The organism is Streptomyces sp. NPDC031049 (genome assembly GCF_055571015.1).
Genome location: NZ_JBVIGC010000020.1, coordinates 1 through 57,671, shown reverse-complemented (window position 1 = coordinate 57,671; position 57,671 = coordinate 1). Strand labels below are relative to the sequence as shown.

The following is a 57,671-nucleotide window of genomic DNA, read 5'->3' as shown; positions in this document are numbered from 1 at the left end:
CCGAAGATGGTCGCACGACACGGGGCGTCTCGTCACCGCCTTATTCACCTGCCGGTTCTCCGTCATCCGGCGGTCGGCCCGGCCGTCGCGGGGGCGGCGGGCTCCGGCTTCCAGTCGGGGTGGCCGGGCATCGGCGGGGTCTTCTCCCCGTACAGCCAGCCCTGGAAGAAGCCGTCCAGGTCCCGGCCGGCGGTCCGGGAGGCGAGGGCGACGAAGTCGGCGGTCGTGGCCGTGCCGTCCCGGTGCTGGGTCACCCAGGCGCGTTCGAGGCGGTCGAACGCGGGGGCGCCGATCTCCTGGCGCAGCGCGTAGAGCACCAGGGCGGCGCCGTCGTAGACGTTGGAGCGGAAGATGCCGGTCTTGCTGCCGGAGGTGGGCGGCTTGGGAGCGGCCGGTGGCCCGCCCGCCGCGCGCCAGCGGTCGGATGCGCCGTAGGCGGCCTTCATCCGCGCGGTGAGCGGTTTGCCGGCCTTCTCCTCGGCGTACAGCGCCTCGTACCAGGTGGCGTGGCCCTCGTTGAGCCACAGGTCGGACCAGGTCCGCGGGCTGACGCTGTTGCCGAACCACTGGTGCGCCAGCTCGTGCACCATGATCGACTCCACGTACCACTGGGGGAAGGCGGGCTCGGTGAACAGTTCCCGCTCGAAGAGGGAGAGTGTCTGGGTCTCGAGCTCGAAGCCGGTGGAGGCGTCGGCCACCAGCACCCCGTAGGTCTCGAAGGGATAGGCCCCGACCTTGTTCTCCATCCAGGTGATCTGGTCCGGTGTCTTTCGCAGCCACGGCTCCAGTGCCTCCCGGTACCGCGTCGGCACGACGTCCCGCACCGGCAGTCCGTGCGGCCCGGTGCGGCGCAGGACGGTGGAACGGCCGATGGACACCTGGGCGAGTTCGGTGGCCATGGGGTGCCGGGTGCGGTACGTCCAGGTGGTCGCGCCGTCGGCGCGCTCCACTCCGGCGGGCAGGCCGTTCGCGACCGCGGTGGTGCCGTCGGGTGCGGTGACCCGGATGGTGAACAACGCCTTGTCGGACGGGTGGTCGTTGCACGGGAACACCAGGTGGGCGACGTCGGCCTGGTTGGCCATGGCGAGGCCGTCGGCGGTGCGCACCCAGCCGCCCTTGCGGTCCGGCGGGGACACCGGGTCGCTGGTGTGCCGCACGGTGATCCGCGTCCGGTCACCCTCGTCGAGCGGGTCCTCGGGCGTGATCACCAGGTCCTCGCCGGCGCCGGTGAAGGCGGCGGGCTCGCCGTCGACCTCGACGGACTCGACGTCTCCGTGGGCGAAGTCGAGGTTGATCCGGTCCAGGTCGGCCGTGGAGCGTGCGTCGATGGTGGTGACGGCCTTCAGCGGCGCGCTGTTGTCGCCTGAGTAGGTGAAGGACAGGTCGTACGCCGCCACGTCGTACCCGGGGTTGCCCAGGTGCGGGAAGAGGCGGTCGCCGACGCCGAGCGGGGCGGGCGGGGCGCTCGCGGCGACCAGGCAGACGGAGACGGCCGAGGCGAGCAGCGCGGCGGCCCGCAGCCGGCGACGGGCGCGTGCCCCGGAGCGCGGGGTGGAGGCGGGGGCGGGGACCGTCCGGGCCGTCGGGGCCGCCGGGGCTGGGGCTGGGGCTGCCGGGGCAGCAGGTGGGGTGGGGGTGGCTCCGGTGGCTTGGGGGGCCGGAAGGGTGGGGGTTGCTCCGGTGGCTCCGGTAGCTCGGGTGGCCGGAGGGGTGGCGGTCGGGGCGGGACCGAGCGGGCCGTCGGCCGCGCTGTGAGGGGAACCGTGGGGGGTGCCCTGGGGCGTGCCGTGCGAGGTGCCGTGGCGGGTGTGCAGCATGCCCCACGGCTATCAGCGCACGCGTGCGTGACGGCGGCGACGCGCGCCGGGCGCACCCGAACGGCTCCGTGCCGCTGCGCCGCGCCGGGCGGGGACGAGGGCCGGTGGGCCTGTGGGCGTGCCCGGCCGACGACTCCGGACGGAGGAGGGGTTCGTCAGCAGGCTGCCCAGCGCAGGCCGCCGGAGGCTCCGGGCCGGCAGGGCGCAGGCGCGTCCGGCGGACCCGGCCGTGCGCGGGTTCACGCCCCCGGCGCGTGTGGCTGCGGCTGCGCGCGGTTCACGTCGTACACCCCTGCCACGTTACGCATCGCGCGCATGAGGGCGGGCAGGTGGGCGGCGTCCGGGAGCTGGACGGTGTAGGTGTGGCGGACGCGCTGCCGGTCCGGCGGCTCGACGGTCGCGGAGACGATCTCGGCGCCCTCCACCGCCATGGCCTCGGTGAGGTCGGCGAGAAGGTGGGGCCGGACGAACGACTCGGCGAGCAGGGTGACCCGGCACTCCGTGGCCTCCCCCCAGCTCACGCCGACCTCTGCGCGCCCCCCGCTCTTCATCCGCGCCACCACGGCGCACTCCACGCGGTGCACGGTGACCACTCCCCCGCGCACGTCGAAGCCCGTGATCCCGTCCGGCGGGACGGGGGTGCAGCACCCGGCGAGTCGTACGGTGGCGCCGGGCCGGTCGACCCGGACGTCGGGACCGGCGGAGCGGACATCCGGCCCGGCGGAACGGGCGGCGGACCCCGCGGAGCGGGCAGCGGCGCTCTCGGGAGTGCTGTGCCCGGCCGGCGCCTCGTCGGCGGCGCGCGCGGGCGGCGCGTCCGCGCCGCGCTCCGCGGCGGCGTTCCCGGACGCCGGCCCGGACGGGTCCGTGGGCGCGCTCCCCGTCCGTCCGCCGCTCGCCGGGTGCGCGGCGAGCCAGCGCTGAATGGCGATGCGCGCGCCGGGGGTGTGCGCGTGCTCCAGCCACTCCCGGGACGGCTCGGAAGCCGGGTCCTGCCCCATGAGGAGCTGCACGGCGTCGCCGTCCCGCAGCACCGTGCTCAGCGTCGCCAGACGGCCGTTGACGCGCGCCCCGATGCAGGCGTGGGCGTCGTCGCCGTACTGCGCGTAGGCCGCGTCCACGCAGGTCGCGCCCTCGGGGAGGTTGAGCGTGCCGCCGTCGGGTCGGAAGACGGTGATCTCGCGGTCCTGGGCGAGGTCCTCGCGCAGGGTGGACCAGAAGGTGTCGGAGTCGGGTGCCGCCCGCTGCCAGTCGAGCAGGCGGGAGAGCCAGCCGGGGCGTGTGGGGTCGGCGCGCTCCCCTTCGCGCGCGGCCTGCTCCTCCGAGGGCGGCGCGTAGGGGTTGCCGAGGGCGACGACGCCGGCCTCGGCGACCTTGTGCATCTGGTGGGTGCGGATGAGGACCTCGACGACCTGGCCGTCGTCCTCGCGGGCGACGGCCGTGTGCAGCGACTGGTAGAGGTTGAACTTGGGTACGGCGATGAAGTCCTTGAACTCCGACACGACCGGCGTCATGCAGGTGTGCAGTTCGCCCAGGACGCCGTAGCAGTCGGCGTCCTCGTTGACCAGTACGAGGAGCCGGCCGAAGTCGGCGCCGCGGAGCGCCCCGCGTTTGCGGGCGACCCGGTGCACGGAGACGAAGTGGCGGGGGCGGATGAGGACGTCCGCCGGGATGCCGGCCTCCCGCAGCACCCGGCGCACCGCGTCGGCGGTCTCGGCGAGCGGGTCGGCGGGGGCGGCGGCGTTCTCGGCGATCAGCTCCCGGGTGCGCTCGTACTCCTCCGGGTGCAGCACCGCGAAGACGAGGTCCTCCAGTTCGGTCTTGAGCGCCTGGACGCCGAGCCGTTCGGCGAGCGGGATGAGCACGTCCCGGGTGACCTTGGCGATGCGCTCCTGTTTCTCCCGGCGCATGACGCCGAGGGTGCGCATGTTGTGCAGCCGGTCGGCGAGTTTGATCGACATCACCCGGACGTCGTTGCCGGTGGCGACCAGCATCTTGCGGAAGGTCTCGGGCTCGGCGGCGGCGCCGTAGTCGACCTTCTCCAGTTTGGTGACGCCGTCGACGAGGTAGCGGACCTCCTCGCCGAACTGGTCGCGGACCTGGTCCAGCGTCACTTCGGTGTCCTCGACGGTGTCGTGGAGCAGCGAGGCGGTCAAGGTCGTGGTCTCGGCGCCGAGTTCGGCGAGGATGAGGGTGACGGCGAGGGGGTGGGTGATGTACGGCTCGCCGCTCTTGCGCATCTGGCCGCGGTGCGAGGACTCGGCCAGCAGATAGGCGCGGCGCAGGGGGTCGAGGTCGGCGTCGGGGTGGTGGGCGCGGTGGGCGTCGACCACATGGCCGATGGCGTCGGGCAGTCGGTCGCGGGCGGCGGGTCCGAGGAGCGCGGCGCGGCCCAGTCGCCGCAGGTCGAGCCGGGGGCGGGCCTTTCTGCGGGCCGCGGGGGGCGCGACGGCGCCGGCGGTGGCCCCGGGGGGCACCGGGACCGGGCTCGCAGGGTTCGTCGCCTCCGCGTTCATGGGCACCTCCGGCTGCGTGGACCGGCGGACGGGGCGCCCCAGGGCGGACACGGCTCAGGGGACGGCGTCGGTCCCCCGTCCGGGCCGGTGCTTGATGCTATCGAGCCCAACACGGGCGGCTGACCGCCTCTCGCCGAGCGTGAAACGGATCACCCATTCGAGCGAAGGAACGGAGGTTTACGTTTCGGACCGATGTGTCATGGCCGCGCAGCCGGCGGGATCGCCCGGTGGCGGCGGGGCTGCTCCGTGCGTCGGCCCGTGCGGTCACGCGGGGCCCACCGCCGCCTCCAGCCACTCCGGGTCGATCTCGCCCTCGGCGACGATCACCGCGGGGCCCGTCATCTCGATCTCGCCGTCGGGCCGCTCGGTGATCACCAGTGTGCCGCCGGGTACGTCGACGGTGTACGTCACCGGGGTGCCGGTGACGGCCGGGTCGGCGCCGTCCCTGCGGGCGGCGGCGACGGCGACGGCGCACGCGCCCGTGCCGCAGGAGCGGGTCTCTCCGGAGCCGCGCTCGTGCACCCGCATCGCGACGTGCCGGGGGCCGCGGTCGGTGACGAACTCGACGTTCACCCCGTCCGGATAGGCGGCGGCCGGGCGGAACGGCGGCGGGGAGAGCAGGTCGCCCGCGTGGGTCAGGTCGGCGACGAAGGCGACCGCGTGCGGGTTGCCCATGTTCACGTTCCGCGCGGGCCAGGTGCGGTCGCCGACGCTGACCGTGACCTCGCCCTCGGGCAGGCGCGCCCGGCCCATGCCGACGGTGACGTCACCGTCCTTGGCGATGTGCACGGTCTTCACGCCCGCGCGGGTGGCGACCGCGAGATCGCCCTCGGTGACGTGGCCCGCGTGCCGGAGGTAGCGGGCGAAGACGCGTACGCCGTTGCCGCACATCTCCGCGATCGAGCCGTCGGCGTTGCGGTAGTCCATGAACCACTCCGCGTCCGCCGCCATGCCCGTGGCCTCGGGGTGCGCGGCGGACCGCACGACGTGCAGCAGCCCGTCGCCGCCGATGCCCGCGCGGCGGTCGCACAGGGCGGCGACGGCGGCCGGGGGCAGGTCGATGGCGTTGTCCGGGTCCGGGACGATCACGAAGTCGTTCTCGGTGCCGTGGCCCTTGAGGAAGGCGATCCGCGCGCGCGTGCTCATTCCTCGATCGTACGGGGTGGGTGCGACAGCCCGGTGATCGCACGAGGTGCGCGCGCCCACGGCCCGGCACCGCCGGTGCGGGCCTCAGCCCCGCAGCCGGGCCACTCGCCAGACGGCGAGGCTCACCACGGCCGCGACCATCACCACGTAGGCGACGATCACACGCCAGTCGGGGCGGCGGCCGGTGCCCCGCTGGGGCAGACCCGGCCAGGTGTAGCCCACGCGGCGAGCGGCCATCATGCCCCAGCCGGCGGCGCACGAGCAGATCAGCAGGCCCAGCATCGCGATCACGGCGCCGCTGTCGCCGAAGTCGAAGGCGAGCGGGAAGGCGAACATCAGCGAGCCGACCGCGGCCAGGCCCACGATGGGCGCGAGCTGCCACAGCCGCAGCCGGCGCTGCGGACGCAGCTCGACCTCGTCGACCTCGCCGCCGCCCGCGTACATCTCCTCCGGCCCGGGCCCGTCGGGGCCGTCCGGGCTCAGCCGGTCACCGTCCGGCTCCGGCGCACCGCGCTCGGCGGTGACGTGCTCGGTGCTCGGTGCGGTGTCGCGAGGGCCGGCCTCCATCGCCACGCGCCCTCCCAACTTGGACTCCACTTGGTCGATCGAAGCTCGATGATGGCACGGCGCCGGAGGCCGCGATGACGGCCGGAGCGTCCCGATGCCATGACGTGATCAGGCTGTAACCGGTCGTTCGACCAACGACAGAGCGCGTCCCGGAAGTTCCGTGCGATCCGCCGCGGCCCCACTCAACCAGTGCACCCGGGGATCGCGCCTGAACCACGAGTCCTGACGGCGCGCGAAGCGTTTGGTGGCACGCACGGTCGCGTCCCGCGCTTCCTCGAGCGTGCACTCGCCGGCGAGCGCCGCCAGTACCTGCTGGTACCCCAGCGCGCGCGAAGCCGTACGCCCCTCGCGCAGTCCGCGCGCCTCCAGGGCGCGCACCTCCTCCACCAGACCCGCCTCCCACATCCGGTCGACCCGGCGCGCGATGCGGTCGTCCAGCTCCGGGCGGGAGACGTCGACGCCGATCTGGACCGTGTCGTAGACGGAGTCGTGGCCGGGGAGGTTGGCGGTGAACGGCCGGCCGGTGATCTCGATCACTTCCAGGGCGCGGACGATCCGGCGGCCGTTGCTGGGCAGGATGGCCCGCGCGGCCTCGGGGTCGGCGGCGGCCAGCCGGGCGTGCAGCGCGCCGGGGCCGCGCAGCGTCAGCTCGTCCTCCAGCCGGGCGCGGACCTCCGGGTCGGTGCCGGGGAACTCCAGGTTGTCCACGGCCCCGCGGACGTAGAGGCCGGAGCCGCCCACCAGGACCGGCCAGCGCCCGGCGGCCAGCAGCGCGTCGATCCGCGCGCGGGCCAGCCGCTGGTACTCGGCGACGGAGGCCGTGACGGTCACGTCCCAGACGTCGAGCAGGTGGTGCGGTACGCCGCCGCGCTCCTCGGGCGTCAGTTTGGCGGTGCCGATGTCCATCCCGCGGTAGAGCTGCATGGAGTCGGCGTTGACGACCTCCCCGCCGAGCCGCTGGGCCAGAAACACCCCCAGATCGGACTTTCCGGCCGCGGTGGGACCGACGACGGCGATGACTCGGGGGCTGGGAGGTGCGCTGCTCACCGCCCCAGTCTCGCAAACCTCCCGGGACGCCCTCGAACGAGTTACGTGACGGTGCGGGGGCCGGGTCGTTGCCCCGTTGCGAGGTTCCCGCCCCGGCATCACGGGGGCGGCGGCCCGGGTCGCGCAAACGGACGCACCGGGCAACGCGGGATTTCGCCCGCACGAGTACCGTATGGAGTTGATATGGGCGTTTTTGCACGGCTTCTTCGGAGGTCGAAGGCCACGGAGGAGGCACCGGCCGCCGAGCAGCGGACCGGCGCACCGGCCCCCGAGTCCGCGTCGGAGGACGCCGCGGACACCGCGGGGGCACAGGGTTCGGACGGCGCCGGCGCGGCGGAGACGACGCGGCCGGCGGAGGCCGAACGGCCCGCCGAGGCGGCCGGCTCCGACGGTGTCGAGATCCCCAAGCAGCAGTCCGCCGGGGCGGCCGTCGACAACGAGGCCGGTGAGGGCGCCCGCTCCTGACCACGCGAGGGAAGGCTGAACCATGGGTCTGATGAACAACTTGAAGGCCAGGCTGGGCCCGGCGAAGGGCAAGGTCTCCGACCTCGCGAACAAGCACGGGGACAAGATCGACCGCGGCCTCGACAAGGTGGCCAGGACCGTCGACCAGCGGACCAAGGGCAAGTACAGCGACCGGATCCAGACCGGTACGGGCAAGGCCAAGGGCGCCATGGACCGCCTCGCGCACAAGGACGCCCCCTCCGGTGACAGGGGCGGCGACGGCACGCCCGGTCAGACGCCTCCGGGCAGCACGCCTCCGGCCGGCCCGCCGCCGGCCTCCTGACCGGGGGCGCCGCCGAACGCGGCGCCGCGCACGACGACAACGGTGGACGGCCGGGAGCCCATGCGCTCCACGGCGGTCCACCGTTTCACCGCCGGTGCCCCTGACCCGGCCCGGTCTCCGGGTCGCCGCCGGGCTCCCTCGGCCCGGCTTCCGGGTCCCCGCCGGGCTCCCACCGCCCGGCTTCTCGTAACAGGTGCGCGCGCCGGAGCCTCCGTGCCCCGAGGGGGCGCGCGGGTGGCAGCCGGGTGCACCGGGCGCCGGCGCTCAGGGAGCGGGGCCGGGCTCGTCCCGCACCGGCGCTACGACCAGGTGGCCACCAGATACCCCACGCCGTACGGCGCGTCCTCGTACAGCAGCGCGCCCTTGAGGTCCGTGTCCTCGGCCGCGCCCGCCAGGACCTGCCAGGGCGCCCGCCCCGACACCTTCAGCTCGCGGGCCAGTTCCTCGTCCAGCCCTCCGAGGGCCGCCGCGTCGGCCGACTCCAGCGCACGAGCGACCTCCGCGTCGAAGGGCGCCGCGCGTTCGTCGAGGTAACCGGGGGCCTTCAGCGTGCGGCACGCGCTGCCGTCGCCCAGCACCAGCAGGGCGAGCCGGTCGACGCGCGAGGCGATCTCCCGTCCGGCGGCGGCGCACCGCCCGGCCGGCAGCCGGTCCCCGACGGCGAGCCCCTCGACGGGGACCTCGGCCCAGTCGGCGCGCTCCAGCAACCAGGCGCCCACCGCGAGCCCGTACGGCAGGCTCGCCGCGCTCCCGGTGTCCCGCTCCCCGCCCAGCCGCACCTCCCGCTCCACGCCGAAGCCGTGGAACGAGCCGCGCGTGCCCTCGGGGTACGTCTCCGGTCCCGTGCCGTCCGCCGGGCCGACGACCACGAGGCGGTCGGGGCGGGCCGCGGCGAGCACGCGGAGCGCTTCCGCGCTCGCGGCACGCGCCCCGTCCAGTTCGGCTGCGGCGCCCGCGGCCACCTCGGGCACCAGAAGGGGCGGGCAGGGGCAGAGGGCTGCGGCGACAAGCATGATCGGCAGCGTAACCCGGGACCCGGCCGCCCTCCATGACAGGCGGCACTCATGGCGGGCGGCGCTCAGGGCAGCCGGCACTCACGACAGGCAGTGCTCAGGGCAGCCGGCACTCATGGCGGGCGGCGCGGCATCGCGGCACAGCGGTCGCGCCGGCCACGGTCGGGGCCGGCGCCGCGAGCCCGCCACCACCGCCGGGTGGCGGGCGGCGGGCGGCGCCTCAGTCGCAGCCGCAGCCGCTTCCGGCGGCGACCGGCAGCGGCTCCGGCGCCCCGATCTTCGGCAGACCCAGCATGACGCCGGCCGGCTTGGCCTGCTCGGCCGCGTTGCGCTTCTCCCATGCGTCGCCCGCGCGCGTGCGGCGCACGTCGAGGACGGGGCCCTCGGCGAGGAGGTGGTGCGGGGCGGCGTAGGTGACCTCCACGGTCACCACGTCGCCGGGCCGGACCTCCTGCCCGGGCTTGGTGAAGTGCACCAGACGGTTGTCGGGGGCGCGGCCGGACAGGCGGTGCGTGGTGTCGTCCTTGCGGCCCTCGCCCTCGGCGACCATCAGCTCCAGCGTGCGGCCGACCTGCTTCTTGTTCTCCTCCCAGGAGATCTCCTCCTGGAGGGCGACCAGACGCTCGTAACGCTCCTGGACGACCTTCTTGGGGATCTGGCCGTCCATCTCGGCGGCCGGCGTGCCGGGCCGCTTGGAGTACTGGAAGGTGAACGCCTGGGCGAAGCGGGCCTCGCGGACCACGTGCAGGGTCTGCTCGAAGTCCTCCTCGGTCTCGCCGGGGAAGCCGACGATGATGTCCGTGGTGATCGCGGCGTGCGGGATGGCCGCGCGGACCTTCTCGATGATTCCCAGGTAGCGCTCCTGGCGGTAGGAGCGGCGCATCGCCTTCAGGACCGTGTCCGAGCCGGACTGGAGCGGCATGTGCAGCTGCGGCATCACGTTCGGCGTCTCGGCCATGGCGGCGATGACGTCGTCCGTGAAGTCGCGCGGGTGCGGGGAGGTGAAGCGGACGCGCTCCAGACCGTCGATCTTCCCGCAGGCCCGCAGCAGCTTGCTGAACGCCTCGCGGTCGCCGATGTCGGAGCCGTAGGCGTTCACGTTCTGTCCGAGGAGGGTGATCTCGGAGACGCCCTCGGCGACCAGGGCCTCGACCTCGGCGAGGATGTCGCCGGGCCGGCGGTCCTTCTCCTTGCCGCGCAGCGCGGGGACGATGCAGAAGGTGCAGGTGTTGTTGCAGCCGACGGAGATGGAGACCCAGGCCGCGTAGGCGCTCTCGCGGCGGGTCGGCAGCGTGGACGGGAACGCCTCCAGCGACTCGGCGATCTCGACCTGCGCCTCTTCCTGGACCCGGGCGCGCTCCAGCAGCACCGGCAGCTTGCCGATGTTGTGCGTGCCGAAGACCACGTCCACCCAGGGGGCGCGCTTGACGATGGTGTCGCGGTCCTTCTGCGCCAGGCAGCCGCCGACCGCGATCTGCATGCCGGGCCGCTTCGCCTTCTTCGGGGCGAGGTGGCCCAGATTGCCGTACAGCTTGTTGTCCGCGTTCTCCCGGACGGCGCAGGTGTTGAAGACGACGACGTCCGCCTCGCCGTCGGCGCCCTCGGGGGCGCGGACGTATCCCGCGTCCTCCAGCAGACCGGCCAATCGCTCGGAGTCGTGGACGTTCATCTGGCACCCGTAGGTGCGTACCTCGTATGTGCGTGTGCCGCCCACTGACTGGCTCCGGTCGATGCTGCTCATGGCAATAAGGGTAGGCGGTCCGCGGCAGTGGCCCGGGCCCCCTGTGGACAACCCGGATCACCGCTGGTCACACGGTGCTCACCGCGGGTTCACGGCTCGATGAGTCCGGCGCGGATGGCATAGCGCGTGAGTTCCAGACGGTCCCGGACGCCGAGTTTCTGGAGCAGGTTGGCGCGGTGGCGCTCGACGGTCTTGGCGCTGATGAACAGCAGCTCGCCGATCTCCTTGGACGTGTGCCCCTCGGCGACCAGTTTGAGGATCTCCTCCTCGCGCTCGGTGATGGGCCGCTCCGGCAGGCCGCCGCCCTCGCGCAGACGGTCGAGGTAGGAGCGGACGAGGGTGCGTTCGGCGCCGGGATAGATGAACGGCTCGTCGCGTACGGCGGCCCGGCAGGCCTCGACCAGGTCGCGGTCGGCGACGGACTTCAGCACGTAGCCGCAGGCGCCCGCCTTCAGCGCCTCGAAGAAGTACTGCTCGTTGTCGTACATCGTCAGGATGAGGATGCGCAGGCCGGGCAGGCGGCGGGACAGTTCGCGCGCCGCCTGGAGACCGGTCATGCGGGGCATGGCGACGTCCAGGACGGCCAGGTCGGCCTCGGTGGCGCGGGCCGCCGCGACGGCCTCGGCGCCGTCCCCGGCCTCGGCGACGACGGTGAGGTCCGGTTCGCCGTCCAGGATGAGGCGCACTCCCCGGCGCACGAGGGTGTGGTCGTCGGCGAGCAGGACGCGGATCGGGGGTTGCGGGGGCTTCGACGACATCAGCGGCCTCCGGTCGCGGCGGGCACGCGCAGGCGTACGACGGTGCCCGGCGCGGGGCCCGACTCGCCGGGCCGGCCGGACGCGCCGAAGCCGCCGAAGTCCCCGGGCTTCCCGGTCGGCCCGGGTCTTCCCGGCTCCCGGGTGGGCGTCGCCCCCGGCTCCAGGGTGAGCGTGGCGCCGATCAGCAGGGCGCGTTCGCGCATGCCGCTGATGCCGGCGCCCTCGGCGGCGTCGCCGAGACCGGTGCCGTTGTCGCGGACGACGAGTTCGACGCTGTCGGGCAGCGTCCGCAGCCGGATGTCGGCGCGGTCGGCGGCGGCGTGCCGGGCGGTGTTGGTCAGGCTCTCCTGGGCCACGCGGTAGATCACGAGCTCCGTCTCGGGGGTCAGCGGGGGCAGCTCGCCCGGGACGTCGTGCCGGACGGTCAGGCCGGGGTGGCCGAAGTCGGCCGCGAGTGAGCGCAGGGCACTGGCCAGGCCGAGTTCCTCCAGCAGCCCGGGGCGCAGCCGGCGGGCGATGCGGCGGATCTCGTCCAGCCCCGCGCGGGTGGCCTCCTGCGCCTGGCCGACGTCGGCGCGCAGCTCCTCGGGCACGCGGTCGGCGACACGCTTGAGCTGGAGGAGGACGGCGGTGAGGGTCTGGCCGACCTCGTCGTGGAGCTCCCGGGCGATGCGGTGGCGCTCCCTTTCCTGTGCGCGCAGCGCCCGGCCGGCGCCGGCGGCCCGTTCGGAGCGCAGCCGGTCGAGCATGGTGTTGTACGTGGCGATGAGCTGGGCGGCCTCGGCCGGCCCGGCGACCGGGGTGCGGGCCCCGGGCCGCAGCAGGTCGGCGGCGGCCATGGCCCGGCCCAGCCGGTGCAGCGGAGCCAGTCCGATCCGCAGGACCACGGCGTTGGCGGCCAGCAGGGCGGCGAGCCCGCCGAGCAGGACAAGCGCTTCGTCCGGCAGTACGGGAGTGGAGACGGTGACCGGTCCCAGCAGCAGCGCGGTGGCCACGACGAGGCCCATGGCGTTGAGCGAGAAGATCCGCCAGAACAGCGACACGGTCCGCTTTCCGCTCCTCCCGGTCCGTGGGCACGACACCGTCCGGGCCAGCCTTGCCGACCGGGCCCGGCCGCGTATATCCGTCGTGACACCCATATCGACACCGTACGTGCGGGTGACAGCATGACGGGGCCGCGGGCACGTGATGCGCGGACCGCGAGCGCAGCAAGATGTGGAAGAGAACGAACGAGGGGAAGCGACGTGTCCGCTCCACGCCTGAGGGCGACGCCACTGCCGGGGATCGGGGTGCAGTACGACCTGGTGACCCGGGAACACCGCCACCTGTCAGTGGTGGCGCACCGGGACGGCGCCCGCACCGTGAACGTGTACCGGGCCGACGACCCCGACTCCTGCGCCCACTCGCTGAAGCTGACCGGCTCGGAGGCGGGCGCGCTGATCGACGCCCTGCAACCGTCCCACCACAGCGCCAACCTGCTGCACACGTCGGATCTGGGGCTGGTGGCCGAGCGGATCGAGGTGTCCGCGACCTCGCGCTGGAACGGGCGGGTGCTGGGCGAGACCCGGATGCGGACGGAGACCGGCGCCTCCGTGGTGGCGGTGCTGCGGCACGCCGAGGCGATCCCGTCGCCCGCCCCGGACTTCCGGCTGGTGGGCGGCGACACCCTGATCGTCATCGGTACCCGCGAGGGTGTGAACGCCGCCGCGACGATACTCGGGCGGGAGTGAGCCGGTGCACTCCGCGGTTCTGCTCATCGAGTTCGGGTCGATCATCCTCGGGCTCGGGCTCCTCGGCCGGTTCGCCGGCCGGTTCCGGATCTCGCCCATCCCGCTGTATCTGCTCGCCGGTCTGGCCTTCGGCGAGGGCGGACTGCTGCCGCTCGGCGCGAGCGAGGAGTTCATCGCCACCGGTGCGGAGATCGGCGTCATCCTGCTGCTGCTGATGCTCGGCCTGGAGTACACGGCGGGCGATCTGGTCACCAACCTGAAGTCGCACTACCCGGCGGGCCTGGTCGACTTCGCGCTCAACGCGGTGCCGGGCGCGGTGGCGGCGCTGCTGCTGGGCTGGGGCCCGGTGGCGGCCGTGGTGCTGGCCGGCGTCACCTGGATCTCGTCGTCCGGTGTGATCGCGAAGGTGCTCGGTGATCTCGGCCGGGTCGGCAACCGCGAGACACCGGTGATCCTCAGCGTCCTGGTCCTGGAGGACCTGGCGATGGCGGTGTACCTGCCGATCGTCACGGCGCTGGTGGCCGGGGTCGGTCTGATGACCGGGAGCATCACGCTGGCGATCGCGCTGGGCGCGGCGGGGCTGGTGCTGTTCGTCGCGGTGCGTTACGGGCGGGTCATCTCGCGGTTCGTCTCCAGCGACGACCCGGAGAAGCTGCTGCTGGTCGTGCTGGGTCTGACGATCCTGGTCGCGGGCGTGGCGCAGCAGCTCCAGGTGTCGGCCGCGGTCGGCGCGTTCCTGGTGGGCATCGCCCTGTCCGGGGAGGTCGCCGAGGGTGCGCACACACTGCTGAGCCCGCTGCGGGACTTGTTCGCCGCCGTCTTCTTCGTCTTCTTCGGTCTGCACACCGACCCGGCGAGCATCCCGCCGGTGCTGCTGCCGGCGCTGGCGCTGGCAGTGCTCACCGCGCTGACGAAGATCGCCACGGGTTACTGGGCGGCGCGCAGGGCCGGCATCTCCGTGAAGGGCCGCTGGCGGGCGGGCGGTGCGCTGGTGGCGCGCGGCGAGTTCTCCATCGTCATCGCCGGGCTCGCCGTGTCGGCAGGGATCGAGCCGTCCCTGGGCCCGCTGGCCACGGCGTACGTGCTGATCCTGGTCGTCCTCGGTCCGCTGACCGCCCGCTACACCGAATCGGTGGCCATGCGCCTGTCCCGCCGGCGCCGCGATCCCGGCCGCGGGCCGGACGCCCCCGTCGGCTCCCCGAGCACGACGGGTGCCAAGGAGCCGGTCGGCGACTGAGGCGCGCGCCGGCCGCGCACCCGGGTGTGGTCGCCGGCGGTCGGCGGGTCGTCAGCCCTGCTGCCCCGCCGGCGTCCACCCCTGCCGGCGCAGCACCGCCGCGACGTCCGGCGCCTCGTAGTGCTCCCCCTTGAGGACCTTGCCGTCGGCTCTGCGGGCGACGCTGCCGTCGGGGCCCAGCTTCGACATGTTGGCCCGGTGGATCTCGGCTATCACCGCGTCCAGGTCGATGCCGTGCACCAGGGCGGTGCCGTACGCGACGTACACCACGTCGGCCAGTTCGTGCGCGAGCCGGTCCAGGGGGCCCTCGACGGAGACCTCGGCGACCTCCGCCGCCTCCTCGGCGAGCAGTTCGCCACGGTGCGCGGCCAGCTCCGGCGGGACCTCGGTGGGCGTGCTGCGGGCGTCCAGCCCGAAGGCGAGGTGGAAGGCGCGGACCAGTTCGGCGGGCGAAGAGCTCATGCGGCCGACTCTAACGGCCGCCACTGACACTTCCCGGCGGCCGCACGGGCGGGCCGTGCCTGTGAGGCCGCCCCTGGTCAGCGGGGATGCGGGCTGGCAGGATCGCGCCCATGTCCAAGCCGTTCCCCCGCATCGGCGGGCGCCGGGCCGCACAGGCCGGGGCCGCCGCCGTCGTCGCCCTCGGGCTGCTGCTGTGGTGGCTGCTGCCCCTGGGCGAGGAGCCGCCGAGGGGGACGATCACGTTCAGCACCGGCACCCGCGCGGGGGTCTACCACAAGTACGGCGAGCTGCTGCGCGACCGGCTCGCCAGGGACCTGCCGGAGCTGGACGTACGGCTGGTGCCGAGCGCGGGCTCCCAGGAGAACGTGGAGCGGGTGGCCTCCGGGAAGGCCGACTTCACGATCGCCGCGGCCGACGCGGTGGAGACGTACAAGATCCAGGACCGCCCCGGAGCGGAGCAGCTGCGCGGGGTGGCCCGCCTCTACGACGACTACGTCCAGCTCGTCGTCCCCGTCGACTCCGACATCCGGGCCCTCGCCGACCTGAAGGGCAAGCGGGTCGCCATCGGGCTGCCCAACTCGGGCGTGCGGCTGATCGCGACCCGGCTGCTGCGGGCGGTGGGCATCGATCCGGAGCGGGACATCACGCCCCGGTCGGACGGCATCGACACCGGTCCGGCGCGGCTCGGGGAGCAGTTGGACGCCTTCTTCTGGTCCGGGGGCCTGCCGACCGACGGACTGCGGCGGATCGCGGAGACCGGCGCGTTCCGGTTCGTGCCGATCGACGAGGAGGTCGTCGCCGACCTGCACGGCCAGGGCGGCGCCACCCGCTACTACCGCGCCACCAACATCCCGGAGTCGGCCTACCCGACGGTGCAGAACGGCTCGGTGGTGCCGACGATGGCCGTGTCCAACCTGCTCATGACGCGCGACGACCTCGACCCCCGGCTCACCGAGTGGCTGACGCGGACGGTGATCGAGAGCCGGGACGGCATCGGCCGCCACGTCCACTCCGCGCAGCTGGTCGATCTGCGCACGGCGATCTACACGGACCCGCTCGGACTGCACGAGGGCGCCCGCCGCTACTACCGGTCCGTCAAGCCCTGAGCCACCGGTCACGCGCTGCCGAGGACAGGACCGTCACTCACCGCCCGAAGGGGCCGCCGCGCACGGCCCGAGGACCGTCCCTCACCGCGCGAAGGGGGCCGCGACGCACGGCCTGAGGACCGTCACTCCCTGTCCTCGAAGGGGCCGCCGCGCACCGCCCGCGGACCGGTCCCTCACTCCCCGACGGTGCCCTGCGGCAGGGACCGAGGCACGGTCACCGTCACCTTCAGTCCGCGCGGCTCGTGGTGGTCGTAGGCGATGGTGCCGCCGCTCGCGGCCAGCAGGGCCCGGCAGATGGACAGGCCGAGTCCGGAGCCCTTGACGTTCTGGTGCCGGCCGCTGCGCCAGAAGCGGTCGCCGACGCGGGCCAGCTCCTCGTCGGTCAGACCGGGGCCGTGGTCGGCGACGACGACGGTCGAGTCGGCGCCGCGCGAGCCGACCTCGACCCGCACGGTCTCGCCCTCGGGCGTGAACTTGACCGCGTTGTCGATGACGGCGTCCAGCGCGCTGGACAGCGTCACCGGGTCGGTCCACGCCGTGGTCGGCGGGCAGTCCCCCTCCAGCCGCACGCCCTTGGCCTCGGCGGTCGGCGCCCAGGCGGCGACCCGTTCGGCGGCGAGCGTGCCGATATCGGTGAGCCGCAGGTCGGGCTCGGCGTGCTCGGCGAGGGCCAGGTCGAGCAGGTCGTCCAGGACGCGGGCCAGGCGCTTGCCCTCGGCCTGGACCGAGGCGATCTCCTCGTTTCCCTCCGGCAGTTCCAGGGCGAGCAGCTCGATGCGCAGCAGCAGGGCCGAGAGCGGGTTGCGCAGCTGGTGGGAGGCGTCGGCGACGAAGGCGCGCTGCTGCTCCAGGACGTCCTCGACGTGGTCGGCCATCTCGTTGAACGACTTGGCCAGGCGGCGCAGTTCCGGCGGTCCCCCGGCCGCCGCCACCCGGGACTTCAGACGCCCGGTGGCGATGTCGTGGGTGGTGGCGTCCAGGATCCGTACGGGCCGCAGCACCCAGCCGGTCAGCCGCAGCGCGGCGCCGACGGCGAGCAGCATGGCGGCCAGTTCCCCGGCGCCGATGACGAGCCAGCCGCGCAGCGTGCGCGACCGCATGGAGTCGGTGGGCGAGTCGGTGACCACGACGGCGACGACGTCCCCGTCGCGGATGACCGGCGAGGCGACCACCAGTCGGCCCTCCTCCCAGGGCCACACCTGCTCGGGGTCGTGGCTGCGGCGGCTGAGCAGCGCCTCCTCGAAGGCGTCCCGGACATCACCCGTCTGGGGGAGGAACCAGGTCGTCGGCGCATTGGCCATCGGGATGTGATTGCGGTAGAAGACGCCCGCACGGATGTCGTAGACCTCGTAGTAGCTCGTCAGTTCGTTCTGGAGCGTCTCCAGACGCTCGCCGGGTACGGTGCGTGATCCGTACGGGCCGTCCACGACGTCGGTGACGAACTGGGCGAGCGCGGCGAAGCGTGCGGTGTCGTCGATGCGGTCGACGACGACCTTCTGCTGCTCGGCCCGGGCGACACTGACGCCGAGCGGGATGCCGAGCGCCAGCAGGACGGCCGCCATCAGGACGATGAGCAGCGGGAGCAGGCGTGTGCGCACCCGGGCCCGCTACGAGGTGGGGGCGACGAGGCGGTAGCCGACGCCGCGTACGGTCTCGATGAGCGCGGGCATGCGCAGCTTGGCGCGCAGGGAGGCGACATGCACCTCGAGGGTGCGCCCGGTCCCCTCCCAGCTGGTGCGCCAGACCTCGCTGATGATCTGCTCCCGGCGGAAGACCACGCCGGGGCGCTGGGCGAGCAGCGCGAGCAGGTCGAACTCCTTGCGGGTCAGCTGGACGGCCGTACCGTTCACGCTGACCTGGCGCGTCGGCAGTTCGATGCGGACGGGGCCGAGGCCGATCGCGGTCTCGATGCCCGAGGAGGTGTCCTCGTGGGCGGAGCGCCGGCTGACGGCGTGGATCCGGGCGAGCAGTTCCCCGGTGTCGTACGGCTTGACCACGTAGTCGTCGGCGCCGAGGTTGAGGCCGTGGATGCGGGAGCGCACGTCGGAACGGGCGGTCACCATGATCACCGGGGTGCCGGTCAGCTTGCGGATCTTGCCGCAGACCTCGTACCCGTCCTGGTCGGGCAGGCCGAGGTCGAGGAGGACGACACCGAAGCCGTCTCCGTCGGGGACCAGCGCCTGAAGGGCCTCCTCGCCGCTGCGCGCGTGGGTGACGTCGAAACCGTGGCGGGCCAGGACCGCGGACAGGGCGGCGGCGACGTGGTTGTCGTCCTCGACGAGCAGCAGCCTCATCCGGGCCCCCTTCTGTTCATCGGCCGTACGATCGGAATGTGTACAAAAGACGCGCGTACGCGCGCGTGTGCGCCGTGTGCAGTCACGCTGATGGACAGGGACGCCGTCAAGAGGGTTCCGGTTGCCGGCGCCCGAAGTTATCCGGCCGATATCTGCCCTGCTCACAAGTGCTACGACACGTGTCCGATTGCTACCGGATCGTGATGCTCAGATTCCCCTCAGATGTAATGACGCAGGTCGTGGACGGTTACTACTGTCCTCCGAAACCGAGGAGGACGGAGCCTGAGAGCGATGACCGAAGTATCGGTGGCCAAGGAAGACGTGGCCGCGACCGACGAGCTGGTCGTCCTGAAGAGCGTCAACAAGCACTTCGGCGCGTTGCACGTACTCCAGGACATCGATCTGACGATCGCCCGCGGTGAGGTCGTCGTGGTCATCGGGCCCTCCGGGTCCGGTAAGTCCACGCTCTGCCGCACCATCAACCGTCTGGAGACGATCGACTCCGGAACGATCACGATCGACGGCAAGCCGCTGCCCCAGGAGGGCAAGGAGCTGGCCCGGCTGCGCGCCGACGTCGGGATGGTCTTCCAGTCCTTCAACCTCTTCGCGCACAAGACCGTGCTCGAGAACGTGACCCTGGGCCAGATCAAGGTCCGCAAGACCGACAAGAAGAAGGCCGAGGAGAAGGCCCGGCAGCTGCTGGACCGGGTGGGGGTGACCGCCCAGGCCGACAAGTACCCCGCCCAGCTCTCCGGCGGTCAGCAGCAGCGCGTCGCCATCGCCCGGGCGCTGGCCATGGACCCGAAGGTCATGCTCTTCGACGAGCCGACGTCGGCTCTCGACCCGGAGATGATCAACGAGGTGCTGGAGGTCATGAAGCAGCTCGCCCGGGACGGCATGACCATGGTCGTGGTCACCCACGAGATGGGCTTCGCCCGGTCCGCCGCCAACCGCGTGGTCTTCATGGCGGACGGCCGGATCGTCGAGGAAGCCACGCCGGACCAGTTCTTCAGCAACCCGCGCAGCGACCGCGCCAAGGACTTCCTGTCGAAGATCCTGCACCACTGACGTCGCGGATCGCCTCCGACGGCCTGCGTCATCCCCTTGACGGTCGCCCGTTCCCCACGGGTCCGCCGTCCGATCACAGTCAAAGGATGTTCACCATGAAGCTCCGCAAGGTCACCGCCGCCTCGGCCACCGTGTTCGCCCTCGCCCTGACCGCCACCGCGTGCGGCTCCGACGACGGGGACAGCGGCTCCTCCGGCGGCGACAACAAGAAGATCACGGTCGGTATCAAGTTCGACCAGCCGGGCCTCGGCCAGAAGACCCCGCAGGGCTACGAGGGCTTCGACGTGGACGTCGCCACGTACGTCGCGAAGAAGCTCGGCTACAGCGAGGACCAGATCGAGTGGAAGGAGGCGAAGAGCGCCGACCGCGAGACCATGCTGCAGCGCGGTGACGTCGACTTCATCGCCGCTACGTACTCGATCACCCCGCAGCGCGAGGAGAAGGTCGACTTCGCCGGACCCTACCTGCTCGCCCACCAGGACGTGCTGCTGCGCGCGGACGACGACTCGATCAAGGCGCCGGAAGACCTCAACGACAAGAACCTCTGCTCGGTCACCGGCTCCACCTCGGCCCAGAACGTCAAGGAGAAGCTGGCGCCCAAGGCCAATCTCCAGGAGTACCCGACGTACTCGGCCTGTCTGACCGGCCTGCAGAACGGCGCCGTCGACGCACTGACCACCGACGACTCGATCCTCGCCGGCTATGCCGCTCAGGAGCAGTTCAAGGGCAAGTTCAAGCTCGGCGGCTTCAAGATGACCAACGAGAACTACGGCATCGGCGTCAAGAACGGCAGCGACCTCAAGGCCAAGATCAACGACGCGCTGGAGGCCATGGTCGAGGACGGCTCCTGGGAGGAGGCCGTGAAGAAGAACTTCGGCCCCGCCAACTACGCGTACGAGCCCGCGCCGAAGATCGGCGACGTCAAGAGCTGAGGCAACGCCTGACAGGATGCGCCGTCCCGGATCCGGGGCGGCGCATCGGGGCGGGCATCCCTACACGCGGAAGCGCGGGAGATCGTGTTCGACTTTCTTGCAGAGTACGACCTGCTGGGGGCCTTCTGGACGACGGTGCAGCTCGCTGTGCTCTCCGCCGTCGGCTCCCTGATCTGGGGCACCATGCTGGCCGCCATGCGCGTCGGCCCGGTGCCGCTGATGCGCGGCTTCGGGACCGCGTACGTGAACATCGTGCGGAACATCCCGCTGACCGTCATCATCCTGTTCGCGTCGATCGGCCTGAGCCAGACGCTCGGCGCCACCATGGGCGTGGCCGACTTCGAGACCAGGAACTTCCGGCTCGCCGTCCTGGGCCTGATCCTCTACACCTCGGCCTTCGTGTGCGAGGCGCTGCGTTCCGGCATCAACACGGTGCCGGTCGGCCAGGCGGAGGCGGCCCGCGCGATCGGCCTCAGCTTCAGTCAGGTCCTGCGCCTGGTCGTCCTCCCCCAGGCGTTCCGGTCCTCCGTCGGCCCGCTCGCCAACGTGCTGATCGCGCTCATCAAGAACACCACGGTGGCCGCCGCCATCGGTGTGGCGGAGGCGGCCCTGGTGATGAAGGAGATGATCGAGAACGAGGCCCAGCTGCTGTTGATCTCCGCGATCATCGCTGTCGGCTTCGTGATCCTGACGCTGCCGACCGGCCTGTTCCTCGGCTGGGTGGGCAAGAAGGTGGCGGTGAAGCGATGAGCTCCGTTCTCTACGACGCGCAGGGCCCGCGCGCCAAGCGGCGCAACGTCCTCTTCACGGTGGTCTTCTTCGTCGCCATCGCCGCCCTGCTGTGGTGGGTCATCGGCACCTTGCACGACAAGGAGCAGCTCGACTGGGCGAAGTGGCAGATGTTCTTCACCAGTGGCGAACCCTGGTCGACGTACATCTGGCCCGGTCTGCAGAACACCCTCAAGGCCGCCGGGCTCGCGGTGATCATCGCGATGCCGCTCGGCGCCGTCTTCGGCATCGCGCGGCTGTCGGACCATGCCTGGGTCCGCGTCCCGGCCGGTGTCGTCGTCGAGTTCTTCCGGGCCATCCCGGTGCTGGTGCTGATGATCTTCGGCATGGCGCTGTTCTCCCGGTACCTCCCGGTCAGTGCCGACGTCCGTCCGATGTACGCCGTGGTCACCGGCCTGGTGCTGTACAACGCCTCGGTCCTCGCGGAGATCGTCCGGGCCGGCATCCTGGCCCTGCCCAAGGGGCAGGGCGAGGCTGCCATGGCCATCGGCCTGCGCAAGGGCCAGGCCATGCGGTCGATCCTGCTGCCGCAGGCGGTCACCACGATGCTGCCCGCCATCGTCAGCCAGCTCGTGGTCATCGTGAAGGACACCGCCCTCGGCGGCGCCGTCCTGACGTTCCCGGAGCTGCTGTCCGCCGCCAACACGATGAGCGCCTACTACGGTGCCAACACCATCGCCAGCTTCACGGTCGTGGCCGTCCTCTTCATCGCGCTCAACTTCGCCCTCACCAGCTTCGCGAGCTGGCTGGAGCGCAGGCTGCGGCAGGCCAAGAAGTCGACGGGTGCGGTGCTCGCGGTGGACGACGCGGAGGCCGCGGCGACGACGACCCACGGTGGGGACGTCGACAAGACGCGCGGCTGACCCACAGTCAACTCGTACGACCATCACGAAGGCAGTGGCGTGATCGCCACTGCCTTCGTCACTTGACGCAAGCACCGGCAATGGGTTGCATACGTTCTGTGATCGTGCACCCCGCTCCAACTTCCTGTTCACCTACGTCCCCCGGGACGCGACCGCAGGCAGGGGGCGCCACGCCGTGGACCCGGTGATCGTCGTCGGAGCGGGGCCCGTCGGGCTCACGCTCGCCCTGGCGCTGGCGCGTCAGGAGGTGCCCTGCGTCGTCCTGGACGAGGGGCCGGGCAAGGACGAGCCACGCCCCGCGCGCACCGTCGTCCTTCCCGAGGACACCGTCGGCCTGCTGGAACGTCTCACCGGCACGTCCGTGACCCGGGCGGGGTTCCGTTGGGCCGGATGGCGGTCGATGCGGCGCAGGCAGGTGATGCGCGAGATCGTCTTCGACACCGAGCCCGGACCGCTGCACATCGCCCAGCACACGCTGACGGGCGCGCTGCGCGAGGCCCTCGCCCGTGAGCCGCTCGTGGAGGTCGCCGCCAACAGCCGCCTGGACACCGTCGAGCAGGAGCCCTCGGGCGTGACGGCTCACACCCGCGGCCCGGACGGCACCTGGTGGCGCGGCAGTTACCTGGTCGGCTGCGACGGCCCCCGCTCGACCGTGCGCAAGCTCCAGGACATCCGCTTCCCCGGCCGTACGGCGGTCGAGCGGCACGCCGTCGCCGCGCTGCGCACCGAACTTCCCTGGACCGACGAGGCGTTGCTGCACCGGTCGCCGCCGTGGCGGACGTCGGGCCCGTCGGCCGGCGAGATCACCGGGCGCCCGCTGCCCGACGGCGTGTGGCGCCTGGACTGGCTGCTGCCGCCCGGCAAGGACCTGGTCACGCCGGAGCTGCTGGTGACCCGGGTCCGGGAGACCCTGGCCGGCTGGTCCGGCGGGGAGGTCCCGGCGTACGAGCTGCTCGACACCGGCGTGCACACCGTCCACCACCGGCTGGCCCGCCGCTGGCGCGCGGGGCGGGTGTTCCTCGCCGGGGACGCCGCGCACCTGCTGGGCGCGCTGGGCTCGCAGGGCCTCGACGAGGGGCTGCGGGACGCCGACAACCTCGCCTGGAAGCTGGCGCTGGCCTGGCACCACGGGGCCTCCGAGGCCCTGCTCGACAGCTATCAGGCCGAGCGGCGCGCCGCGGTCGCCGGCCGGCTGCGCGCCGCCGATCAGGTACTGCCGCTGCTGCGCGGCGGCGGAGGTCTGCGCTCGTACGTGCCCGGCTCCTCCCGCGGCCACGACGCGCTCCTCACGGACGGTCACCTGGGACGCGGGGCACTGGGTGCGCCGGGGACGCACGCCGATTCACCGCTCGCGCCCGGGCACCTCGACGGGGAGGTGCCCGTCGCCACCGCACCGGGCTCCCCCGTCAGCGACGTGCGGGTCACGGCGGAGGACGGCACGTTCGTCCGGCTGCGCGACCGGCTCGGGCGCGGGGCGCTGCTGGTAGTGCTGATCGCACCGGGGACGGGCGTGTGGGAGCGCAAGCACTGGGTGAGCGCCGGGATCATGCCCCGTCTGGCGGCGGCGGTGACGGCCCTGCCGTGCCGCGCCGAACTGCTGGTCGCCGAGAGCTATCCGGGTGCGGCAGCCCACACGGTGCTGCTGGTGCGGCCCGACGGGCACCTGGTCACGGCGCTGGGCGGGGTCCGCCCGGCCGATCTGTACACGGCGGCCGAGGCGGCGCTGGGCGGGTCGCAGCAGGCGGCGGCCGAAGCCGGGGCGAAGGCGTCCGCGGGCTCTCGCTGAGCCACCGACGAGCGGGGTCACCGTCACCGTGCGGTCCGCATGGTGACGGTGAGCTGACCGGTGCGCACCCCCGTGGAGCCGTGGAGTACTCCGGAGCGGCGCGCTGGTGATCGAGCGGAACGAGCGGGAGTGGCGGCTGGACCGGCGGGGCAGCCACCGCGTCCCCGAGACCACGGGCCATGACGTGCGGGTCGTGGTGGTCTGCAACGAGGGTTACGCCTCCAGCCTGGCGGCGGAGTCCCTGCACCGGCTGGGGCTGCACCGGGCCACCGATCTGGTGGGCGGCTCCCAGGCCTGGCGGGCGGCGGAACTGCCCGTGGCGGACTGACGGCGCGACTGCCCGTGCTGCCGTGGCGGAGGAACTCCCCGTGACGGCCTGGAGCGGAACTCCCCGTGACGGCCTGGAGCGGGACTGCCCGGTGACGCCGTGACGGCAGGACCGCCCGTGCTGCCGCGGCGGCAGGACCGCCACGGGCGTGTCACGGGCCTGCGGGACAGGCCGACCCCGTCGTACCGGCCGCGGCAGGCGCGGCACGCGGCGTGCGGCGTGCGGCGTGCGGCGTGCGGCGTCAGATTCCGCCGTCGAGGTCGTCCGTGTCCTCGCCCTCCTCCTCCAGCGCCTGCCGGACCACCCGCAGGGCCATGCCCTCGGAGTAGCCCTTGCGGGCCAGCATCCCGGCGAGGCGCCGCAGGCGCTTGTCGCGGTCGAGGCCGCGGGTGGAGCGCAGCTTGCGCGCGACCAGTTCGCGCGCCGTCGCTTCCTCCTGCTCGGAGTCGAGCTGGGAGACCGCGGCGTCGATGAGTGTGGAGTCGACGCCCTTGGTCCGCAGTTCCCGGGCGAGCGCGCGCCGGGCCAGTCCGCGGCCATGGTGCCGGGACTCCACCCAGGCGTCCGCGAAAGCGCCGTCGTCGATCAGTCCGACCTCCTCGAACCGGGACAGCACCTCCTCCGCGGCGTCGTCAGGGATCTGCCGTTTGCGCAGGGCGTCGGCGAGCTGCTGCCGCGTGCGCGGGGTCCCGGTGAGCAGGCGCAGGCAGATCGCCCGTGCCTGCTCGACCGGGTCCCGCGGAGGTTCCCCCTTCTCGGCCCTCGACGAGGAAGTGGTCCCTCCGTCCTCACCGGGCGGACGGCCGCGTCCGCGCCCGCGGCGCCCGCGCGGGCCGCCGCCCGTCCCTCGGGCCCGGCTGTCGTCACGGCGTGCCCGGTCGTCGCCGTCCGCACCGGCGTCGGGCACCACATCGCCGTCCGGGCTGTGCCACAGCCCGGCGTCGCCGTCGGTGCCCGGCGCCGCGAAGTCCCCGCCGTACCCGTCGCCACCCGCCCCGGCGAGGTCCGCGTCACCCGGCCCGACCCGCTGCCGTCCGCGGACGGCGGCTTCCGGATCGGCGTACTCGGCCCAGTCGGTTCGTCGTGTCACGGATCAGCTCTTGGCTGCGGCGGCCTTGGACTTGCCGGCCTTGGCGGGCGCGGGGGCCGGCACCGTCGCGGCGTCGGGGGCGGAGACCGCGGCGTCCGCACCCGGCTCGGCGGCCGGCTCCTCGGGACGCACGCCGACGCCCAGCTTCTCCTTGATCTTCTTCTCGATCTCGTTGGCGAGGTCGGGGTTGTCCTTCAGGAAGTTGCGGGCGTTCTCCTTGCCCTGGCCGAGCTGGTCGCCCTCGTACGTGTACCAGGCACCGGCCTTGCGGACGAAGCCGTGCTCCACGCCCATGTCGATCAGGCCGCCCTCGCGGCTGATGCCCTGGCCGTAGAGGATGTCGAACTCGGCCTGCTTGAAGGGGGGCGCGACCTTGTTCTTGACGACCTTGCAGCGGGTGCGGTTGCCGACCGCCTCGGTGCCGTCCTTCAGCGTCTCGATGCGCCGGATGTCGATGCGCACGGAGGCGTAGAACTTCAGCGCGCGGCCACCGGTCGTGGTCTCGGGGGAACCGAACATCACGCCGATCTTCTCGCGGAGCTGGTTGATGAAGATCGCGGTGGTCTTGGACTGGTTGAGCGCGCTGGTGATCTTCCGCAGGGCCTGGCTCATCAGCCGGGCCTGAAGACCGACGTGGCTGTCGCCCATCTCGCCCTCGATCTCCGCGCGCGGGACGAGCGCGGCGACGGAGTCGATGACGATGAGGTCGAGGGCGCCGGAGCGGACCAGCATGTCCACGATCTCCAGGGCCTGCTCGCCGTTGTCCGGCTGGGACAGGATGAGGTTGTCGATGTCGACGCCGAGCTTCTTCGCGTACTCCGGGTCGAGGGCGTGCTCCGCGTCCACGAACGCGACCTGGCCGCCCGCCTTCTGCGCGTTCGCCACCGCGTGCAGGGTCAGGGTCGTCTTACCCGAGGACTCCGGGCCGTAGATCTCCACGACACGGCCGCGCGGGAGGCCGCCGACGCCGAGCGCCACGTCGAGGGCGGTCGACCCGGTCGAGATGACCTCGATCGGCTCCTTCGACCGGTCGCCCATGCGCATGACCGCGCCCTTGCCGAATTGCCGTTCAATCTGTGCGAGAGCGGCGTCCAGGGCCTTCTCGCGGTCGGTTCCTGCCATGGGTTCCACCCGATTTGCTTGAGTCGATCGCTTCACGTCAAAGACGCTAACGCCTGCCACTGACAATGCGCCCCGACGCGGGTCCGGCCTGTGGACAACCGGGGATCAAATCCGCCCATAACCAGTCGAATCGCCCCGTCGTGAGCCTCGCCGGAGCCTCCATAAGAATGGATGTTCGATTTTTGTGTCAAGCGCACCACGCGGCACTTCCGAGAGTACTGTCCTGCGCCGACGCAGCCGCCCTGGGCGCTGGAGAGGCCCCGCCGGACGCCGATCTTCCAGGCTTGCATTGACCCCTGCTTGACCTGGACTAACGTATGCCGCCCCGAACAAAGGAACGGAGCAGGCATGGCGTACCAGGGGTGGGGACCGCAGGGTCCGTACGGTCCGCAGGGGCCGTACGGACCCCATGGCTGGGGCGGGGGCGGCTGGCAGCCGCCGCCCAGACCGGGGGTGATACCGCTGGCGCCGCTCGGGCTCGGGTCCGTCTACGGCGGTGCCTTCTCGACGATGGGGCGGTACGCGCGGCAGTTGTTCGGGGCGATGGGCGTGGGCCTCGCCCTGCTCTTCGCCGCGACGGCCGGTGTGTTCGTGCTGGCCTACCTCAGCGTCGAGGACGACTGGCGGATACTGGTCGACGCCGACGAACCGACCTGGGACATGGCCAGGCCGATCGTGTTCTCCGTCGTGGTGGCGTACGTGGCGCTGATGCTGCTCACGCTGCTGGTGAACTCGTTCCTCTCCGCTGTCAGCCCGGTGGTCCTGGAGCACGCCGTGCTGGGCCGGCGCACCACCTTCGGTGCGGTGTGGCGCCGCGCCTGGGCCCGCACACCGTCGGTGCTCGGTGTCATGCTCCTCATGTACCTGCTGATCGCGGTCCCGATCGTCGTCTTCTCCCTGCTCTGGGTCAGCCTGATCGCCCTGCTGGTGGCGGGCGAGAGCCCACTGATGGCGCCCGGGCTCGTGTTCCTGCTCGGCCTGCTGATCCTGCCGCTGGTGGCGTGGCTGCTGGTGTCGTTCTCGTTCGGGCCCGCCGCCGCGGTCCTCGAGTCGGCCGGCCCGGTCACCGCCCTGAAGCGCTCGTTCCGGCTGGTCCGCGGTGCCTGGTGGCGCACGTTCGGCATCCTGTTGCTCACCTGGGTCATGGTGGGCGTCGGAGCGTGGGTCGTGCAGATCCCGCTGCTGTTCGCCGCGCCGCAGCCCTCGTACGACGCCTACGGCCCGTACGACGAGCCGCCCGCCGACCTCGGTGAGTTCTTCACCGAGGTGTACGGCGACGCGCTGTCCGGCCTGTGGACCTATCTGATCCTCACCGTCGTCGTCACGCTGGTGGTCCAGCTGGTCGCCACCGCCTTCACACAGCTGGTCAGCGCGCTGCTCTACATCGACCAGCGCATCCGCCGCGAAGGCCTCGGCGAGAGCCTGGCCCAGGCTGCCGGTCACCGGTAGACCGGCAACGGGGTGGGGAAGCGGACGAGCACCTCCGGGTCGGCGGCGGGCGCGGCGCCGGCCCGGACCGGGGTCAGGGGGACCCCGGCCGCCGCCCCCGCACGCGCGCGAACGACGGGCGCCGGGGTCCGCGGTCCCGGTGGCCGTGGACCCTCGGGTCGTCCGTGACGTCGTACCGTCTGACGTACGCCCCCAGGAACGCCTGGAGGGTGGCGACCGCGGGGATGGCGATGAGCGCGCCGACGGCGCCGAGGAGAGCGGTGCCCGCGACGACCGAGCCGAAGGCGACCGCGGGGTGGATGTCCACGGTCTTGGACGTCACCTTCGGCTGGAGCACGTAGTTCTCGAACTGCTGGTAGACCACCACGAAGCCCAGCACCCACAGCGCGTACCACGGGTCGACCGTGAAGGCGATGAGCATGGGCAGGGCGCCGGCCAGGTAGGTGCCGATGGTGGGGATGAACTGCGACACCAGGCCCACCCACACGGCGAGCGCCGGTGCGTAGGGCACTCCCAGGATCTCCAGCAGGACGTAGTGCGCCATGCCCGAGATCAGCGCCATGAGGCCGCGCGAGTACAGGTACCCGCCGGTCTTGTTCACGGCGATCTCCCACGCGCGCAGCACCTCGGCCTGCCGGGCGGGCGGCAGGACCGAGCAGAGCGCGCGCCGCAGCCGGGGTCCGTCCGCGGCGAAGTAGAACGAGAACAGCAGGATCGTCAGCAGCTGGAAGAGCCCGCCGAGCACCTGGGCGGACACGTCCAGCACCCCGGACGCGCTGTTCTGCACGTAGTTGCGCAGCCAGTCGGAGCGGAGCAGGCCCTCCTGGACGTCGACCCGTCTCAGCTCGGTGTGGAAGTGGGTGTTGATCCAGTTGATGACGGAGTCGAGGTACTCCGGGAAATCCTCGACCATCTTGACGATCTGGCCGGCGAGCATGGAGCCGAGCAGCGTCACGAAGCCCGCCGCGGCGGCGAGCACCGCGAGGAAGACCACCGCGGTGGCCAGCCCCCGGCGCACGCCGCGGCCCGCCATCCAGCTGACCGCCGGCTCGACGGCGAGGGCCAGGAAGAACGCGATGAGGATGTTGATCAGCAGGGCGGTGAGCTGGTGGAAGGCCCAGCTGCCCAGCTGGAACACGGCGTAGAGCGACAGGGCCAGCACCATGGCGCGCGGCAGCCAACGGGGCATGCGTCCGTCCGGCCCGGCGGCGCCCGCGGCCGGGGGCGGGGCGGGCGGCGTCGGGTCGGAGGGGGACGTCTGCGGGCCTGCCTGCCCGGTCTCCTCAGTGGGTGCCACGGATCCAGTCTCGCCCACGCCACCGACAGCCGGACGCCATCCGGCGGTCTTCGTGGCCGGTCAGCGCTTTTCCTGCGGCACGTTCATGACCGTGCAGACCACCCGCCACACGTCCTTCGCGTCCCATCCGGCGTCCAGGGCCTCGTGCACCGTGCGCCCGCCCAGCTCCGTCATCACGTGATCGCGCGCGAAGGTGTCGGCGTAGCCCGGACCGAAGTGGTCCGCCATCCGCTGCCAGAAGACCGTCAACCGCATGACACCAGTATCCCGCCCCTGAGGGTGGGCCTTGCCCGGTACCCCCTGCCGGGACCGCTTCGCGCCCTACGGTCTGACCCATGGCCGAAACCGGAGCTTCCCCCCTCCCCACGACGCACTCCCCGCTGGCCCGCGCCGAGCGGTTCCTGTGGCTCACCGCGCGCGTGCTGGAGCAGCGTCTGTTCGCCCACGACTTCCGGGACGGGAGCGCCGACGCGGTGGAGACCGCGCTGGACGCCTACCGCAACGCCGACGGCGGCTACGGTCACGCCCTCGAACCCGACCTGCGCGGCCCGGTCAGCCAGCCGCTGCACACCGCGCGCGCCCTGCGCGTCCTGGACGCGGTGGGCCGCTGCGGCGGTCAGCGCGTGGAACGCGTGTGCCGCTATCTGACGGCGGTCTCCACCGAGGACGGTGCCCTGCCGGCCATCCACCCGAGTCAGCGCGGCTACCCGGCCGCCCCCTTCGTGCCGATCGCCGACGACCCGCCCGGCGCCCTCCTGACCACCGGCCCGGTGGTCGGCCTGCTGCACCGCAACGAGGTGTGGCACGCCTGGCTGTTCCGGGCCACCGACTTCTGCTGGCGGGCGGTCGAGTCGCTGCGGACCTCCCACCCGTACGAGATCGAGGCCGCCGTCACCTTCCTCGACTCGGCCCCCGACCGCCCGCGCGCCGAGGCGGCGGCCGATCGCCTCGGCCGCCTGGTGCGCGAGCAGCGCCTGGCGGTCCTGGACCCCGACGACATCGCCGCATACCCGGTCGCACCCGGCTACGCCCCCGGCGAGCACCACTTCCCGCACGACTACGCGAGCACCCCGCGCTCCCTCGCACGCGCGTGGTTCACCGACGAGGAGATGGCACGCTCGCTGGACCACCTGGCGGCCGGGCAGCAGGAGGACGGGGGCTGGCCCGTCACCTGGCGTCACTGGGCACCGGCCCCGGTCCTCGAAGCACGCCCCATGGTGACCCTGGAAGCGCTGCGCACCCTCAGGGCGTACGGCCGTCCCCTCGGCTGACCCGCCTCATCCGCCCATGGCCCGCACACCCGCGGTCACCACGACCGCCGCGGCGACGACGAGCAGGAACGGGGCGCGCAGCACCAGCGCCACGGCCGCCGCCGCCACGCCCGCGGCCCGCGCGTCCAGCACCAGCGTCTGCCCGTCGGCGAAGGTCTGCTGGGCGGTGAGGGCGGCCAGCAGCGCCACGGGCAGCAACGCGGCGAGCCGCTTGACCAGCGGCTTCTCCAGGGCGCCCGCGGGCACCAGCAGACCCGCCAGCTTGACGGCGTAGCAGCCGGCCACGGTCACGGCGATCGCGATCCAGACGTTCACCGGGCCTCCCCACGGGACCGGCGGCCCTCGGCCCACAGCACCACCGGCGCGGCGAGCGCGGCCACCAGCACCGGCACGCCCGCCGGCAGCACGGGCAGCAGACCGAGCCCCAGCAGCACGGCGATCCCGGCGACCGCGCGTTCGACGGTGCTCTTCAGCATCGGGGCGAGCAGCGCCAGGAAGACGGCGGGCCCGGCCGCGTCCAGCCCCCAGGCGTCGGTGTCCCCGATGGCCTCCGCGCCCAGCGCGCCCAGCAGGGTCGTCAGGTTCCACAGCACGTACAAGGACAGCCCGGTGACGGCGAACCCGATCCGGGCACCGCGCCGCGTGGGCTGCGCCAGCGCCACGGCCGTCGTCTCGTCGATCACCCACTGGGCGGCGAACGGCCGCACCCCGCGCGGGAGCGCCAGCAACTGCGACAGCCGCAGCCCGTAGAAGGCGTTGCGCACACCCAGGAAGAACGCCCCCGCGGCGGCCGTGAACGGGTTCCCGCCGGCCGCCAGCGCCCCCACGAGCGCGAACTGCGAGGCCCCGGTGAACACCAGAAGGCTGAGCGCGCAGGTCTGCAGCAAGGTCAGCCCGCTGCCCGCCGACGTCACGCCGAAGGCGAACCCGGACAGCCCGACGGCGACACCGACGCCCAGTGCGTCCCGCACGACGGCGGAGTCCGGCTTCCCTCCCGCGTCTAGATCTGGAACTGCTGTCTGTTCTGCCACGGACCGGACGCTACGTCCGGCGCCCGGCGCGCGTCTTGTACGTTCTTGCGCTCCCGCTGGTAGGCCCCGGGAGGCACGCCCACGATGCGGCTGAAGTGGCGGTTCAGGTGCGGCTGGTCGGTGAAGCCCACCGCGAGGGCCGCCTCGGCCGGTGAGACCCCGGCGTCCAGCAGCCCGCGCGCCCGACGCACCCGGGCGTCGGTCAGCCACGTGTGGGGCGGCATCCCGTAGACGTCCCGGAAAGCGCGCAGCAAGGCGAACGGGCTGGTCCCGAGATCGCCGGCCAGCCGCTCCAGACTCGGCGGCTCGGCCATCCGCTCCTCCAGCACCGCACGCGCGCGTGCCGCGATCCGGGCGCCCGCCGAGCGCACCTCCCGGCGCGGCAGCGATCCCCCGTTCAACCGCAGCAACCGTGTCACGACCACTCTGAGCAGGGTGTCGGCGGCGAGCGCGTTTCCCTCGTCCGCGGCCCGCAGCACCCGGTGCACCAGCTCCACGGTGTACGGGTCGTCGAGCACCGGCCGGACGAATCCCGGCGTGCCCCGCAAGGTGGTGGTCTCCGCGGCGATGTCCGCCACGACCTCGGGCGACGGATAGACGGCCCCGTACCGCCACCCCTCCGGCACCCCCGCCCGTCCGGTGTGCGGGGTGTCCGGGTTCACCAGTGCCAGCGCCCCGGCCCCCGCGTACTGGTCCCCGTCGCCGTGGTGGAAGATCTCCACGCCGTCCGCGATGGCGGCGATGACGAAGTGCTCGTGCGTGTGCCGCACGAACGTCTTGTGTATGTACCGGGCGCGCAGCAGGTCGACGCCGGGCAGCTCGGCGTACTGCCAGTGCCGCGCCCGCTCCCCGGATCCCATGGCTCCATTGTCCGCGACCCGACCGCGGCCCGACCGCGGCCCGACCGCGGCCCGACCGGGACCGGGCCGCGACCGGCCGCGGCCGGTCGCGGCGGACGGCGCCCCCGTCCCCGTGCAGGACCGCCGATTGTCAGTGCCGGGGTGCACGATGGATCCATGGTCAGCTCCGCACACCCGGCCCTGGACGGCTTCTCCCCCGCGACCCGCGGCTGGTTCACGGGCGCCTTCTCCGCGCCCACCGCCGCCCAGGCGGGCGCGTGGCAGGCCATCGCCGAGGGCTCGGACGTCCTGGTCGTCGCCCCCACGGGCTCCGGCAAGACGCTGGCCGCCTTCCTCGCCGCCCTGGACCAGCTGACCTCGACGCCCCCGCCCGCCGACCCCAAGAAGCGCTGCCGCGTCCTATACGTCTCCCCGCTGAAGGCGCTCGCCGTGGACGTCGAGCGCAACCTCCGCAGCCCCCTGACGGGCATCCGCCAGGAATCCGTCCGCCTGGGCCTGCCCGAGCCGGAGGTCAAGGTCGGCATCCGCTCCGGCGACACCCCGGCCGCCGAGCGCCGCGCGCTGTCCACCCGCCCCCCGGACATCCTGATCACGACCCCGGAGTCCCTGTTCCTGATGCTGACGTCGGCCACGCGGGACGCGCTGGCCGGCGTCGAGACGGTGATCCTCGACGAGGTGCACGCGGTCGCCGGCACCAAGCGCGGCGCCCACCTCGCGCTGTCCCTGGAGCGGCTCGACGAGCTGCTGCCGAGGCCGGCCCGCCGCGTCGGCCTGTCCGCCACCGTCCGCCCGGTGGACGAGGTGGCCCGGTTCCTCTCCCCGCGCCGCAAGGTGGAGATCGTCCAGCCGCCCTCGGGCAAGGAGTTCGACCTGTCCGTCGTGGTCCCCGTCGAGGACCTCGGCGAGCTGGGCGGCTCCCCGGTCGCCGAGGGCAACGACGGCGCGGAGCGGCCCTCGATCTGGCCGCACGTCGAGGAGCGGATCACCGACCTGGTCCAGTCCCACCGCTCCACGATCGTCTTCGCCAACTCCCGCCGCCTGGCCGAGCGCCTGTGCAACCGGCTCAACGAGATCGCCTACGAGCGGGCCACCGGCGAGTCCCTGGACGAGCACCACTCCCCGGCCGACCTCATGGGCGGCTCCGGCGCGGCCCACGGCGCCCCCGCGGTGATCGCCCGCGCCCACCACGGCTCGGTCTCCAAGGAGCAGCGCGCGCTGGTGGAGGAGGACCTCAAGGCGGGCCGGCTGCCGGCCGTGGTCGCCACCTCCAGCCTGGAGCTGGGCATCGACATGGGCGCGGTCGACCTCGTCGTCCAGGTCGAGTCACCGCCCTCCGTCGCCTCCGGCCTCCAGCGCGTCGGCCGCGCGGGGCATCAGGTCGGCGCGGTCTCCACCGGCGTGGTCTTCCCGAAGTACCGCGGCGACCTGGTGCAGGCCGCCGTGGTCACCGAGCGGATGCGCACCGGTGCCATCGAGTCCCTGCGGGTCCCCGCCAATCCGCTGGACGTCCTCGCCCAGCAGCTCGTCGCGATGACGGCCCTGGACACCTGGCAGGTCGACGACCTCCTCGCCGTGGTCCGCCGCGCGGCGCCGTTCGCCTCGCTCCCGGAGTCGGCGTTCACGGCGGTCCTGGACATGCTCGCGGGCCGCTACCCGTCCGACGCCTTCGCCGAACTGCGCCCGCGCGTGGTGTGGGACCGGGTGGCCGGCACGGTCACCGGCCGCCCCGGTGCGCAGCGCCTGGCGGTCACCTCCGGCGGCACGATCCCCGACCGGGGCCTGTTCGGTGTGTTCCTCGCCGGTGCGGACCCGAAGAAGGGCGGCGGCCGGGTCGGTGAGCTGGACGAGGAGATGGTGTACGAGTCCCGCGTGGGGGACGTGTTCACGCTCGGCACCAGCTCCTGGCGCATCGAGGACATCACGCGCGACCGGGTCCTGGTCTCGCCGGCCCCGGGTGTGCCGGGCAGGCTCCCGTTCTGGAAGGGCGACCAGCTGGGGCGTCCCCTGGAGCTGGGCCGGGCGCTCGGCGCGTTCCTGCGCGAGGTCGGCTCGCTGCCCAGGGACGACGCCCGGCTGCGCCTGCTCGCCGCCGGCCTGGACGCCTGGGCCGCGGACAACGTCCTGGCCTACCTCGACGAGCAGCGCGAGGCCTGCGGCCACGTCCCCGACGACCGCACCATCGTCGTGGAGCGTTTCCGGGACGAACTGGGCGACTGGCGGGTCGTGGTCCACTCCCCCTTCGGCGCCCAGGTGCACGCCCCCTGGGCCCTCGCCCTCGGCGCCCGGCTGTCCGAGCGGTACGGCATGGACGCGCAGGTGATGCACGCCGACGACGGCATCGTGCTGCGCCTGCCGGACGCCGACCTGATGGGCCTGGACCTGCTCGACCAGGAGCCGTCGAAGCCCGGCACGGAGTACGACGCGGAGCAGGCCCCGGTGGGCGCGGCCGACGTCCTCTTCGACAAGGGCGAGGTCGACCAGGTCGTCACCGACCAGGTGGGCGGCTCGGCCCTGTTCGCCTCCCGCTTCCGCGAGTGCGCCGCCCGCGCGCTGCTGCTGCCCCGACGCAATCCGGGCAAGCGGACCCCGCTGTGGCAGCAGCGCCAGCGGGCCTCCCAGCTGCTGGAGGTGGCGAGCGAGTTCGGCTCGTTCCCGATCGTCCTGGAAGCGGTCCGCGAGTGCCTCCAGGACGTCTTCGACGTCCCCGGTCTCGTCGAGCTGATGGGCGACCTGGAGTCCCGCAAGGTGCGCATGGTGGAGGTCACCACCCCGGAGCCGTCCCCGTTCGCCCGCTCCCTGCTGTTCGGCTACGTCGCCCAGTTCCTGTACGAGGGGGACTCGCCGCTCGCCGAGCGCCGCGCCGCCGCCCTCTCCCTCGACTCCCGGCTGCTGGCCGAGCTGCTCGGCCAGGCGGAGCTGCGCGAACTGCTCGACGCCGAGGTGCTCACGGAGCTGGAGCGCGAGCTTCAGTGGCTCACCGAGGACCGGCGGATCAAGGACATCGAAGGGGTGGCGGACGTGCTGCGGATGCTCGGGCCGCTCACCGACGCCGAGTTGGCGGAGCGCGGCGCGGAATCACAGTGGGCTCCGGAGCTCGCCGCGGCCCGGCGCGCGATCAAGGTCCGGATCGGCGGCGCCGACCACTGGGCGGCGATCGAGGACGCCGGCCGGCTGCGCGACGCGCTGGGCACGGCGCTCCCGGTGGGCGTGCCGGAGGCCTTCACCGAGCCGGTCAAGGACCCTCTGGGCGACCTCATCGCCCGTTATGCCCGCACCCACGGCCCGTTCACGTCGGCCACGGCGGCGGCCCGTTTCGGCCTCGGTGTGGCGGTCACGGACGGTGCCCTGCACCGGCTGTCGGCGGCCGGGCGGATCGTGCAGGGCGAGTTCCATCCGGCCGGCATCGGCCAGGAGTGGTGCGACGCGGCGGTGCTGCGCCGGTTGCGCCGCCGCTCCCTGGCCGCGCTGCGGCACGAACTGGAACCGGTGCCACCGGCCGCGCTCGCCCAGTTCCTGCCGCAGTGGCAGCACGTCGGCAAGGGCCACGCGCTGCGCGGCATCGACGGACTGGTCCGTGCCGTCGAGCAGCTCCAGGGCGCGGCCGTCCCCGCCTCCGCGCTGGAGAAGCTGGTCCTGCCCTCCCGGGTGGCCGACTACACGCCGACGATGCTCGACGAGCTGACCGCGGCCGGTGAGGTCGTGTGGGCGGGCGCCGGATCGCTCCCCGGCAAGGACGGCTGGATCTCGCTGTACCTGGCGGACGCGGCCCCGCTGCTCCAGCCGCCCGCGCAGCCCCTGGAGCCTACGGCGCTGCACCGGTCCGTGCTGGACGTGCTCTCCGGCGGGTACGGCCTGTTCTTCCGTCAGATCGCCGACCAGGTCCGCGCCACCACGCACCCGGACGCCACCGATCCCCAGCTGGCCGACACGCTGTGGGACCTGGCCTGGTCCGGGCGGCTGACCAACGACACGCTCGCGCCCCTGCGCGCCTTCCTGGGCTCGGGCCGCACAGCGGGTTCGACGGCCCACCGGGCCAAGCGCACGGCACCGCGCGGGCGCTACGGCTCGCTGACGGCCGCCGCCCGGCCCGCCTCCCGGTCCGGCCCGCCGACCGTCGCCGGCCGCTGGTCGCTGCTGCCCGCCCGCGAGGCAGACACGACCGTGCGCGCCCACGCCCTGGCCCGCACGCTCCTCGACCGGCACGGAGTGGTGACCCGCGGCGCGGTGTCCGCGGAGGGCGTGGAGGGCGGCTTCTCGGCGACGTACCGCGTGCTGGCCGTCTTCGAGGAGAGCGGCCAGGCCCGGCGCGGCTACGTGGTGGAGGGGCTGGGCGCGGCGCAGTTCGCCATGGACGGTGCCGTGGACCGGCTGCGCGCGGTGGCGAACGCCCGGGAGCGCGGCGACACCCCGCCGGGTCCCGCCCCCGTCCACGCCGGACGGGAGACCGACGGCCCGGCCCCCGGCGGACGGCCGCACCCCGGCACCCCGGACGGCCACGGCACCCCGGACGGCCACGGCACCCTGGACGGCAACGACGACCACGACGACCTCGACTGGTCCTGGCCGGCCGACGGCTCCGGCCGGCAGGACGACACCGGCCACCCGCACCCGGGGGGATCCTTCCCGGCGCTCGACACCGACTTCGCCTCGCCGGGTGCCGGAGGCCCACGCGGCGGCGGCCCGGACGGACCGTACGGTCACGCCGCCGACGGCACCGGCTGGTACGGCGGCGGCCCCGACCGCGGTTCCCGCGGCGCCGGTCCGTACGGTCGCGGCGCCCACGACCGCGGCCCGTACGCCCACGGCTCCCGGCCCCCGGCACCGGCCGGCGGCCGCCGTGCCCGCTCCGCCGCCACCACGGCCCGGGCCGTCGTCCTGGCCGCCGCCGACCCGGCGAACGCGTACGGCGCGGCCCTGCCCTGGCCCGAGCCGCCGACCGGCGCCGGGCACAAGCCGGGCCGCAAGGCGGGGTCCCTGGTGGTGCTGGTCGACGGCGAGCTGGCGCTGTACATGGAGCGCGGCGGCAAGACCCTGCTGGCCTGGCCGTCCGACCCGGACGGCCAGGCCGTCGAGGACCCCCGCCTGCAAGCGGCCACCGAGGCGCTCGCGGCAGCGGCCCGCGCCGGTTCCCTCGGCACGGTCACCGTGGAGCGGATCAACGGCGCCGCGGCCCTGACCTCCCCGTTCGGCACCCTGCTGGAAGGAGCCGGCTTCGTCGCCACACCACGCGGCCTGCGCATCCGCGCCTGAGGGCGCACCGACGCCGGCCCCGCCGGACACGCCGGCCGTGCCACCCTTGACCCATGCCCGAAGGAGACACGGTCTGGCAGGCCGCACAGCGGCTGCACGGCGCCCTGGCGGGCAAGGTGCTGACCCGCAGCGACTTCCGTGTGCCCCAGTACGCCACGGTGGACCTCACCGGTCGCACGGTCCACGACGTCATCGCGCGCGGCAAGCACCTCCTCACCCGTATCGGCGGCGGAGTGACGCTCCACACGCACCTGCGGATGGACGGCTCCTGGAAGGTCTTCGAACCCGGCCGGCGCTGGAGCGGCGGCCCCGCCCATCAGATCCGGGTGGTCCTGGGCACCGCCGACCGCACTGCCGTCGGGTACCGCCTCCCGGTCCTGGAGCTGCTGCGCACCTCCGACGAGGAGCGCGTCGTCGGCCATCTCGGCCCCGACCTGCTGGGCCCGGACTGGGACCCCGAGCGGGCGCTGGCCAACCTCCTCGCCGACCCCGCCCGTCCGCTCGGCGAGGCCCTGCTCGACCAGCGCAACCTCGCCGGCGTCGGCAACGTGTACAAGTCCGAGCTGTGCTTCCTGCTCGGCGTCACTCCCTGGCTCCCCGTCGGCGACCTGCCGGCCGAGCGGGCGACGGCACTGCCCGGCCTCGCCAAGCGGCTCCTGGAGGCCAACCGCGACCGCCCCGACCGCAACACCACCGGCCGGCGTGCGCCCGGCCTGTTCGTGTACGGCCGGGCGCCGCGCCCCTGTCTGCGCTGCGGCACGTCCGTCCGGGTCGCGGACCAGGGCGACGGTTCCCGCGACCGCCCGACGTACTGGTGCCCGGACTGCCAGCCGGGCCCGGCACCGGCGCCCGCCCGAGGACACGGCTCCCGCCCGGCCTAGTCGACCCCCGGCACCTGGTCGCGAACCCGCCCGCCGTCACGACCGGCCCCGCCCGCCGTCACATGGCCCCATCAGCCCCATCAGCCCCACCGGCCCCCGCCGGAAGCCCGCCACCCCGCCGCACGTGCCACATCCGCCACGCCCGCCGCCACCGCCCCGCCGCCAGCGCCCCCTGCGCCCGCCCCTTCGGCACACAGTGCACCGGCAGCAGGCTCAGCCCCCAGCCCCCGGCCGCGACCGCCCCCTCCACCGCCCCGGCGCCGGGCACCAGCGCCAGCCGGAGCACGGCCCACCACCACAGCGCACCCGCCCCCACCAAGGCCCCCCAGCGCGCTATCCGCCCCGGGCGCACGGGGCTCAGCCGTTCTCGGCCTGGAACATCCAATGGTGCTTCTCGAGGTCCGCCGTGACCTGGATGAAGATGTCCTGACTCACGGGGTCGGGCTCTCCGGTCGCCTCGATCCGCTCACGCATGCGCGCGATCACCGCACCCAGCGCGTCCACGATCGCGCCCACGGCCGTGTCGTCGTCGACCCAGCCCTCGGGCGTGACACCGATCCCGCTGCCGACGGCCACCGTCGCCGCTCGTCCGTCCGGCGGTACACCCAGGGCGGCGGCGCGCTCCGCAACGGTGTCGGAGTGCGTCCGCGCGGTGCCCACGACCTCGTCGAGCTGAAGATGCACGGAACGGAAGCGTGGCCCGACCACGTTCCAGTGGATCTGCTTCGCGACGAGCGCGAGGTCCACCAGATCGACGAGCGCGCCCTGCAGGGCCTCGGAAACGGTCTGCAGGTTCGCGTCGGACAACGGGCTCTTCACGACGTACATCCGCAACCTCCGTCGAGTACCCCCCGCCATGTCCCTCCACGATGACCGCAGCCCCCGGGACCGGCAAACGCACGGGCATGCGAAAACCCCGACCGCACTCCTCCGGTCCACCGGAGAAGCCCCGGCCGGGGCCTGTCACATCTTCTCGCGCCTCACCGGCGCCCACGCGCCCCGCAGGCGCGCGGCAGTCAGGCGGCGACGACGTCCACCGCTTCGGCGGGCGCCTTGATGGTCACCCGTTCCGGTGGCACGCCGGTCACCGAGACGGAGCCCAGCATCGGACGAACCGGCGTGGGCACGGATTCGCTGGGGGTGGCCGCAGCAGACTCGGCCAGCTCGGCGAGGGCGAGCTCGTCGCTCACTTCCCGCATGAGCTCGGACATCCGTACGTCCAGCGCGTCGCAGATCGCGGAGAGCAGCTCGGAGGAAGCCTCCTTCTGCCCCCGCTCCACCTCGGAGAGATAGCCGAGCGAGACTCGGGCGGACGAGGAGACTTCGCGCAGAGTACGGCCCTGGCGCTGGCGCTGCCGACGCAGCACGTCACCCAGCAGGCGACGGAGCAGAATCATCGGTGGCTCCCTCCTCGGACCGCGTAACCGCATCCTTCTCGCCCCACCGTACCGCCTCGCGCCGCGGCCGTGCGGGGAGCGATGTCGTGTTCACTCAGGGCTGCAAACATCAAAACCCCCCGTTCCGTTCCGTATCCTGTGCCCGCTCATTCCCAGTCTGTTCGCCCGCAAGCTCCTTCAGGAGCAGTGCGAGTACGCTCCGTACACTCTCCATACGAATGTCCGCGCGGCTGCCGTTCAACCGCAACGCCTCCACTTTTCCGCCAGGGGCGGAACCCGATGCCGCTCCCCCGGGCCCGTCCACGGCCACGAAGACCGTCCCGACCGGCTGTCCGTCCTGCGGATCGGGGCCGGCGACGCCCGTTGTCGCAAGGCCCCAGTCGGCGCCCAGCGCCTTCCGTACACCGACCGCCATCTGGGCGGCGACCTGCGGGTTCACCGCGCCGTGTGCCGCCAGCAGACGGGAGTCGACACCGAGCAGCCGATGCTTGAGCTCCGTGGCGTAGGCGGTCACGGAGCCGCGGAAGACCTTGGAGGCGCCGGGCACCGAGGTGATCTCGGCAGCGACCAGGCCACCGGTCAGCGACTCGGCGACCGCCAGGGTCTTGCCCTTCACCGACAGTAGCCGCACCACGTCGGCGGCCGGGGAACTCAAGCGTCCGTCTCCTTCAACACCGCCCTGCGCTCGGCGATTCCCCGCCGGCGCAGCACAATGGCCTGTTTCACGTAGTCCAGCCCCGTCACCACGGTCAGGACGACGGCGAGCGCCATCACCCAGAAGCGCAGGGTCGCCAGCGGACCGGTGAGCGCCAGCACGTACATGCCCACCGCCACGCCCTGGGTGAGCGTCTTGAGCTTGCCGCCCCGGCTCGCGGGGATGACGCCGTACCGGATGACCACGAAGCGCAGCAGGGTGATGCCCAGCTCCCGGCCGAGGATGACGGCCGTCACCCACCACGGCAGGTCGCCCAGCACCGACAGACAGATCAGAGCCGCACCCATGATCGCCTTGTCGGCGATGGGGTCGGCGATCTTGCCGAAGTCGGTGACCAGGTTGTAGGCGCGCGCCAGGTGGCCGTCGAAGAGGTCGGTGATCATGGCGATGGCGAACGCCGCCCAGGCGAACGAGCGCCATGCCGGGTCGTACCCGCCGTTGCCGAGCATGAGCGCGACGAACGCCGGGACGAGGATCAGCCGGAGCATCGTCAGGAGGTTGGCGACGTTCCAGACGCTGGCCTGGTCGACGGCGGCGGCAGCGATCTTGCCGCCCCGCGCGGGCTTCACCCCGCCCGTCGCCTCGGCCTGCGCCCCGGCAGCGCCCCCGGCGCCCCGTCCGGCCCGCTGCTGACCGCCGCTGCCGTCCTGCGCCGCCTCGGTACCCGGCCCGCCGGCCACGTCCCGGCCGCCGGCACCGCGAGCGGCGGTGTCCCGGGCCACGGCACCGCGCGCGGAGCCGGCGCGCTCGGTGCCGTCCCCGGCCCCGCGCCCGGTCCGGCCCGGCTCGGCCCCGCTGCCGGTGGCCCCGCGCTCGGCGCGGCCCGAAGCACTGCGCTCCGCCGCCCCGTGCGCGGTCGCCCCGGATGCCACGCGCGGGACGGCCCTCCGCGCGCCGGAGGAGCCTCCCGCTGCGGACGCCGGTACTCCGGTCATCTGCCCGCCTCCTCGGTCCACGCGAGCGAGCCCCGCAGCGGCTCGGCCACCAGGTCGACACCTTCCGTACCGACCACCTTCGCGTCGACCATACGACCGACACTCAAACCCTCGCCGCTCGTGAGCAGCACCTGGCCGTCCGTCTCGGGGGCCTGGTGGGCCGCCCGGCCGTACACGCCCTCGGCGTCGTCGACGGACTCGACCAGGACGCGCACGGTGGAACCCACGCGCTCCTCGGCCCGCTGCGAGACGAGTTCCTCGGCCAGCCGCGAGACACGTGCCAGCCGCTCGGCGACGACGTCCTCGTCGAGCTTGCCGTCGTAGCCGGCGGCCTCCGTGCCCTCCTCGTCGGAGTAGCCGAAGACGCCGATGGCGTCCAGCCGCGCGTGGTTCAGGAACCGCTCCAGCTCGGCGAGGTCGGCCTCGGACTCGCCGGGGAAGCCGACGATGAAATTGGAGCGCACACCGGCCTCGGGCGCCTTGCCGCGGATGGTGTCGAGCAGCTCCAGGAAGCGGTCGGTGTCGCCGAAGCGGCGCATCGCGCGCAGGACGTCCGGAGCGGAGTGCTGGAAGGACAGGTCGAAGTAGGGGGCGACCTTCGGCGTCGACGTCAGCACGTCGATCAGGCCGGGGCGCATCTCGGCGGGCTGGAGGTAGCTGACGCGGACCCGCTCGATGCCGTCGACCTCGGCCAGCTCGGGCAGCAGCGACTCCAGGAGGCGGATGTCGCCGAGGTCCTTGCCGTAGGAGGTGTTGTTCTCGGAGACCAGCATGATCTCCTTGACGCCCTGCTCGGCCAGCCACCGGGTCTCGTTCAGCACGTCGCTGGGGCGGCGGGAGATGAAGGAGCCGCGGAAGGAGGGGATGGCGCAGAAGGAGCAGCGCCGGTCGCAGCCGGAGGCGAGCTTCACGGAGGCGACCGGGGAGCCGTCCAGCCGGCGGCGCAGCGGCGCGCGCGGCCCGGAGGCCGGGGCGACGCCTTCCGGAAGGTCCTCGGGCTGCCCGCCGCCGTCCTCGGCCGTGGCCGGGCCGTGCCCGGGCAGGGCGACGGAGGAGCCGGCCTCCTGCCGCTCGGCGGGGCTGATCGGCAGCAGCTTGCGCCGGTCGCGCGGGGTGTGGGCGGCGTGGATGCCGCCGCTGAGGATGGTCTGGAGCCGGTCGGAGATGTCCGCGTAGTCGTCGAAGCCGAGCACGCCGTCGGCCTCGGGCAGGGCCTCGGCGAGTTCCTTGCCGTACCGCTCGGCCATGCAGCCCACCGCCACCACGGCCTGCGTTCTGCCGTGGCTCTTGAGGTCGTTGGCCTCCAGGAGTGCGTCGACGGAGTCCTTCTTGGCGGCCTCGACGAAGCCGCACGTGTTCACGACGGCGACGTCCGCGTCCTCGGCGTCCTCCACGAGCTGCCAGCCGTCCGCCTCCAAACGGCCTGCGAGCTCCTCCGAGTCCACCTCGTTACGGGCGCAGCCAAGGGTGACGAGTGCGACGGTGCGGCGTTCAGGCATGGGCTCAAGACTACTTCGTCCCACCGACAGCCCACGTCGACGGGGTTGGCCGATCTTGGCCAACCCCGTACTGACTCGTCCCTTCGGGCCGTCCTTATCCGACCTGCGGGTCGCCCTTGGTGTAGGTGAGCCGCTCCACGGCGCCCGGCTCGAAGTCGTCGATCTTCTTGCCGTTGACGTGCAGCTGGACGTCGCCCGCGTCGCCGAGGACGAGGCTGATCTTGGAGTCGTCCTGGAAGGTCTTGCTCTGGCCCTGCTTGAGCAGGCCGTCGTAGAGCAGCCGGCCGTTGTGGTCCTTGGCGGAGATCCAGCTGCCGTCGCCGGTGGCGCTCACCTGGACGGTCACCTTGTCCCGCGGCGCGGCGGCGATGGCGCTGTCGGTGGGGTCCGGCTTGGGGTCGGCGGGCTTCTTCGGCTTGGCGCTCGGCGAGGACGACTCGCTCGCCGACGGCACGGCTCCCTCGGCGACGCTCGCCTCGGAGCCACCGTCGTCGCCCCCCTTGACCACGGTGAAGCCGACGAAACCGATCACGGCGACGATCGCGGCGACCATCGCGGCGGTCCAGTTCGGGCCGCGCCGCTCGGGGCGGATGCGCTCCGCCTCGAACAGGGGCGCGGCCGGGGTCGGTGCCGGACGCCCGCCGTGCTCGGCTTCGTACTGTTCGATCAGCGGGGCGGGGTCGAGGTGGACGGCCCTGGCCAGGGTGCGGATGTGCCCACGGGCGTAGACGTCTCCGCCGCAGGGTCCGAAGTCGTCGGCCTCGATGGCGTGCACGATGGCGATGCGGACGCGGGTGGCGCTGCTGATGTCGTCGACGGTCAACCCGGCGGCGATGCGGGCCTGCTGGAGGGCACGGCCGATGGAGGGGCGGGCTTCCTCGGAAACGTCTTCGGACACGTTGTCGAACGGACGCTCGTCTTCAGGGGAGTTGCCGATGGACACGGGGGCGCCTTTCGAGCGTGTAGCCGCCTGTGCTGGACGTTCAGTCTAGGGGGGGTACGAATGGGTGGGGCAACCGGGCGGTCCGACCTTTACGCCATCGGTATGGCCCGACACGCCGATGGTGGACTACCTGTTTGTCTCTTCCCTCAACTTGACGTACGGGCCGGGGAAACGGTTGCTCAATGATCCCTAACGGGTGGGTCACGACGGCGACACGGCCGCCGCGCATCCGCCACCCGGCGAGACGATCACCGCCGCCGGCTCCCCTACCCTTCAGACTCCCCCCGGATCACCGCGAGCACGCCATCCAGCTCGTCAGGCTTCACAAGAACGTCACGAGCCTTCGAGCCCTCGCTGGGCCCGACGATGTTCCGGGACTCCATGAGGTCCATCAGCCGGCCGGCCTTGGCGAAGCCGACGCGCAGCTTGCGCTGGAGCATGGACGTCGACCCGAACTGGGTGGAGACGACCAGCTCGGCGGCCTGGCACAGCAGGTCGAGGTCGTCGCCGATGTCCTCGTCGATCTCCTTCTTCTGCTTGGTGCCCACGACGACGTCGTCCCGGAAGACGGGCGCCATCTGGTCCTTGCAGTGCCGGACGACGGCCGCGACCTCCTCCTCGGTCACGAACGCGCCCTGCATGCGCGTCGGCTTGTTCGCGCCCATCGGCAGGAACAGCCCGTCGCCCTTGCCGATCAGCTTCTCGGCGCCGGGCTGGTCGAGGATGACGCGGGAGTCGGCGAGCGAGGAAGTGGCGAACGCCAGCCGCGAGGGCACGTTGGCCTTGATCAGGCCGGTGACCACGTCGACCGACGGCCGCTGCGTGGCGAGGACCAGGTGGATGCCGGCCGCGCGCGCGAGCTGCGTGATGCGCACGATCGCATCCTCGACGTCCCGCGGGGCGACCATCATCAGGTCGGCCAGCTCGTCGACGATCACCAGCAGATACGGGTACGGCTGGAGTTCGCGCTCGCTGCCCTCGGGCGGCTTGACCTTGCCCTCGCGCACCGCGCGGTTGAAGTCGTCGATGTGCCGGTAGCCGTAGGCGGCGAGGTCGTCGTAGCGCAGGTCCATCTCGCGCACGACCCACTGGAGCGCCTCGGCGGCCCGCTTGGGGTTGGTGATGATCGGCGTGATCAGGTGCGGGATGCCCTCGTAGACGGTCAGCTCGACGCGCTTGGGGTCGACCAGGATCATCCGGACGTCCTCCGGGGTCGCCCGCATCATGATCGACGTGATCAGGCAGTTGATGCAGGACGACTTGCCGGATCCGGTGGCGCCGGCGACCAGCATGTGCGGCATCTTCGCCAGCGAGTGCATGACGTAGCCGCCCTCGACGTCCTTGCCGAAGGCGACCAGCATCGGGTCGTCGTCCTCGGCGGACTCCGCGAGCCGCAGCACGTCGCCGAGGTTGACCATCTCCCGGTCGGTGTTGGGGATCTCGATGCCGACCGCGGACTTGCCGGGGATCGGGCTGATGATCCGCACGTCCGGGCTGGCGACGGCGTACGCGATGTTCTTGGTCAGCGCGGTGATCCGCTCGACCTTCACGGCGGGACCGAGTTCCACCTCGTAGCGCGTGACCGTCGGGCCGCGGGTGAAGCCGGTGACCCGGGCGTCGACCTTGAACTCGGTGAAGACGGTGGTCAGCGACTCCACGACGGCGTCGTTCGCGGCGCTGCGCGCCTTGCCGGGGCCCCCGCGCGTGAGGAGGTCCAGGGAGGGCAGGGCGTAGGTGATGTCGCCGGAGAGCTGGAGCTGCTCGGCGCGCGGCGGCAGCTCGCGTTCCTGGGCCGGCGGGGACTTGGTGAGGTCGGGGACCGCGCCGGAGGGGTGCTCCCGCGGTTCCTGCTCGGCGTCCTGCTTGCGCTTGCCCGGCTGCGGTCGCGCCGCCGGCACGGGTGTCGGGGTCGGTGTCGTCGGCTCGCGGTCCCCGGTCTGCACGCCCTGAGTGAGGTCGGCGACCAGGGGCGACGGCGGCATTCCGTGCAGGACGGCACCGTCGAGCGCGGCGGCGGCAGCGGCGGCGACGTCCACGGCGTCCAGCGGACGGTCCGGCTCGGGCTGCGGGACGGCGGAGCGCCGGGGCCGGCCGCGGCGCCGGCTGAGGGCCTCCTGCTCGGCGCCGTCGGGGTCGTAGGCCTCGGGAGCCGGGGCACCGCGCCTGCGGGAGCGGGCGGGCAGCGCCTCGCGCCACTGCTCCTCGTAGCGCTGGTCGTCCTCGCTGAACTCCTCGGCCGCCGGGTCGGCGAGCAGGCCGAGCCGCACGCCGAGCTGCCGCAGCCGCTGCGGGACGGCGTTGACCGGCGTGGCGGTGACGACCAGCAGCCCGAAGACCGTGAGCAGCACCAGCAGCGGCACCGCGAGGACGTCGGTCATGGTGTACGACAGCGGGGTCGCCGCCGCCCAGCCGATGAGGCCGCCGGCGTCCCTTATGCCCTGCATGCCGTCGCCGCGGGCGGGTGAGCCGCAGGCGATGTGGACCTGACCGAGCACGCCGATGACGAGCGCGGACAGACCGATCACGATCCGCCCGTTGGCCTCGGGCTTCTCCGGGTGCCGGATGAACCGCACGGCGATGACCGCGACCAGGATCGGCACGAGCAGGTCCAGCCGGCCGAAGGCGCCGGTGACGAGGATCTCGACCAGGTCGCCGACGGGACCCTTCAGGTCGGCCCAGGTGCCGGCGGCGACGATCAGCGCGACGGCGAGCAGCAGCAGGGCGACGCCGTCCTTGCGGTGGGCCGGGTCGAGGTTCTTGGCGCCCTGCCCTATGCCGCGGAACACGGCGCCGACGGCGTGCGCCAGACCCAGCCAGAGGGCGCGCACGAGGCGGTAGACGCCGCCGGTGGGGTTGGGCGCCGGTTTGGGCACGGGCTTCTTCGCGGCCTTCTTGGCGGGCGCCTTCTTGGCCGGGGCTTTTTTCGCAGCGGCCTTCTTCGCCGGAGCCTTCGCGGGAGCAGCCGCCTTCCTGGCGGGCTGCTTCTTGGCTGCGGAGGGACGTGAGGCCATGGGTGTGAGGTTACCGGGGGAGACGACGGCGGACACGTGTGCCCACTGCTTCACCCGTTCGTGTCGTCCCCCGGTGGGACGGGAACTGACGCGTGCGTCAGGCCCGCTGACGGGATTTCACCGGCACGCGGGCCCCGATCGTGCCGGCGGCCTCAGTTGACCGCGGGCTGTCCTCCGGAGGAGCCGGGCTCCAGGGCGTCCAGGGCCCGCCGCAACCCCGTGAGCTTGCGCTCCAGATGGGCCGCCGTGGCCACCGCCGCGGCGTCCGTGGAGTCGTCGCCCAGCTGTTTGGACAGCGCCTCGGCCTGCTCCTCGACGGCCGCCAGCCGCGCCGACAGTTCGGCGAGCAGACCGGCCGACTCCTTGGCCTCGCCGGCCGCGGGCTTGTCGCCGCCGCCCTCCAACTGGAGCCGCAGCAGCGCGGCCTGCTCCCGCAGCTGGCAGTTCTTCATGTAGAGCTCGACGAAGACCGAGACCTTGGCGCGCAGCACCCACGGGTCGAACGGCTTGGAGATGTAGTCCACCGCGCCCGCCGCGTACCCGCGGAAGGTGTGGTGCGGGCCGTGGTTGATCGCCGTGAGGAAGATGATCGGGATGTCCCTGGTCCGCTCCCGCCGCTTGATGTGGGCGGCGGTCTCGAAACCGTCCATGCCCGGCATCTGCACATCCAGCAGGATGACCGCGAAGTCGTCCGTGAGCAGTGCTTTGAGCGCTTCCTCCCCGGACGATGCCCGCACCAGCGTCTGATCGAGCGCAGAGAGGATCGCCTCCAGCGCCAGCAGATTCTCCGGCCGGTCATCGACCAGGAGGATCTTGGCCTTCTGCACCATGGCCCGCCCTCCTCGCCCCGGCGTGGGGCCTCCCCTGTCCGCAGGACTCGGAGCGGCGCCGGTGGGGGCCGCCCCGGGGGACGACTCCCTTGCGCCGCCCGTCCTTGTGCCGGTCATCGTAGCCGCACCCCGCTCGTCGCCACACCCTGTCACCGCGATGTCACTGTGCACGTAGCGGAAACGCAGCGGGAGACCAGAAGGTTCCCCGATGTGCGCCCCGCTACACGGCTTCGGGCACACGCAATCGGCAACTCCGCGTGTGCACCACGGGTTCCCGATCCGTCCGCACCCACCAGGTTCGCACGTCCCCGAACCGTACCGCTCACGCCCCCTGCATCCACTGCTCCATCACCGTCAGCAGGTGGTCGGGGTCGACCGGCTTGGTGACGTAGTCGGAGGCACCCGACTCGATCGCCTTCTCCCGGTCGCCCTTCATCGCCTTCGCGGTCAGCGCGATGATCGGCAGCCCGGCGAACTGCGGCATCCGGCGGATCGCCGTGGTCGTCGCGTACCCGTCCATCTCGGGCATCATGATGTCCATCAGGACGACCGCCACGTCCTCGTGCTGCTCCAGCACCTCGATCCCCTCGCGCCCGTTCTCGGCGTACAGCACGGACAGGCCGTGCTGTTCCAGGACGCTGGTGAGCGCGAAGACGTTGCGGATGTCGTCGTCGACGATCAGCACCTTCTGGCCCCCGAAGCGGATGCCTCGGCCGGCCCTCGGCGCCGCCTCCTGCTCCGCGGCGGACGGCCACTGCTCCGGCACCGCCGGCCGCGGCTCGCCCTGCCCCAGCTCCTTGCGGCGCCGGCGGAACAGCGCGGCGGCGCCGTTCTGGGTCTCCTGGTACGACTTCACCTCGGGCGGCGTCTCGGCCGCCACCTCCGGCTCCTCGGCCGTCTCGGCCCCGGCGGCGGACGCGACCAGGGCGCCCGGCTCCAGCGGGCTCACCGGCTGGACGTAGCCGTGCGGGGGCAGCTCGGTCGGGTGCAGCGGCAGGTACAGCGTGAACGTCGAGCCGCGGCCCGGCTCGCTCTGCGCGTGGATCTCGCCGCCGAGCAGCTGCGCGATCTCCCGGGAGATGGACAGCCCCAGGCCCGTGCCGCCGTACTTGCGGCTGGTGGTGCCGTCGGCCTGCTTGAACGCCTCGAAGATCACCCGCATCTTGCTGGCCGCGATCCCGATGCCGGTGTCGGTCACCGAGAACGCGATCAGCTCCGCGTCCGGGTCGGTCAGCGAACCGGCCTCCAGCAGCTGCTCCCGGATGCCCTGCGGGACGTCGTCCCGGGCGGGCCGGATGACCAGCTCGACCGATCCGGAGTCGGTGAACTTCACCGCGTTGGACAGCAGGTTCCGCAGCACCTGGAGCAGCCGCTGCTCGTCGGTGTGGAGCGTGGCCGGCAGCTCCGGCGAGACCCGTACCGACAGGTCCAGGCCCTTCTCCGCGGTCAGCGGCCGGAACGTGGCCTCCACGTAGTCCACGAGCTGCACGAGCGCGATGCGGGTCGGGGAGACGTCCATCTTGCCCGCCTCGACCTTCGACAGGTCGAGGATGTCGTTGATCAGCTGGAGCAGGTCGGAGCCCGCGCCGTGAATGGTCTCGGCGAACTCGACCTGCTTCGGGGAGAGGTTCCCCTCGGCGTTGTCGGCGAGCAACTTGGCCAGAATCAGCAGCGAGTTGAGCGGCGTGCGCAGCTCGTGCGACATGTTGGCCAGGAACTCGCTCTTGTAGCGCATGGAGACCGCGAGCTGCTCGGCGCGCTCCTCCAGGACCTGCCGGGCCTCCTCGATCTCGGTGTTCTTCACCTCGATGTCGCGGTTCTGCTGGGCGAGCAGCTCGGCCTTCTCCTCCAGCTCGGCGTTGGACGCCTGGAGGGCCTTCTGCCGCTGCTCCAGCTCCTCCGACCGCTCCCGCAGCTGCTCGGTGAGCTCCTGCGACTGCTTCAGCAGCACCTCGGTCTTGGTGTTGACGGAGATGGTGTTGACGCTGGTCGCGATCATCTCCGCGATCTGGTTGAGGAAGTCCTTCTGGATCTGCGTGAACGGGGTGAACGACGCCAGCTCGATGACGCCGAGCACCTTCCCCTCGAACAGCACCGGCAGGACGATCACCTGGGCGGGCGGGGCCTCCCCGAGCCCGGAGGAGATCTTCAGGTAGCCGCTGGGCGCGTTCTCCACGAGGATCGTGCGCTTCTCCTGCGCGGCCGTGCCGACCAGCGCCTCACCGGGCCGGAACGACGTCGGCATGGAGCCCATGGAGTAGCCGTACGACCCGAGCATGCGCAGTTCGTACTGGTCCTCCCCGGTGTTGGCGATCTCCTGGCCGTCGACCAGCGGCATGGCGAGGAAGAACGCGCCGTGCTGCGCGGAGACCACCGGGGTCAGCTCGCTCATGATCAGCGAGGCCACGTCCTGGAGGTCACGGCGGCCCTGCATCAGCGCGGAGATCCGCGCGAGGTTGCCCTTGAGCCAGTCCTGCTCCTTGTTGGCGATGGTGGTGTCGCGCAGGTTGGCGATCATCTTGTTGATGTAGTCCTGAAGCTCCTGGATCTCCCCGGAGGCGTCCACGTCGATCTTCAGGTTGAGGTCGCCGCGGGTCACCGCGGTCGCCACGCGCGCGATGGCGCGCACCTGCCGGGTGAGGTTCCCGGCCATCTCGTTCACGGACTCCGTCAGGTCCCGCCAGGTGCCGTCGACGTCACGCACGCGTGCCTGCCCGCCGAGCTGCCCCTCGGTGCCCACCTCGCGGGCGACGCGGGTGACCTCCTCGGCGAAGGAGGACAGCTGGTCGACCATGGTGTTGATGGTCGTCTTCAGCTCCAGGATCTCGCCGCGCGCGTCGATGTCGATCTTCTTGGTCAGGTCGCCCTTGGCGATCGCGGTGGTGACCATGGCGATGTTGCGCACCTGACCGGTCAGGTTGGACGCCATCTGGTTCACCGACTCGGTGAGGTCCTTCCACGTGCCGGCCACACCGGGCACGTGCGCCTGGCCGCCCAGGATGCCGTCCGTGCCCACCTCGCGGGCCACCTTGGTGACCTGGTCGGCGAACGAACTGAGCGTCTTCACCATGGTGTTGAACGTCTCGGCGAGCTGCGCGACCTCGCCGCGCGCCTCGATCGTCACCGTCCGCGTCAGGTCGCCGTTGGCGACGGCTGCGGCCACCTGGGAGATGTTCCGCACCTGGACGGTGAGGTTCTTCGCCATCAGGTTGACGTTGTCGCTGAGATCCTTCCAGATGCCGACCACACCGGGCACGTGCGCCTGGCCGCCCAGGATGCCCTCGGTGCCCACCTCGCGCGCCACGCGCGTGACCTGCTCGGCGAACGACGACAGCTGGTCGACCATCGTGTTCACGGTCGTGACGAGTTCGAGGATCTCGCCCTTGGCGTCGACGGTGATCTTCTTCGACAGGTCGCCCTTGGCGACGGCGGTCGTGACCTCGGCGATGTTCCGCACCTGCATGGTGAGGTTGTTCGCCATGCCGTTCACCGACTGGGTGAGGTCCTTCCAGGTGCCGGAGACGCCCTGCACCTCGGCCTGGCCGCCGAGGATGCCCTCGGTGCCCACCTCGCGGGCCACGCGCGTGACCTCCTGGGCGAACGACGACAGCTGGTCCACCATCGTGTTCAGGGTGTTCTTCAGCTCCAGGATCTCCCCGCGGGCGTCCACGGTGATCTTCTGGGACAGGTCACCGCGCGCCACCGCGGTCGCGACCTGCGCGATGTTGCGCACCTGGGCGGTGAGGTTGCCGGCCATGCCGTTCACCGAGTCGGTCAGATCGCGCCACACACCGGCGACGCCGGGCACCTGCGCCTGGCCGCCGAGGCGGCCCTCGGTGCCCACCTCGCGGGCCACGCGCGTGACCTGCTCGGCGAAGGACGACAGCTGGTCCACCATCGTGTTGATGGTGTTCTTCAGCTCGAGGATCTCCCCGCGCGCGTCCACGTCGATCTTCTGGGACAGGTCACCGCGCGCGACGGCCGTCGTCACCTGGGCGATGTTGCGGACCTGACCCGTCAGGTTGGACGCCATGGAGTTGACGGAGTCCGTCAGCTCCTTCCAGGTGCCCGAGACGCCGTCCACGCGGGCCTGACCGCCGAGGCGGCCCTCGGTGCCCACGTCCCGGGCCATCCGCGTCACTTGGTCGGCGAAGGAGGACAGCTGGTCCACCATGGTGTTCACGGTGTTCTTCAGCTGGAGCATCTCGCCGGAGACGTCGACGGTGACCTTCTGCGACAGATCCCCGTTGGCCACCGCCGTCGTCACCTGGGCGATGTTCCTCACCTGTCCGGTGAGGTTGCGGAAGGCGGTGTTGACCGAGTCGGTGAGGTCCTTCCAGGTCCCCGCCGCCCCGGGCACCTGGGCCTGGCCGCCCAGCTCTCCCTCGACACCGACCTCCCGCGCCACGCGCGTGACCTCGGCACCGAAGGCGGACAGCTGGTCCACCATCGTGTTGACGGTGTTCTTCAGCTCCAGCATCTCGCCGGCCACGTCCACGGTGACCTTCTGCGACAGGTCGCCGTTGGCCACCGCCGTCGTCACCGCGGCGATGTCGCGCACCTGCGTGGTCAGGTTCCGGAAGACGGTGTTGACGGAGTCGGTGAGGTCCTTCCACGTCCCGGCGGCACCCGGCACGTTCGCCTGGCCGCCGAGCCGCCCCTCGGCGCCGACCTCGTTCGCCACGCGCGTGACCTCGTCCGCGAAGATCCGCAGCGTCTCGGTCATCTGGTTGATGGTGTCGGCGAGCTGCGCGACCTCGCCGCGCGCGGGCACGGTCACCTTCCGCGACAGGTCACCGTTGGCGACCGCGGTGGTCACCTCGGCGATGCCGCGCACCTGGGCGGTGAGGTTTCCGGCCATCGTGTTGACGGAGTCGGTCAGCTCCTTCCACACGCCGGCCACCCCGGGCACCTGGGCCTGACCGCCGAGCGCGCCCTCGGTGCCGACCTCACGTGCGACCCGCGTCACCTCGGAGGAGAACGCCGAGAGCTGGTCGACCATCGTGTTGACGGTGTTCTTCAGCTCCAGCATCTCGCCGGCCACGTGCACCGTGACCTTGCGCGACAGATCGCCCTTGGCGACGGCCGTCGTCACCAGCGCGATGTCCCGGACCTGCGCGGTCAGCCGGTAGGCCATCGTGTTGACGGAGTCCGTGAGGTCCTTCCACGAACCCGACATGCCCCGCACCCGGGCCTGCCCGCCCAGCTTGCCCTCGGTGCCCACCTCGCTGGCCACGCGCGTGACCTCGTCGGTGAACGTCGACAACTGGTCGACCAGGTTGTTCACGGTGCGGGCGACCTTCAGGAACTCGCCTCGCAGCGGATGTCCGGCGCCCTCCGGCGCCAGCGTCCGCAGCTCCATCCGCGGCGACAGATCACCGTCCGCCACCGCCGACAGCACCCGGCTCACCTCGGAGACGGGCCGTACGAGATCGTCGACCAGCGCGTTGGAGTTGTCGATCGCGGTCGCCCAGGAGCCCTCGCAGGCACCCGTCTCCAGCCGTTCCGTGAGTTTTCCCTCACGGCCGACCATGCGCCGCACCCGCGCCAGCTCACCCGTCAGATGCAGATTGCGGTCGGCCACCTCGTTGAACACGGCCGCGATCTCCGACATCACGCCGTCGCCGGACACCGTGAGCCGCTTGCGGAAGTTCCCGTCCCGCATGGACACCAGAGCCGCCAGCAGCCGGTTCAGGGCCGCGGTGTCCACCTCGGTGGTCCCGCCCCGACCGGCCCCACCTCGCGGTTTGCCCTGATTGTTCGGTTTGCCCTGGTTGCTTGGGGACTGTCCGCCCTTCGCGCGCGTCTTCGTGCCCCGCGTCGCTGCGCCAGACTCCACTTGTCCCTCCCGCAGGGATCGACCGTCACTGCAGTGACCGGGTATCACCGCTCGGCGTACCGGTTACTACCGCGTATTTCCTGTACTACTGTGCTTTTCCGCCCGGCCCGCCGGGCCGCTCCCGGGCTGCTGCCCGTCGTACGCGGTCGACACTCAGCCTGCCCGGACCTTCCCGGAAAGCCTGCCCAGTGTTTCACCCCGGCCGAACCAGGCCATAACAGTTCGGCAGCTTCGCACATCGTCCGCACACCCTCCGGGCGGAAACACTGCAGACCGGCATCCGCATGGACGGCGAAGGTAAGTAACCTTGCATGCGGCTGTCCAGCCGCGCCGGTCCGTCCGGCCTGGGCGGTGGCACGGAGACGAGCGGGCATCGGAGGGGCGGCCGGACAGATGACGACCGGACTGATCCCGGGGGGACAGCCCCCGGAGCCCACGCCGACGGGCGGCCTGCCGCAGCAGCGGCGCGACCCGGTCGGCCTGGAGACCGTGCACACAGAGAGAGGATCGAGGAGCCCTGTGATCACCGCGCGCGCGGCCGCCAGCTTCGAGCCCGTCGGGCGGTCGGTGGCGAGCGCCCGCTCCTTCGTCCGCGACACCCTCCAGGGCTGGGGCTACGCCGACATCGTCGACGACGCCGTGGTGCTCACCAGCGAGCTGGTCACCAACGCCGTGGTGCATGCCGGCACCTCCGCCGACGTCGTCTGTCTGCGCAGCGACGAAGGCGTGCGGATCGAGGTGGCCGACCGCTACCCCGAGCGCGAGGTCCCGCTCCAGGGGTCGCCCGCCACCATGGGCAGCCCCGACCGCGAGGGCGGCCGGGGACTTCAGCTGTGCGCGGCGCTGGCCGGCCGCTGGGGCGTCGAGTACACCCCGACCCACAAGACCGTCTGGTTCCACCTCGACCTCCCCGAGCGCCCCGTCGGCACCCGTGCCGCCGGCCCCTCCCTCCCGGCCGACCTGCTCCCGCTCGCCGACGGCCGGGTCCGCGTCGCCGTCGTCCAGATCGACCGCACCGGCGCCATCACGGCGTGGAGCGAGGACGCCGAGGAACTCTTCGGCTACCCGGCCGAGCAGGTCACCGGCAAACCGCTGACCGACCTGGCGGCCTGGCCGCACACCCCGGGCACCAGCACCGGCATCGCCGAGGCGCTCCAGCTCTCCCGCTGGGAGGGCAGCTACGGCATCCGCGGCGCCAACGGCCGCGTCACCCCGGTCTACGCCTCCCACCTCAGGGTCCGCGACACCGGCGGCGAGCCGTCCACGGTGTGTCTCCTGGTCCGGGACCACGAGCGCGCGGTCCTGCAGACTCCGCTGCGCGTCCCCGCGTCCGACACCGCCGCGTCCTCCGAGGGCCAGAGCACCGACCCCTTCGAGGTCTTCATCGGCTCCCCCGCCCCGGACGACCTCGACGGCCTCCTCCAGCGCACGGTGGAACGCGCCCGCGACATGCTCGACGCGGACGCCGCCTTCCTGCTCCTGGCCACCGACGACGAGACCGAGCTGGAGGTCCGCGCCTCCACCGGGCTGCCCTCCGCCCGGCAGCGCTTCGCCCGCGTCCCCGTCGAGGCCGGCCCCGGCCGCTACGGCTCCGCCCGCATGCCGGCCGTCCACGAGGACCTCACGGTCGTCCCTGGCGCCGTCCCCCTGCTGAACGGCACGGGCATGCGCTCGGTCGTCACGGTCCCGCTCAAGGTGGAGGGCCGTCTCACCGGCTCCCTCGGCGTCGCCGCGGAGGCCCCCGGCCGCTACTCCAACGAGGAGGCGCTGCGCCTTCAGTTCGCGGCCGACCGCATCGCCCTGGCCGTCGAGTCGGCCCGCCTCGGCGAGCTGGAGCGGCTGCGCCGCGGCTCGCTCAGTTTCCTGGTCGAGGCCTCCGACCTCCTGGCCGGCACCCTCGACCGCGACCAGACCCTGGCCCTGATGGCCCAGATGACCGTCCCGACCCTGGCCACCTGGTGCGCCGTCTACACCATCGCCGACCAGGCCTCCGAGCCGTATCTCTCCTACGTCCTGCACGAGGACGAGGAACTCATCGACGGCATCAAGTCCCTGCTGTCGAAGATGCCGCCGCCCGACCCGGTGCCCACCCCGGGCGCCCGCGTCTGGAACGCGCCCAGTGAGGTCGCCCACCAGGCGGCGCTGCGCTCCTCGATGCGCAGCCTCGGCCTCAGCGGCGGCCCCACCCACCGGGTGACGCCGGGCATCGGCCCGACGCTGGCCACGGCCTCCGCCGTCGGCGGCGAGACGGTGGTCCTCCCCCTCGTCGCCCGCAACCGCGTCATCGGCATGCTGACGCTGGGCAAGCCCACCGACGAGCACTTCCGCCAGGAGATCCTGGAACTGGCCGAGGATCTGTCCCGCCGGGCCGCCCTGGCCCTGGACAACGCCCGCCTGTACTCGGAGCGCACGGCCATCAGCCAGTCCCTCCAGCGCAGTCTCCTGCCGCCCGAACTCCCGCAGATCGAGGGCGTGGAGGTCGAGGTCATCTACCGCGCGGCCGGCGAGGGCAACGAGGTCGGCGGCGACTTCTACGACGTCTTCCCCATCAGCGACGGCGCCTACGGCTTCGCCATCGGCGACGTCTGCGGTACGGGCCCGAACGCGGCGGCGGTCACGGGCCTGGCCCGGCACGCCCTGCGCCTGCTGGCCCGCGAGGGTCTCAGCGGCCCGGCGGTCCTGGAGCGCCTGAACTCCGCGATCCTCGACGAGGGAGCCCGCAGCCGCTTCCTCACGCTCCTGTACGGCGAGATGCGCCCCCAGGGGGACGGCAGCGCGGAACTGAAGGTGGTCTGCGCCGGCCATCCCCTCCCGCTGCGCCTCCGGCAGGACGGCACCGTGGAACCGGCCGCGGAGCCCCAGCCGCTCCTCGGCGTCATCGACGATCTGGAGCTGTACGAGGAGACGGTCACGCTCGACCCGGGTGACGTCCTGCTGTGCGTCACGGACGGCGTCACCGAACGCCGCGAGGGTTCCCGCATGTTGGGCGACGACGGCCTCGCCGACGTCCTCACGACGTGCACGGGCCTCACCGCGGGCGCGGTGGCGGCACGGATCATGCGCGCGGTGGAGCGCTTCGCGTCGGACGCCCCGTCGGACGACATGGCGATCCTGGCGATGCGGGTCCCGGAGCCGCACCAGGACTAGCCGCCGGCGCGCGGCCTGTCGGTGCGCGACCCGGCGGTGCGCGACCTGCGCACCCGGGCACGACAAAGGCCCCGCCCGATGGGCGGGGCCTTTTGGCTGGAGCCCCCAAACGGAATCGAACCGTTGACCTTCTCCTTACCATGGAGACGCTCTGCCGACTGAGCTATAGGGGCCTGTCGCCTCTTCGGGGTTTCCCCCGCGGCAACGGAATAGATCATACCCCGAACAGAGCCGTGCTCCTAACCAGCCGTCCGTCACACCGCCGGTTGCAGAAGTCCGCCGAGGGCGTTGCAGGCCGCGACGATGCGCTGCATGTCCCGCTTGGTCAACGTGGCCTCCACCGGCAGCGCGAGCGTCTCCTCGGCGGCGCGCTCCGTCTCCGGCAGCGCCACGCACCGCCGGAACTCCGGCAGTCGGTGCACCGGCGTCTTCACCGGCACCTGGCAGGCGACGCCCCGGCTGCGCACGGCCCGAGCGAACGCGTCCCGGTCCGGCCTTCCGTTCCCGGGCACGCGCACCACGTACTGCTCATAGGTGTGCCCGGCCCCACCGTCCGGTGTGCGCACCCCGCGCAGCTTCGCGTCGAGGTAGGCGGCCCGCTGCCGCCGCTGTGCCATCTCGTCGAGCGCGGCCTCGGACTCACGTTCCTGCAACACCAGCAGCCCGTGCCGCTCACCTATGTCGAGCAGCCGCGGCATGTCCGCCGGCCGACCGAAGCGGTGTACGGCGACCACGGCGGCAGTACGGGGGCCGATGGCGGCCTCCACGGCGGACGGATCGAGGCAGTACGTGACCGGGTCTATGTCGGCGAACGCCGGAAGCGCCCCGGCCTGGGCGACGGCTTCGGCGACCTCCACGTTCCCGAAGGCCGACACGATGACCTCGTCCCCGACCCCGACGCCGGCGGCCCTCAGCATGGCTGCAGTACCCATGGTGTGGATGGTGGTTGCGGAACGTGAACGCCAAGTGACAAGCAACAAAAAAGGGTTGGACCCGGAACAGAAGTTCCGGGTCCAACCCTTTCAAGAATTGTTCGGCGGCGTCCTACTCTCCCACAGGGTCCCCCCTGCAGTACCATCGGCGCTGTAAGGCTTAGCTTCCGGGTTCGGAATGTAAC

General features: G+C 72.6%; 43 protein-coding genes, 1 tRNA gene, 1 rRNA gene and 2 pseudogenes. 16 read left to right on the top strand and 31 right to left on the bottom strand.

The window, feature by feature from the left end:
• Positions 1–62: 62 nt before the first annotated feature.
• From ACZ45Q_RS28290 to miaA, 5 genes are all read right to left on the bottom strand, one after another.
• Positions 63–1,817, bottom strand: a complete 1,755-nt coding sequence (locus ACZ45Q_RS28290; RefSeq protein WP_468266398.1) for a M1 family metallopeptidase — start codon at positions 1,815–1,817, stop codon at positions 63–65.
• A 239-nt stretch (positions 1,818–2,056) separates the two neighbouring features.
• A complete protein-coding gene (locus ACZ45Q_RS28285) occupies positions 2,057–4,333 on the bottom strand; it encodes a RelA/SpoT family protein (RefSeq protein ID WP_468266396.1) in 2,277 nt (758 codons plus the stop codon).
• A 264-nt stretch (positions 4,334–4,597) separates the two neighbouring features.
• Positions 4,598–5,479: a diaminopimelate epimerase gene (gene dapF / locus ACZ45Q_RS28280; RefSeq protein ID WP_468266394.1), complete on the bottom strand. Its 882-nt coding sequence runs from the start codon at positions 5,477–5,479 to the stop codon at positions 4,598–4,600.
• Positions 5,480–5,563: 84 nt separating this feature from the next.
• A complete protein-coding gene (locus ACZ45Q_RS28275; protein WP_468266530.1) occupies positions 5,564–6,046 on the bottom strand; it encodes a hypothetical protein in 483 nt (160 codons plus the stop codon).
• 108 nt (positions 6,047–6,154) lie between these two features.
• The gene (gene miaA, locus ACZ45Q_RS28270) at positions 6,155–7,093 is read right to left on the bottom strand and encodes a tRNA (adenosine(37)-N6)-dimethylallyltransferase MiaA (protein ID WP_468266392.1); all 939 of its coding nucleotides are present in this window, start codon (positions 7,091–7,093) and stop codon (positions 6,155–6,157) included.
• A gap of 183 nt (positions 7,094–7,276) precedes the next feature.
• Here miaA and ACZ45Q_RS28265 point away from each other — a divergent pair, with 183 nt between their 5' ends.
• Both ACZ45Q_RS28265 and ACZ45Q_RS28260 read left to right on the top strand, forming a co-directional pair.
• Positions 7,277–7,558: a hypothetical protein gene (locus ACZ45Q_RS28265; protein ID WP_468266390.1), complete on the top strand. Its 282-nt coding sequence runs from the start codon at positions 7,277–7,279 to the stop codon at positions 7,556–7,558.
• 22 nt (positions 7,559–7,580) lie between these two features.
• Positions 7,581–7,880, top strand: a complete 300-nt coding sequence (locus tag ACZ45Q_RS28260) for an antitoxin (RefSeq protein ID WP_468266388.1) — start codon at positions 7,581–7,583, stop codon at positions 7,878–7,880.
• Positions 7,881–8,179: 299 nt separating this feature from the next.
• Here the strand turns inward: ACZ45Q_RS28260 and ACZ45Q_RS28255 are convergent, their stop codons facing one another.
• From ACZ45Q_RS28255 to ACZ45Q_RS28240, 4 genes are all read right to left on the bottom strand, one after another.
• Entirely contained in the window at positions 8,180–8,893 is a 714-nt protein-coding gene (locus ACZ45Q_RS28255; protein ID WP_468266386.1) for a class III extradiol dioxygenase subunit B-like domain-containing protein, read from the bottom strand.
• 220 nt (positions 8,894–9,113) lie between these two features.
• On the bottom strand, positions 9,114–10,634 hold the full coding sequence (miaB, locus tag ACZ45Q_RS28250) for a tRNA (N6-isopentenyl adenosine(37)-C2)-methylthiotransferase MiaB (protein ID WP_468266384.1): 1,521 nt from the start codon (positions 10,632–10,634) through the stop codon (positions 9,114–9,116).
• An 89-nt stretch (positions 10,635–10,723) separates the two neighbouring features.
• A complete protein-coding gene (locus tag ACZ45Q_RS28245; protein ID WP_468266382.1) occupies positions 10,724–11,392 on the bottom strand; it encodes a response regulator in 669 nt (222 codons plus the stop codon).
• A complete protein-coding gene (locus ACZ45Q_RS28240; protein WP_468266380.1) occupies positions 11,392–12,531 on the bottom strand; it encodes a HAMP domain-containing sensor histidine kinase in 1,140 nt (379 codons plus the stop codon). Before ACZ45Q_RS28240 ends, ACZ45Q_RS28245 begins: the two co-directional genes overlap by 1 nt.
• A gap of 105 nt (positions 12,532–12,636) precedes the next feature.
• On the opposite strand from ACZ45Q_RS28240, the gene ACZ45Q_RS28235 reads away from it, so the two are divergent.
• Positions 12,637–13,122, top strand: coding sequence for a cation:proton antiporter regulatory subunit (locus tag ACZ45Q_RS28235; protein WP_468266378.1), 486 nt, complete (start codon positions 12,637–12,639; stop codon positions 13,120–13,122).
• 4 nt (positions 13,123–13,126) lie between these two features.
• The gene (locus tag ACZ45Q_RS28230) at positions 13,127–14,359 is read left to right on the top strand and encodes a cation:proton antiporter (protein ID WP_468266376.1); all 1,233 of its coding nucleotides are present in this window, start codon (positions 13,127–13,129) and stop codon (positions 14,357–14,359) included.
• A 51-nt stretch (positions 14,360–14,410) separates the two neighbouring features.
• Here the strand turns inward: ACZ45Q_RS28230 and ACZ45Q_RS28225 are convergent, their stop codons facing one another.
• Positions 14,411–14,821 (bottom strand): pyrophosphohydrolase domain-containing protein, encoded by a 411-nt coding sequence (locus ACZ45Q_RS28225; RefSeq protein WP_468266374.1) that lies wholly within the window; start codon positions 14,819–14,821, stop codon positions 14,411–14,413.
• A gap of 110 nt (positions 14,822–14,931) precedes the next feature.
• Between ACZ45Q_RS28225 and ACZ45Q_RS28220 the strand changes: the two genes are divergently transcribed.
• Positions 14,932–15,927 carry a TAXI family TRAP transporter solute-binding subunit gene (locus ACZ45Q_RS28220; protein ID WP_468266372.1) on the top strand — a complete coding sequence of 332 codons (996 nt, stop codon included), beginning with the start codon at positions 14,932–14,934 and terminating at the stop codon, positions 15,925–15,927.
• Positions 15,928–16,100: 173 nt separating this feature from the next.
• Here ACZ45Q_RS28220 and ACZ45Q_RS28215 read toward each other — a convergent pair whose 3' ends face one another.
• The gene (locus ACZ45Q_RS28215; RefSeq protein ID WP_468266370.1) at positions 16,101–17,525 is read right to left on the bottom strand and encodes a sensor histidine kinase; all 1,425 of its coding nucleotides are present in this window, start codon (positions 17,523–17,525) and stop codon (positions 16,101–16,103) included.
• A 9-nt stretch (positions 17,526–17,534) separates the two neighbouring features.
• Positions 17,535–18,221 (bottom strand): response regulator transcription factor, encoded by a 687-nt coding sequence (locus ACZ45Q_RS28210; RefSeq protein WP_468266368.1) that lies wholly within the window; start codon positions 18,219–18,221, stop codon positions 17,535–17,537.
• A 291-nt stretch (positions 18,222–18,512) separates the two neighbouring features.
• Here ACZ45Q_RS28210 and ACZ45Q_RS28205 point away from each other — a divergent pair, with 291 nt between their 5' ends.
• The 6 genes and pseudogenes from ACZ45Q_RS28205 to ACZ45Q_RS28180 form a co-directional block, all read left to right on the top strand.
• Entirely contained in the window at positions 18,513–19,289 is a 777-nt protein-coding gene (locus tag ACZ45Q_RS28205) for an amino acid ABC transporter ATP-binding protein (protein WP_468266366.1), read from the top strand.
• A 95-nt stretch (positions 19,290–19,384) separates the two neighbouring features.
• Positions 19,385–20,221, top strand: a complete 837-nt coding sequence (locus tag ACZ45Q_RS28200) for a glutamate ABC transporter substrate-binding protein (protein WP_468266364.1) — start codon at positions 19,385–19,387, stop codon at positions 20,219–20,221.
• Between the two features lie 84 nt (positions 20,222–20,305).
• Entirely contained in the window at positions 20,306–20,971 is a 666-nt protein-coding gene (locus ACZ45Q_RS28195; protein WP_468266362.1) for an amino acid ABC transporter permease, read from the top strand.
• Positions 20,968–21,873, top strand: coding sequence for an amino acid ABC transporter permease (locus tag ACZ45Q_RS28190; protein ID WP_468266360.1), 906 nt, complete (start codon positions 20,968–20,970; stop codon positions 21,871–21,873). The genes ACZ45Q_RS28195 and ACZ45Q_RS28190 overlap by 4 nt, the downstream gene beginning before the upstream one ends.
• A gap of 175 nt (positions 21,874–22,048) precedes the next feature.
• On the top strand, positions 22,049–23,659 hold the full coding sequence (locus tag ACZ45Q_RS28185; protein WP_468266358.1) for an FAD-dependent monooxygenase: 1,611 nt from the start codon (positions 22,049–22,051) through the stop codon (positions 23,657–23,659).
• 79 nt (positions 23,660–23,738) lie between these two features.
• Positions 23,739–23,987: pseudogene (locus ACZ45Q_RS28180) on the top strand (rhodanese-like domain-containing protein); the annotation flags it as partial.
• A 241-nt stretch (positions 23,988–24,228) separates the two neighbouring features.
• Here ACZ45Q_RS28180 and recX read toward each other — a convergent pair.
• Positions 24,229–25,077, bottom strand: a complete 849-nt coding sequence (gene recX, locus ACZ45Q_RS28175; protein WP_468266356.1) for a recombination regulator RecX — start codon at positions 25,075–25,077, stop codon at positions 24,229–24,231.
• 3 nt (positions 25,078–25,080) lie between these two features.
• Complete coding sequence (recA, locus tag ACZ45Q_RS28170) at positions 25,081–26,199, bottom strand: recombinase RecA (protein ID WP_468266354.1); 1,119 nt, start codon at positions 26,197–26,199, stop codon at positions 25,081–25,083.
• A 348-nt stretch (positions 26,200–26,547) separates the two neighbouring features.
• On the opposite strand from recA, the gene ACZ45Q_RS28165 reads away from it, so the two are divergent.
• Complete coding sequence (locus ACZ45Q_RS28165; protein WP_468266352.1) at positions 26,548–27,648, top strand: DUF7847 domain-containing protein; 1,101 nt, start codon at positions 26,548–26,550, stop codon at positions 27,646–27,648.
• Positions 27,649–27,721: 73 nt separating this feature from the next.
• On the opposite strand, the gene ACZ45Q_RS28160 is transcribed toward ACZ45Q_RS28165, so the two are convergent.
• Positions 27,722–28,945 (bottom strand): AI-2E family transporter, encoded by a 1,224-nt coding sequence (locus ACZ45Q_RS28160; RefSeq protein WP_468266350.1) that lies wholly within the window; start codon positions 28,943–28,945, stop codon positions 27,722–27,724.
• A 60-nt stretch (positions 28,946–29,005) separates the two neighbouring features.
• Positions 29,006–29,200, bottom strand: a complete 195-nt coding sequence (locus tag ACZ45Q_RS28155; protein WP_468266348.1) for a DUF3046 domain-containing protein — start codon at positions 29,198–29,200, stop codon at positions 29,006–29,008.
• Positions 29,201–29,280: 80 nt separating this feature from the next.
• Here ACZ45Q_RS28155 and ACZ45Q_RS28150 point away from each other — a divergent pair, with 80 nt between their 5' ends.
• Complete coding sequence (locus ACZ45Q_RS28150; RefSeq protein WP_468266346.1) at positions 29,281–30,216, top strand: hypothetical protein; 936 nt, start codon at positions 29,281–29,283, stop codon at positions 30,214–30,216.
• A 6-nt stretch (positions 30,217–30,222) separates the two neighbouring features.
• Here ACZ45Q_RS28150 and ACZ45Q_RS28145 read toward each other — a convergent pair whose 3' ends face one another.
• The 3 genes and pseudogenes from ACZ45Q_RS28145 to ACZ45Q_RS28135 all read right to left on the bottom strand — a co-directional run.
• Entirely contained in the window at positions 30,223–30,531 is a 309-nt protein-coding gene (locus ACZ45Q_RS28145) for an AzlD domain-containing protein (RefSeq protein WP_468266344.1), read from the bottom strand.
• Positions 30,528–31,247: an AzlC family ABC transporter permease gene (locus ACZ45Q_RS28140; RefSeq protein ID WP_468266342.1), complete on the bottom strand. Its 720-nt coding sequence runs from the start codon at positions 31,245–31,247 to the stop codon at positions 30,528–30,530. The genes ACZ45Q_RS28145 and ACZ45Q_RS28140 overlap by 4 nt, the downstream gene beginning before the upstream one ends.
• A gap of 17 nt (positions 31,248–31,264) precedes the next feature.
• A pseudogene (locus tag ACZ45Q_RS28135) lies at positions 31,265–32,107 on the bottom strand (AraC family transcriptional regulator); the annotation flags it as partial.
• A 156-nt stretch (positions 32,108–32,263) separates the two neighbouring features.
• On the opposite strand from ACZ45Q_RS28135, the gene ACZ45Q_RS28130 reads away from it, so the two are divergent.
• Positions 32,264–37,357 carry an ATP-dependent helicase gene (locus ACZ45Q_RS28130; RefSeq protein ID WP_468266340.1) on the top strand — a complete coding sequence of 1,698 codons (5,094 nt, stop codon included), beginning with the start codon at positions 32,264–32,266 and terminating at the stop codon, positions 37,355–37,357.
• Positions 37,358–37,410: 53 nt separating this feature from the next.
• Entirely contained in the window at positions 37,411–38,238 is an 828-nt protein-coding gene (locus tag ACZ45Q_RS28125) for an Fpg/Nei family DNA glycosylase (RefSeq protein ID WP_468266338.1), read from the top strand.
• 357 nt (positions 38,239–38,595) lie between these two features.
• Here the strand turns inward: ACZ45Q_RS28125 and ACZ45Q_RS28120 are convergent, their stop codons facing one another.
• The 9 genes from ACZ45Q_RS28120 to ACZ45Q_RS28080 form a co-directional block, all read right to left on the bottom strand.
• Positions 38,596–39,066 carry a Dps family protein gene (locus tag ACZ45Q_RS28120; RefSeq protein WP_468266336.1) on the bottom strand — a complete coding sequence of 157 codons (471 nt, stop codon included), beginning with the start codon at positions 39,064–39,066 and terminating at the stop codon, positions 38,596–38,598.
• Positions 39,067–39,254: 188 nt separating this feature from the next.
• Positions 39,255–39,635 (bottom strand): helix-turn-helix domain-containing protein, encoded by a 381-nt coding sequence (locus ACZ45Q_RS28115; RefSeq protein ID WP_468266334.1) that lies wholly within the window; start codon positions 39,633–39,635, stop codon positions 39,255–39,257.
• A 109-nt stretch (positions 39,636–39,744) separates the two neighbouring features.
• Positions 39,745–40,290, bottom strand: coding sequence for a CinA family protein (locus tag ACZ45Q_RS28110; RefSeq protein WP_468266332.1), 546 nt, complete (start codon positions 40,288–40,290; stop codon positions 39,745–39,747).
• On the bottom strand, positions 40,287–41,285 hold the full coding sequence (gene pgsA, locus ACZ45Q_RS28105) for a CDP-diacylglycerol--glycerol-3-phosphate 3-phosphatidyltransferase (RefSeq protein WP_468266330.1): 999 nt from the start codon (positions 41,283–41,285) through the stop codon (positions 40,287–40,289). The genes ACZ45Q_RS28110 and pgsA overlap by 4 nt, the downstream gene beginning before the upstream one ends.
• Positions 41,282–42,784, bottom strand: a complete 1,503-nt coding sequence (rimO, locus tag ACZ45Q_RS28100) for a 30S ribosomal protein S12 methylthiotransferase RimO (RefSeq protein ID WP_468266328.1) — start codon at positions 42,782–42,784, stop codon at positions 41,282–41,284. Before rimO ends, pgsA begins: the two co-directional genes overlap by 4 nt.
• A 94-nt stretch (positions 42,785–42,878) precedes the next feature.
• Positions 42,879–43,727, bottom strand: coding sequence for a helix-turn-helix domain-containing protein (locus tag ACZ45Q_RS28095; protein ID WP_468266326.1), 849 nt, complete (start codon positions 43,725–43,727; stop codon positions 42,879–42,881).
• Between the two features lie 266 nt (positions 43,728–43,993).
• Entirely contained in the window at positions 43,994–46,738 is a 2,745-nt protein-coding gene (locus tag ACZ45Q_RS28090) for a DNA translocase FtsK (RefSeq protein WP_468266324.1), read from the bottom strand.
• A gap of 152 nt (positions 46,739–46,890) precedes the next feature.
• Entirely contained in the window at positions 46,891–47,568 is a 678-nt protein-coding gene (locus tag ACZ45Q_RS28085) for a response regulator (RefSeq protein ID WP_468266322.1), read from the bottom strand.
• A 322-nt stretch (positions 47,569–47,890) separates the two neighbouring features.
• Complete coding sequence (locus ACZ45Q_RS28080; protein ID WP_468266320.1) at positions 47,891–53,407, bottom strand: HAMP domain-containing protein; 5,517 nt, start codon at positions 53,405–53,407, stop codon at positions 47,891–47,893.
• A gap of 393 nt (positions 53,408–53,800) precedes the next feature.
• Between ACZ45Q_RS28080 and ACZ45Q_RS28075 the strand changes: the two genes are divergently transcribed.
• Positions 53,801–56,554: a SpoIIE family protein phosphatase gene (locus ACZ45Q_RS28075; protein ID WP_468266318.1), complete on the top strand. Its 2,754-nt coding sequence runs from the start codon at positions 53,801–53,803 to the stop codon at positions 56,552–56,554.
• Between the two features lie 97 nt (positions 56,555–56,651).
• Here ACZ45Q_RS28075 and ACZ45Q_RS28070 read toward each other — a convergent pair.
• The 3 genes from ACZ45Q_RS28070 to rrf form a co-directional block, all read right to left on the bottom strand.
• A tRNA-Thr gene (locus ACZ45Q_RS28070) sits at positions 56,652–56,727 on the bottom strand.
• An 81-nt stretch (positions 56,728–56,808) separates the two neighbouring features.
• A complete protein-coding gene (locus tag ACZ45Q_RS28065) occupies positions 56,809–57,471 on the bottom strand; it encodes a DegT/DnrJ/EryC1/StrS family aminotransferase (RefSeq protein WP_468266529.1) in 663 nt (220 codons plus the stop codon).
• Between the two features lie 114 nt (positions 57,472–57,585).
• Positions 57,586–57,671: ribosomal RNA gene (gene rrf / locus ACZ45Q_RS28060) — 5S ribosomal RNA — on the bottom strand; the annotation flags it as partial.

Excerpts from the sequence above, each read along its gene's own strand:
- ACZ45Q_RS28290 (WP_468266398.1), bottom strand. The coding sequence starts at position 1,817 with ATGCTGCACACCCGCCACGGCACCTCGCACGGCACGCCCCAGGGCACC.
- ACZ45Q_RS28285 (WP_468266396.1), bottom strand. The coding sequence starts at position 4,333 with ATGAACGCGGAGGCGACGAACCCTGCGAGCCCGGTCCCGGTGCCCCCC.
- dapF (WP_468266394.1), bottom strand. The coding sequence starts at position 5,479 with ATGAGCACGCGCGCGCGGATCGCCTTCCTCAAGGGCCACGGCACCGAG.
- ACZ45Q_RS28275 (WP_468266530.1), bottom strand. The coding sequence starts at position 6,046 with ATGGAGGCCGGCCCTCGCGACACCGCACCGAGCACCGAGCACGTCACC.
- ACZ45Q_RS28265 (WP_468266390.1), top strand. The coding sequence starts at position 7,277 with ATGGGCGTTTTTGCACGGCTTCTTCGGAGGTCGAAGGCCACGGAGGAG.
- ACZ45Q_RS28260 (WP_468266388.1), top strand. The coding sequence starts at position 7,581 with ATGGGTCTGATGAACAACTTGAAGGCCAGGCTGGGCCCGGCGAAGGGC.
- ACZ45Q_RS28255 (WP_468266386.1), bottom strand. The coding sequence starts at position 8,893 with ATGCTTGTCGCCGCAGCCCTCTGCCCCTGCCCGCCCCTTCTGGTGCCC.
- miaB (WP_468266384.1), bottom strand. The coding sequence starts at position 10,634 with ATGAGCAGCATCGACCGGAGCCAGTCAGTGGGCGGCACACGCACATAC.
- ACZ45Q_RS28245 (WP_468266382.1), bottom strand. The coding sequence starts at position 11,392 with ATGTCGTCGAAGCCCCCGCAACCCCCGATCCGCGTCCTGCTCGCCGAC.
- ACZ45Q_RS28240 (WP_468266380.1), bottom strand. The coding sequence starts at position 12,531 with ATGGGTGTCACGACGGATATACGCGGCCGGGCCCGGTCGGCAAGGCTG.
- ACZ45Q_RS28225 (WP_468266374.1), bottom strand. The coding sequence starts at position 14,821 with ATGAGCTCTTCGCCCGCCGAACTGGTCCGCGCCTTCCACCTCGCCTTC.
- ACZ45Q_RS28220 (WP_468266372.1), top strand. The coding sequence starts at position 14,932 with ATGTCCAAGCCGTTCCCCCGCATCGGCGGGCGCCGGGCCGCACAGGCC.
- ACZ45Q_RS28210 (WP_468266368.1), bottom strand. The coding sequence starts at position 18,221 with ATGAGGCTGCTGCTCGTCGAGGACGACAACCACGTCGCCGCCGCCCTG.
- ACZ45Q_RS28205 (WP_468266366.1), top strand. The coding sequence starts at position 18,513 with ATGACCGAAGTATCGGTGGCCAAGGAAGACGTGGCCGCGACCGACGAG.
- ACZ45Q_RS28200 (WP_468266364.1), top strand. The coding sequence starts at position 19,385 with ATGAAGCTCCGCAAGGTCACCGCCGCCTCGGCCACCGTGTTCGCCCTC.
- ACZ45Q_RS28190 (WP_468266360.1), top strand. The coding sequence starts at position 20,968 with ATGAGCTCCGTTCTCTACGACGCGCAGGGCCCGCGCGCCAAGCGGCGC.
- recA (WP_468266354.1), bottom strand. The coding sequence starts at position 26,199 with ATGGCAGGAACCGACCGCGAGAAGGCCCTGGACGCCGCTCTCGCACAG.
- ACZ45Q_RS28165 (WP_468266352.1), top strand. The coding sequence starts at position 26,548 with ATGGCGTACCAGGGGTGGGGACCGCAGGGTCCGTACGGTCCGCAGGGG.
- ACZ45Q_RS28155 (WP_468266348.1), bottom strand. The coding sequence starts at position 29,200 with ATGCGGTTGACGGTCTTCTGGCAGCGGATGGCGGACCACTTCGGTCCG.
- ACZ45Q_RS28150 (WP_468266346.1), top strand. The coding sequence starts at position 29,281 with ATGGCCGAAACCGGAGCTTCCCCCCTCCCCACGACGCACTCCCCGCTG.
- ACZ45Q_RS28130 (WP_468266340.1), top strand. The coding sequence starts at position 32,264 with ATGGTCAGCTCCGCACACCCGGCCCTGGACGGCTTCTCCCCCGCGACC.
- ACZ45Q_RS28125 (WP_468266338.1), top strand. The coding sequence starts at position 37,411 with ATGCCCGAAGGAGACACGGTCTGGCAGGCCGCACAGCGGCTGCACGGC.
- ACZ45Q_RS28120 (WP_468266336.1), bottom strand. The coding sequence starts at position 39,066 with ATGTACGTCGTGAAGAGCCCGTTGTCCGACGCGAACCTGCAGACCGTT.
- ACZ45Q_RS28115 (WP_468266334.1), bottom strand. The coding sequence starts at position 39,635 with ATGATTCTGCTCCGTCGCCTGCTGGGTGACGTGCTGCGTCGGCAGCGC.
- pgsA (WP_468266330.1), bottom strand. The coding sequence starts at position 41,285 with ATGACCGGAGTACCGGCGTCCGCAGCGGGAGGCTCCTCCGGCGCGCGG.
- rimO (WP_468266328.1), bottom strand. The coding sequence starts at position 42,784 with ATGCCTGAACGCCGCACCGTCGCACTCGTCACCCTTGGCTGCGCCCGT.
- ACZ45Q_RS28090 (WP_468266324.1), bottom strand. The coding sequence starts at position 46,738 with ATGGCCTCACGTCCCTCCGCAGCCAAGAAGCAGCCCGCCAGGAAGGCG.
- ACZ45Q_RS28085 (WP_468266322.1), bottom strand. The coding sequence starts at position 47,568 with ATGGTGCAGAAGGCCAAGATCCTCCTGGTCGATGACCGGCCGGAGAAT.
- ACZ45Q_RS28075 (WP_468266318.1), top strand. The coding sequence starts at position 53,801 with ATGACGACCGGACTGATCCCGGGGGGACAGCCCCCGGAGCCCACGCCG.
- ACZ45Q_RS28065 (WP_468266529.1), bottom strand. The coding sequence starts at position 57,471 with ATGCTGAGGGCCGCCGGCGTCGGGGTCGGGGACGAGGTCATCGTGTCG.